Annotated in this window: 55 protein-coding genes (1 of these 55 running past the window's edge); 48 read left to right on the plus strand and 7 right to left on the minus strand. The window is 74.6% G+C overall.

What is annotated here, in order from left to right:
• The coding region (locus tag ACFCZN_RS03520) for an alpha/beta fold hydrolase (protein ID WP_430555825.1) at positions 1-744 on the minus strand (744 nt) is incomplete at its 3' end.
• 105 nt (positions 745-849) lie between these two features.
• Here ACFCZN_RS03520 and ACFCZN_RS03525 point away from each other — a divergent pair.
• From ACFCZN_RS03525 to ACFCZN_RS03560, 8 genes are all read left to right on the plus strand, one after another.
• Positions 850-1,326: a nitroreductase/quinone reductase family protein gene (locus ACFCZN_RS03525; protein ID WP_430555826.1), complete on the plus strand. Its 477-nt coding sequence runs from the start codon at positions 850-852 to the stop codon at positions 1,324-1,326.
• Positions 1,327-1,377: 51 nt separating this feature from the next.
• A complete protein-coding gene (locus ACFCZN_RS03530; RefSeq protein WP_429762313.1) occupies positions 1,378-2,814 on the plus strand; it encodes a bifunctional folylpolyglutamate synthase/dihydrofolate synthase in 1,437 nt (478 codons plus the stop codon).
• Between the two features lie 142 nt (positions 2,815-2,956).
• Entirely contained in the window at positions 2,957-3,952 is a 996-nt protein-coding gene (gene dhaK, locus ACFCZN_RS03535; protein WP_430555827.1) for a dihydroxyacetone kinase subunit DhaK, read from the plus strand.
• Between the two features lie 41 nt (positions 3,953-3,993).
• Positions 3,994-4,701, plus strand: coding sequence for a dihydroxyacetone kinase subunit DhaL (gene dhaL / locus ACFCZN_RS03540; protein WP_430555828.1), 708 nt, complete (start codon positions 3,994-3,996; stop codon positions 4,699-4,701).
• A complete protein-coding gene (gene dhaM, locus ACFCZN_RS03545) occupies positions 4,698-5,396 on the plus strand; it encodes a dihydroxyacetone kinase phosphoryl donor subunit DhaM (RefSeq protein ID WP_430555829.1) in 699 nt (232 codons plus the stop codon). Before dhaL ends, dhaM begins: the two co-directional genes overlap by 4 nt.
• A gap of 57 nt (positions 5,397-5,453) precedes the next feature.
• On the plus strand, positions 5,454-6,062 hold the full coding sequence (locus ACFCZN_RS03550) for a TetR/AcrR family transcriptional regulator (RefSeq protein ID WP_430555830.1): 609 nt from the start codon (positions 5,454-5,456) through the stop codon (positions 6,060-6,062).
• A 93-nt stretch (positions 6,063-6,155) separates the two neighbouring features.
• Positions 6,156-7,835, plus strand: coding sequence for an MDR family MFS transporter (locus ACFCZN_RS03555; protein WP_430555831.1), 1,680 nt, complete (start codon positions 6,156-6,158; stop codon positions 7,833-7,835).
• Positions 7,832-8,275 (plus strand): DUF4233 domain-containing protein, encoded by a 444-nt coding sequence (locus ACFCZN_RS03560; protein ID WP_429762306.1) that lies wholly within the window; start codon positions 7,832-7,834, stop codon positions 8,273-8,275. Before ACFCZN_RS03555 ends, ACFCZN_RS03560 begins: the two co-directional genes overlap by 4 nt.
• Positions 8,276-8,308: 33 nt before the next feature.
• Here ACFCZN_RS03560 and ACFCZN_RS03565 read toward each other — a convergent pair whose 3' ends face one another.
• Positions 8,309-9,340, minus strand: coding sequence for a type IV toxin-antitoxin system AbiEi family antitoxin domain-containing protein (locus ACFCZN_RS03565; RefSeq protein WP_430555832.1), 1,032 nt, complete (start codon positions 9,338-9,340; stop codon positions 8,309-8,311).
• A 176-nt stretch (positions 9,341-9,516) separates the two neighbouring features.
• Between ACFCZN_RS03565 and ndk the strand changes: the two genes are divergently transcribed.
• From ndk to ACFCZN_RS03670, 21 genes are all read left to right on the plus strand, one after another.
• The gene (ndk, locus tag ACFCZN_RS03570) at positions 9,517-9,975 is read left to right on the plus strand and encodes a nucleoside-diphosphate kinase (RefSeq protein ID WP_429762304.1); all 459 of its coding nucleotides are present in this window, start codon (positions 9,517-9,519) and stop codon (positions 9,973-9,975) included.
• Between the two features lie 142 nt (positions 9,976-10,117).
• Positions 10,118-13,699, plus strand: a complete 3,582-nt coding sequence (gene smc / locus ACFCZN_RS03575; RefSeq protein ID WP_430555833.1) for a chromosome segregation protein SMC — start codon at positions 10,118-10,120, stop codon at positions 13,697-13,699.
• Between the two features lie 4 nt (positions 13,700-13,703).
• Entirely contained in the window at positions 13,704-14,030 is a 327-nt protein-coding gene (locus tag ACFCZN_RS03580; protein WP_429762302.1) for a hypothetical protein, read from the plus strand.
• A 72-nt stretch (positions 14,031-14,102) separates the two neighbouring features.
• Positions 14,103-15,269 carry a signal recognition particle-docking protein FtsY gene (ftsY, locus tag ACFCZN_RS03585; protein WP_430555834.1) on the plus strand — a complete coding sequence of 389 codons (1,167 nt, stop codon included), beginning with the start codon at positions 14,103-14,105 and terminating at the stop codon, positions 15,267-15,269.
• Between the two features lie 176 nt (positions 15,270-15,445).
• Positions 15,446-16,732 carry an ammonium transporter gene (locus tag ACFCZN_RS03590; protein ID WP_429762300.1) on the plus strand — a complete coding sequence of 429 codons (1,287 nt, stop codon included), beginning with the start codon at positions 15,446-15,448 and terminating at the stop codon, positions 16,730-16,732.
• The gene (locus ACFCZN_RS03595; protein WP_429728391.1) at positions 16,729-17,067 is read left to right on the plus strand and encodes a P-II family nitrogen regulator; all 339 of its coding nucleotides are present in this window, start codon (positions 16,729-16,731) and stop codon (positions 17,065-17,067) included. Before ACFCZN_RS03590 ends, ACFCZN_RS03595 begins: the two co-directional genes overlap by 4 nt.
• Before the next feature lie 12 nt (positions 17,068-17,079).
• Positions 17,080-18,924 (plus strand): HD domain-containing protein, encoded by a 1,845-nt coding sequence (locus ACFCZN_RS03600; RefSeq protein WP_430555835.1) that lies wholly within the window; start codon positions 17,080-17,082, stop codon positions 18,922-18,924.
• A gap of 46 nt (positions 18,925-18,970) precedes the next feature.
• Positions 18,971-20,587 carry a signal recognition particle protein gene (gene ffh / locus ACFCZN_RS03605; RefSeq protein WP_430555836.1) on the plus strand — a complete coding sequence of 539 codons (1,617 nt, stop codon included), beginning with the start codon at positions 18,971-18,973 and terminating at the stop codon, positions 20,585-20,587.
• Between the two features lie 53 nt (positions 20,588-20,640).
• Positions 20,641-21,744 (plus strand): amidohydrolase family protein, encoded by a 1,104-nt coding sequence (locus ACFCZN_RS03610; protein WP_430555837.1) that lies wholly within the window; start codon positions 20,641-20,643, stop codon positions 21,742-21,744.
• Positions 21,745-21,939: 195 nt separating this feature from the next.
• Positions 21,940-22,359, plus strand: coding sequence for a 30S ribosomal protein S16 (gene rpsP, locus ACFCZN_RS03615; protein ID WP_429762296.1), 420 nt, complete (start codon positions 21,940-21,942; stop codon positions 22,357-22,359).
• The gene (locus ACFCZN_RS03620; protein WP_429728397.1) at positions 22,359-22,598 is read left to right on the plus strand and encodes an RNA-binding protein; all 240 of its coding nucleotides are present in this window, start codon (positions 22,359-22,361) and stop codon (positions 22,596-22,598) included. Before rpsP ends, ACFCZN_RS03620 begins: the two co-directional genes overlap by 1 nt.
• A gap of 137 nt (positions 22,599-22,735) precedes the next feature.
• A complete protein-coding gene (rimM, locus tag ACFCZN_RS03625) occupies positions 22,736-23,287 on the plus strand; it encodes a ribosome maturation factor RimM (protein ID WP_430555838.1) in 552 nt (183 codons plus the stop codon).
• A gap of 1 nt (position 23,288) precedes the next feature.
• Complete coding sequence (gene trmD / locus ACFCZN_RS03630; RefSeq protein WP_429762294.1) at positions 23,289-24,110, plus strand: tRNA (guanosine(37)-N1)-methyltransferase TrmD; 822 nt, start codon at positions 23,289-23,291, stop codon at positions 24,108-24,110.
• Positions 24,111-24,282: 172 nt separating this feature from the next.
• Positions 24,283-24,645 carry a 50S ribosomal protein L19 gene (gene rplS, locus ACFCZN_RS03635; protein WP_429762293.1) on the plus strand — a complete coding sequence of 121 codons (363 nt, stop codon included), beginning with the start codon at positions 24,283-24,285 and terminating at the stop codon, positions 24,643-24,645.
• A gap of 202 nt (positions 24,646-24,847) precedes the next feature.
• The gene (gene lepB, locus ACFCZN_RS03640) at positions 24,848-25,651 is read left to right on the plus strand and encodes a signal peptidase I (protein WP_429762292.1); all 804 of its coding nucleotides are present in this window, start codon (positions 24,848-24,850) and stop codon (positions 25,649-25,651) included.
• Positions 25,652-25,734: 83 nt separating this feature from the next.
• Entirely contained in the window at positions 25,735-26,547 is an 813-nt protein-coding gene (locus ACFCZN_RS03645; protein WP_429762678.1) for a ribonuclease HII, read from the plus strand.
• Positions 26,544-26,843, plus strand: coding sequence for a DUF2469 domain-containing protein (locus ACFCZN_RS03650; RefSeq protein WP_013838354.1), 300 nt, complete (start codon positions 26,544-26,546; stop codon positions 26,841-26,843). Before ACFCZN_RS03645 ends, ACFCZN_RS03650 begins: the two co-directional genes overlap by 4 nt.
• 145 nt (positions 26,844-26,988) lie before the next feature.
• Positions 26,989-27,348, plus strand: a complete 360-nt coding sequence (locus tag ACFCZN_RS03655) for a YraN family protein (protein ID WP_430555839.1) — start codon at positions 26,989-26,991, stop codon at positions 27,346-27,348.
• Positions 27,348-28,883 carry a YifB family Mg chelatase-like AAA ATPase gene (locus ACFCZN_RS03660; RefSeq protein ID WP_430555840.1) on the plus strand — a complete coding sequence of 512 codons (1,536 nt, stop codon included), beginning with the start codon at positions 27,348-27,350 and terminating at the stop codon, positions 28,881-28,883. Before ACFCZN_RS03655 ends, ACFCZN_RS03660 begins: the two co-directional genes overlap by 1 nt.
• Entirely contained in the window at positions 28,876-30,234 is a 1,359-nt protein-coding gene (gene dprA / locus ACFCZN_RS03665) for a DNA-processing protein DprA (RefSeq protein ID WP_430555841.1), read from the plus strand. The genes ACFCZN_RS03660 and dprA overlap by 8 nt, the downstream gene beginning before the upstream one ends.
• Positions 30,235-30,359: 125 nt before the next feature.
• The gene (locus tag ACFCZN_RS03670; RefSeq protein ID WP_430555842.1) at positions 30,360-31,307 is read left to right on the plus strand and encodes a tyrosine recombinase XerC; all 948 of its coding nucleotides are present in this window, start codon (positions 30,360-30,362) and stop codon (positions 31,305-31,307) included.
• Between the two features lie 81 nt (positions 31,308-31,388).
• Here ACFCZN_RS03670 and ACFCZN_RS03675 read toward each other — a convergent pair whose 3' ends face one another.
• Entirely contained in the window at positions 31,389-32,027 is a 639-nt protein-coding gene (locus ACFCZN_RS03675) for a murein hydrolase activator EnvC family protein (RefSeq protein WP_430555843.1), read from the minus strand.
• 560 nt (positions 32,028-32,587) lie between these two features.
• Here ACFCZN_RS03675 and rpsB point away from each other — a divergent pair.
• From rpsB to ACFCZN_RS03710, 7 genes are all read left to right on the plus strand, one after another.
• A complete protein-coding gene (gene rpsB / locus ACFCZN_RS03680) occupies positions 32,588-33,520 on the plus strand; it encodes a 30S ribosomal protein S2 (protein WP_430555844.1) in 933 nt (310 codons plus the stop codon).
• Positions 33,521-33,634: 114 nt separating this feature from the next.
• Complete coding sequence (gene tsf / locus ACFCZN_RS03685; protein ID WP_429762280.1) at positions 33,635-34,474, plus strand: translation elongation factor Ts; 840 nt, start codon at positions 33,635-33,637, stop codon at positions 34,472-34,474.
• Positions 34,475-34,802: 328 nt separating this feature from the next.
• Positions 34,803-35,498, plus strand: coding sequence for a UMP kinase (gene pyrH / locus ACFCZN_RS03690; protein WP_430555887.1), 696 nt, complete (start codon positions 34,803-34,805; stop codon positions 35,496-35,498).
• Between the two features lie 64 nt (positions 35,499-35,562).
• Positions 35,563-36,120, plus strand: coding sequence for a ribosome recycling factor (gene frr, locus ACFCZN_RS03695; protein ID WP_429762278.1), 558 nt, complete (start codon positions 35,563-35,565; stop codon positions 36,118-36,120).
• Positions 36,120-37,016, plus strand: a complete 897-nt coding sequence (locus ACFCZN_RS03700) for a phosphatidate cytidylyltransferase (RefSeq protein WP_430555845.1) — start codon at positions 36,120-36,122, stop codon at positions 37,014-37,016. Before frr ends, ACFCZN_RS03700 begins: the two co-directional genes overlap by 1 nt.
• Before the next feature lie 105 nt (positions 37,017-37,121).
• Entirely contained in the window at positions 37,122-38,213 is a 1,092-nt protein-coding gene (gene rlmN / locus ACFCZN_RS03705) for a 23S rRNA (adenine(2503)-C(2))-methyltransferase RlmN (protein WP_429762676.1), read from the plus strand.
• A complete protein-coding gene (locus tag ACFCZN_RS03710; protein ID WP_429762277.1) occupies positions 38,210-38,761 on the plus strand; it encodes a DivIVA domain-containing protein in 552 nt (183 codons plus the stop codon). Before rlmN ends, ACFCZN_RS03710 begins: the two co-directional genes overlap by 4 nt.
• A gap of 70 nt (positions 38,762-38,831) precedes the next feature.
• Here ACFCZN_RS03710 and ACFCZN_RS03715 read toward each other — a convergent pair whose 3' ends face one another.
• Complete coding sequence (locus tag ACFCZN_RS03715) at positions 38,832-39,230, minus strand: MerR family transcriptional regulator (RefSeq protein WP_430555846.1); 399 nt, start codon at positions 39,228-39,230, stop codon at positions 38,832-38,834.
• Between the two features lie 70 nt (positions 39,231-39,300).
• On the opposite strand from ACFCZN_RS03715, the gene ACFCZN_RS03720 reads away from it, so the two are divergent.
• Positions 39,301-40,572, plus strand: a complete 1,272-nt coding sequence (locus ACFCZN_RS03720) for an MFS transporter (protein ID WP_430555847.1) — start codon at positions 39,301-39,303, stop codon at positions 40,570-40,572.
• Between the two features lie 10 nt (positions 40,573-40,582).
• On the opposite strand, the gene ACFCZN_RS03725 is transcribed toward ACFCZN_RS03720, so the two are convergent.
• Positions 40,583-41,389 (minus strand): hypothetical protein, encoded by an 807-nt coding sequence (locus ACFCZN_RS03725; RefSeq protein ID WP_430555848.1) that lies wholly within the window; start codon positions 41,387-41,389, stop codon positions 40,583-40,585.
• 213 nt (positions 41,390-41,602) lie between these two features.
• Between ACFCZN_RS03725 and dxr the strand changes: the two genes are divergently transcribed.
• The 6 genes from dxr to ACFCZN_RS03755 all read left to right on the plus strand — a co-directional run bounded on the left by dxr (position 41,603) and on the right by ACFCZN_RS03755 (position 48,898).
• The gene (dxr, locus tag ACFCZN_RS03730; protein WP_430555888.1) at positions 41,603-42,790 is read left to right on the plus strand and encodes a 1-deoxy-D-xylulose-5-phosphate reductoisomerase; all 1,188 of its coding nucleotides are present in this window, start codon (positions 41,603-41,605) and stop codon (positions 42,788-42,790) included.
• Between the two features lie 67 nt (positions 42,791-42,857).
• The gene (locus ACFCZN_RS03735; RefSeq protein WP_430555849.1) at positions 42,858-44,177 is read left to right on the plus strand and encodes an RIP metalloprotease; all 1,320 of its coding nucleotides are present in this window, start codon (positions 42,858-42,860) and stop codon (positions 44,175-44,177) included.
• A 139-nt stretch (positions 44,178-44,316) separates the two neighbouring features.
• Positions 44,317-45,459, plus strand: coding sequence for a flavodoxin-dependent (E)-4-hydroxy-3-methylbut-2-enyl-diphosphate synthase (gene ispG, locus ACFCZN_RS03740; protein WP_430555850.1), 1,143 nt, complete (start codon positions 44,317-44,319; stop codon positions 45,457-45,459).
• A gap of 79 nt (positions 45,460-45,538) precedes the next feature.
• Positions 45,539-46,501 carry a GNAT family N-acetyltransferase gene (locus ACFCZN_RS03745; protein WP_430555851.1) on the plus strand — a complete coding sequence of 321 codons (963 nt, stop codon included), beginning with the start codon at positions 45,539-45,541 and terminating at the stop codon, positions 46,499-46,501.
• Positions 46,502-46,604: 103 nt separating this feature from the next.
• Positions 46,605-47,705, plus strand: coding sequence for an L-threonine 3-dehydrogenase (gene tdh, locus ACFCZN_RS03750; RefSeq protein WP_430555852.1), 1,101 nt, complete (start codon positions 46,605-46,607; stop codon positions 47,703-47,705).
• 2 nt (positions 47,706-47,707) lie between these two features.
• Positions 47,708-48,898, plus strand: coding sequence for a glycine C-acetyltransferase (locus ACFCZN_RS03755; protein WP_430555853.1), 1,191 nt, complete (start codon positions 47,708-47,710; stop codon positions 48,896-48,898).
• A 4-nt stretch (positions 48,899-48,902) separates the two neighbouring features.
• On the opposite strand, the gene ACFCZN_RS03760 is transcribed toward ACFCZN_RS03755, so the two are convergent.
• On the minus strand, positions 48,903-49,793 hold the full coding sequence (locus ACFCZN_RS03760) for a DNA-formamidopyrimidine glycosylase family protein (protein ID WP_430555854.1): 891 nt from the start codon (positions 49,791-49,793) through the stop codon (positions 48,903-48,905).
• 108 nt (positions 49,794-49,901) lie between these two features.
• On the opposite strand from ACFCZN_RS03760, the gene ACFCZN_RS03765 reads away from it, so the two are divergent.
• Positions 49,902-51,707: a proline--tRNA ligase gene (locus ACFCZN_RS03765; RefSeq protein WP_430555855.1), complete on the plus strand. Its 1,806-nt coding sequence runs from the start codon at positions 49,902-49,904 to the stop codon at positions 51,705-51,707.
• Between the two features lie 25 nt (positions 51,708-51,732).
• Here ACFCZN_RS03765 and ACFCZN_RS03770 read toward each other — a convergent pair whose 3' ends face one another.
• On the minus strand, positions 51,733-52,935 hold the full coding sequence (locus ACFCZN_RS03770) for a DUF4439 domain-containing protein (RefSeq protein ID WP_430555856.1): 1,203 nt from the start codon (positions 52,933-52,935) through the stop codon (positions 51,733-51,735).
• Between the two features lie 188 nt (positions 52,936-53,123).
• Here ACFCZN_RS03770 and rimP point away from each other — a divergent pair, with 188 nt between their 5' ends.
• The 4 genes from rimP to infB all read left to right on the plus strand — a co-directional run.
• A complete protein-coding gene (gene rimP, locus ACFCZN_RS03775; RefSeq protein ID WP_429762264.1) occupies positions 53,124-53,714 on the plus strand; it encodes a ribosome maturation factor RimP in 591 nt (196 codons plus the stop codon).
• A gap of 2 nt (positions 53,715-53,716) precedes the next feature.
• A complete protein-coding gene (nusA, locus tag ACFCZN_RS03780) occupies positions 53,717-54,784 on the plus strand; it encodes a transcription termination factor NusA (protein ID WP_429762263.1) in 1,068 nt (355 codons plus the stop codon).
• A 102-nt stretch (positions 54,785-54,886) separates the two neighbouring features.
• A complete protein-coding gene (locus ACFCZN_RS03785) occupies positions 54,887-55,144 on the plus strand; it encodes a YlxR family protein (protein ID WP_430555857.1) in 258 nt (85 codons plus the stop codon).
• Positions 55,145-55,330: 186 nt separating this feature from the next.
• On the plus strand, positions 55,331-55,790 hold the 5' portion of the coding sequence (infB, locus tag ACFCZN_RS03790) for a translation initiation factor IF-2 (protein ID WP_430555858.1). 2,411 nt of this gene lie beyond the right edge of the window; the window shows 460 of its 2,871 coding nt (coding positions 1-460); the start codon lies at positions 55,331-55,333; its stop codon lies off the right edge, out of view.

Below are 55,790 nucleotides of genomic sequence, written 5' to 3' on the forward strand. Positions count from 1 at the left end.
CGGGCCTTCGTGCGGACCCACCCGCCACCCCCCCCAAACGGTCCTTCCGGGAGAGAGGTAAAAAACCCCCCCCCCCCCCCCCAGGAAGGCGTCGGGGTGGGTCGGGTGCACCAGGTGGCCGCCCGGCAGCGTGACGAACCGCGCGTCGGGCAGGCGCGCGGCCATCCGCGCCATCGCGTCCTGCGGCAGGAAGCTCTCGGGGCCGCCGCCGACGACGAGGGCTGGTGCGCGCACCCCGGCCAGGCCGTCCACCCACGCGCGCTCGGGCGCGTTGAGCGCGGCGAGCACGGCCGGGCGGATGCGGCGCTCGTAGAACGACGCGTCGTCCGAGGCGTCCGGCACCGGCAGGCCGAGCGGCTCCAGGGGCGGGCACTCCTCGAGCACGAGGGCCGCGACCCGGCCCGGGTCGTGCACGGCCACGAGCAGCCCGAGGAGCGCCCCGAGCGAGTGCCCGACCAGCACGACCCGGTTGAGGGCGAGGTCGTCGAGCAGGCGGAGCACGTCGTCGCGCAGCGCGGTCACCGACGCCGCGCCGACGGCCGGGCTGCGGCCCGCGCCGCGCAGATCCGGCACGACGACGTCGGCGCGGCGTGCCAGGGGCCCGACCAGCGGGTCCCACGTGGAGCCGTCGCCGCCCCCGCCGTGCAGGAGGACGACGGGCGCCGCGCGCGTCCCGGGCGGGCCCGGGACGGTGCGGCGGGCGAGGCGGACGGGAGCGTCGGGGGAGTCCGGGTGTGCGGCCACGGCCCGACGGTAGCCCCGGCCGACGACAGCGGCGCGCGGCCGCCGGCCGGGGCTAGCCTGGTGCTCCCCGGCGCGACGGCGCCGGCTCCCCGCGAGGAGTCCCGCATGGCCGCGATACCCGCCCCCGAGAAGCGCCCTTTCGTGCCGCCACGCTGGTTCGTGCGGTCGGCGTGGGCGGTCCAGCGCGCCGGCTACCGGATCAGCGGCGGGCGGTGGCCGCTGCGCCGGCCGACCCCCGGCGGCAAGTTCGGCATGCTGCGCCTGCGCGTCGTGGGACGCCGCAGCGGCCAGGAGCGCGCCGTGATCCTCGGGTACGTCGAGGACGAGGGCCGATACGTCACCCTCGCGATGAACGGCTGGGGCGACCCGCCGCCGGCGTGGTGGCTCAACCTGCGGGCGCACCCCGACGCGGAGGTGGACACGGTCGACGGGCCGCGCCCCGTGCGCGCGACGGCGGCGCAGGGCGAGGAGCGCGGCCGGCTGTGGGCGCTCGTCGGCCGCCACCAGGGCTGGGGCGAGATCGACCGGTTCGCCGCGCACCGCGCCGGGGAGACCCCGGTCGTGGTGCTCGCGCCGCGCTGAACGACCGTCGCGGGCCCCGACGGTCGGGCGCGCAGCGCCTATCCTTCGGGGGTGACCCCCGACGCTGAGAACAAGCCCTCGTCCGCCGCGCGCAAGGCCCGCACGGCCGAGCGCCAGGCCGCCCGCGCGGCGGCGGAGGACGCCGTGGCGCAGGAGTCGCTGCGCGAGGTCTACGCGGAGATCATGTCGCGGGCGCCGGAGCACGACATCGACCCGACGCTCGACCGCGTCCGGCGGGTGCTCGAGCTCCTCGGCGACCCGCAGCACGCGTTCCGCGCCATCCACCTCACGGGCACGAACGGCAAGTCGTCGACGGCGCGCATGACCGAGCGCCTGGTGCGCGAGCACGGGCTGCGCACCGGCCTGTTCACCTCGCCCCACCTCACGAGCGTCACCGAGCGCATCCAGGTGGACGGCGAGCCGCTCAGCGCCGCGCGGTTCGTCGAGGTGTGGGAGGACGTCGCGCCGTACATCGGCGTCGTCGACCGCGAGTCGCAGGAGGCGGACGGCCCGCGCCTCAGCTTCTTCGAGGTGCTCACCGTCATGGCGGTCGCCGCCTTCGCGGACGCCCCGGTCGACGTCGCGGTGGTCGAGGTCGGGATGGGCGGCCGGTGGGACTCCACCAACGTCGTGGACGGCGAGGTCGCGGTGCTCACCCCGGTCGGCATCGACCACGAGCGCTGGCTCGGCTCCACGCTGGCCGAGATCGCCACCGAGAAGTCCGGCATCGTCAAGGAGGGCGCCACGGTCGTCAGCGCCGAGCAGGACGTCGTCGTCGACGAGATCCTGCGCGAGCGGGCGGCGGAGGTCTCGGCGCACCTGCTGCGCGAGGGCGTGGAGCTCGAGGTCGCCGGCCGCCGGGCGGCCGTCGGCGGACAGCTCGTCGACCTGCGCACCCCCGCCGGCCTCTACACCGAGGTGCTGGTGCCCCTGCACGGCGCGTACCAGGCCCACAACGCGCTCCTCGCGCTCGCCGCGGTGGAGGCGTTGCTCGGCGGCCGTGCCCTGGACGGCGGGGTGGTCGAGACGGCGTTCGCCGACGTCGTCGTGCCGGGGCGCCTCGAGGTGGTGCGCTCCAGCCCGACCGTGCTGGTGGACGCGGCGCACAACCCGCACGGGGCGCAGGCCCTCGTCGACGCGCTCGACGAGGAGTTCGACCTCCCGCGCCTGGTCGGCGTCGTCGCCGTGATGGCGGACAAGGACGTCGAAGGGCTGCTCGCGACCCTGGAGCCGGCGCTCACCGAGCTCGTCCTCACGAAGAACTCGTCGGCCCGCTCGGCCGACCCCGAGGACCTGCTCGAGGTGGCCCAGGAGATCTTCGGCGAGGACCGGGTCCGCACGGCCGCGCGCCTCGACGAGGCGCTGCAGGTGGCGGCCGACCTCGCCGAGAGCGGCGACCAGGTGGGCGTCGGCACCGGGCGCGGCGTGCTCGTCACCGGCTCGGTCATCACGGTCGCGGACGCCCGGATCCTGCTCGGCCGCGGCTGACGCACCCGTCCGGGACGTCGGGAGGGCGCACGCACGATCACCCGCCCGACATCCCGCGGGGGTGCTGCGTGGTGTGGCGCCCGGGTGTTGGATGGGGGCAGGCCGCCGCGCTGCAGGGCGGTGCCAGGCGAGGAGGCGCGACATGAAGAAGCTGCTCGACGACCCCGCGGACGCGGTGACCGACTCGCTCGCGGGATTCGGGCTCGCCCACGCCGACCTGGTCGAGGTGCACGACGAGCCCGTGTACGTGTCGCGGGCCGGCGGCCCCGTGCCGGGCAAGGTGGGGCTGGTCAGCGGCGGCGGCTCCGGGCACGAGCCGCTGCACGCCGGGTTCGTCGGCGACGGGATGCTCGACGCGGCGGTGCCGGGCGCGGTGTTCACGTCGCCCACGCCGGACCAGATCGTGCCGGCGGTCCTCGGCGCGGACTCGGGCGCCGGCGTCGTGGCGATCGTCAAGAACTACACAGGCGACGTGCTCAACTTCGAGACCGCCGTCGAGCTCGTCGAGGCCGAGGGCTCGCAGGTCACGACGATCCTCGTCAACGACGACGTCGCCGTCGAGGACTCCCTGTACACGGCCGGCCGCCGCGGCGTCGCCGGCACGGTCTGCGTGGAGAAGATCGCGGGCGCCGCCGCCGCTCGCGGCGACGACCTCGGCGCGGTCACCGAGGTCGCCGGACGGGTCGTGGCGAACGTGCGCACCATGGGCGTCGCGCTCACGGCGTGCACGGTGCCGCACGTCGGCAAGCCGTCGTTCGACCTGCCCGACGACGAGGTCGAGATCGGCATCGGCATCCACGGCGAGCCCGGCCGGCACCGCATCCCCTTCACGGGCGCCACCGGGATCACGCGCAGCCTGCTCGACCCGGTCGCCGACGACCTGCGCCTGACCGACGGCGACGACGTGCTCCTGTTCGTCAACGGGATGGGCGGCACGCCGCTGTCCGAGCTGTACGTCGTCTATGGTCGAGCGCGCGGGCTGCTCGAGGAGCGCGGTGTCACCGTCTCCCGGTCGCTCGTGGGCAACTACGTGACGTCGCTGGAGATGCAGGGCGCGTCGATCACGGTGCTGCGGCTGGACGACGAGCTGCGGGAGCTGTGGGACGCGCCGGTGCGCACGGTGGCGTTGCACTGGTGACGGGCGTCGCGGGGCGCCCCGAGGCGAGGAGGCGTGCGGTCATGGGGCTCGACGTGGCATGGGCGGAGCGTTGGGTGCGGCGCACCGCCGACGTCGTGGCGGGGTCGAAGGACGAGCTCACGGAGCTCGACCGGCAGATCGGGGACGGCGACCACGGGGAGAACCTGCACCGCGGGTTCCAGGCCGTGGTCGCGAAGCTGGACGACCCGGGGGCCCCGGAGCGCGCGGAGGTCGGCGACGTGCTCATGCTCGTGGCCACCACCCTCATGTCGAAGGTCGGCGGCGCCTCCGGCCCGCTGTACGGGACGGCGTTCCTGCGGGCGGCGAAGCGGTCGGCCCGCCCCAGCGTGGACGGGTCCGGCGTCGTCGTCCTGCTCGACGCCGCGCTCGAGGGCGTGACGTCGCGCGGCAAGGCGCAGGTGGGGGAGAAGACGATGGTCGACGCCCTCGCCCCCGCGGTCGAGGCGGCCACCGCCGCCGCGGACGCCGGCCAGGAGCCGGTCGAGGTGCTGCGGGCGGCCGCCGACGCGGCCGACGCCGGCGCGACGGGCACGATCCCGCTCGTGGCGACCAAGGGCCGGGCGTCCTACCTGGGGGAGCGGAGCGCCGGCCACGAGGACCCGGGCGCGCGCTCGACGGCGCTGGTGCTGCGCGCGGCGCTCGACGCGGCGCTCGGCGCCACGCCCGGCGCCACGCCCGACGCCACGCCGGGTGCCGTGGCGGGCGAGGCGGAGGCGGTCGGGGAGTGAGCGTCGGGCTGCTGCTCGTCTCCCACTCGGCGCGCCTCGCCGACGGGACGGTCGAGCTGGCCCGCGAGATGGCGCCGGACGTCGTCCTGGAGAGCGGGGCGGGCGACGGCGCCGGCGGCCTGGGCACGTCGTTGGAGGTCGTGCAGGACGCCCTCGGGCGCGCGCTGCCGCGCGTCGACGGCGTCGTCGTGCTGGCCGACCTGGGCTCCGCCGTGCTGACCGTCGAGACGGCGCTCGATCTCGACGAGGACCTGGTCAGCCGGGTGCGCCTCGCCGACGCGCCGTTCGTCGAGGGCGCGGTCGCCGCGGCGGTGGCGGCGCAGCAGGGCGCCGGGCTGGACGCGGTGCTGGCCGCCGCCGAGGGCGCGGGGGCGCCCGCTGCACCTGCACCTGCCCCGGCTCCCGCCGATCCGTCGCTCGAGCCGGTCGAGACCACCGCGACGGCCAGCGCCCGCGTCGTGATCCGCAACCCGCTGGGCCTGCATGCCCGCCCGGCGGCGGTGGTGGCGCGGGCCGCGGCGGCGTTCGGCGGGCCGGTCACCCTCCAGGGCGTCGACGCGACGAGCGTGCTGCAGCTCATGGCGCTCGGCACCGCCGCGGGCACCGAGGTCGAGGTGTCCGCGCACGGGGCGGACGCGCGCGACGCCGTGGCCACCGTCGTCGGGCTGATCGAGGGCGGCTTCGGCGAGGTGTGATCACGCTCACAGGAAATTGCACTTGGTGCAATATTGCAGTGGGTGCATGATTGTCCGGTGACTCCTCCCGCCGGCGACCTCGGACTGCGTGAGCGCAAGAAGCGCGCGCGCACGGACGCGATCGTCGACGCCGCCCAGCGCCTCGTGCTCGAGCGAGGCCTGGACGCCGTGACGGTGGAGGAGATCGCCGAGGCGGCCCAGATCTCGCCCCGCACGTTCTTCAACTACTTCGAGTCGAAGGACGACGCGGTGCTCGGTCAGGGGTCGTTCGAGCTGAGCGCCGAGACCCGCGAGGCATTCGCGGCCGGGGGCCCCACCGGGCGTCTGGCGGCGGACCTCGAGGTGCTCGTCCGGTCGTTGCTCTCCGCGTTCGCCGGCCCCGGCAAGCACCAGGGCGAGCAGGTGATGGAGATCCTGCAGCTCGAGCCGCGCCTGCTCGGCCGCCACTTCGCGTGGTTCGAGCGGCACAAGACCCAGGTCGTCGCGCTGTTCGAGCGGCGGCACGAGGCGGCACCCCTGCCGGCCGACCCCGAGATGTGCGCCATGGTCGTCTTCGTCGTCACGCGGGCGGCGATGGACGACTGGGCGCGCACCGGCCACGAGGGCGACGTCGGCGACCACGTGCCGCACGTCGTCGGCCAGCTCGCCGCCGTCCTCACCTCCTGAGCGTCGGGCACCTCCGCCCGCACGCCCTCCTCGAGCACCCCAGCCCCCGTCACTACCCCGGCGCCCCCGCGCGCCACCGATCCGAGGTGTCCCATGAGCAGTGCCCCTGCTGCCGCGCCGGACAAGCCCGTCGTCGTCCTGACGCAGCGCACCGTCTGGCTGATCTTCGGCGCCCTGATGGCGTCGATGTTCCTGTCCTCCCTCGACCAGACGATCGTCGGCACCGCGATGCCCACGATCGTCGGCGAGCTCAACGGCGTCGAGCACCAGGGGTGGGTCGTCACCGCCTACATCCTGGCCGTCGCCATCGGCATGCCCCTGTACGGCAAGTTCGGCGACCTCATGGGCCGGCGCTGGCCGTTCCTCGTCGCGATCGGGCTGTTCACGCTCGCGTCCGTGGGCGCCGCGCTGTCGCAGAACATGATCGAGCTCGTCCTGTGGCGCGCCCTCCAGGGCCTCGGCGGCGGCGGCCTGATGATCCTGTCGCAGTCGATCATCGCCGACATCGTGCCGGCCTCCGAGCGCGGCAAGTACATGGGTCCGCTCGGCGCCCTGTTCGGCATCTCGGCCGTCCTCGGCCCGCTCCTGGGCGGCTGGCTCACCGAGGGCCCCGGCTGGCGGTGGACCTTCTGGATCAACCTGCCCGTCGGCGTCGCCGCGTTCGTCGTCGCCTGGTTCGCGCTCAAGCTGCCCTCGCACCGCTCGACCCGCCCCGTCGACTGGGGCGGCATCGTCACGATGGCCGTGGCCACGACGGGCATCGTGCTCATCACCAGCTGGGAGTCCCTGTCGTCGTCCGGCTACGACTGGACCGACTGGCGCCTGTCCGGGCTCCTCGTGCTGACGCTCGCCGCCGTGGCCGCGTTCATCCTCGTCGAGACGCGCGTCGCCGAGCCGCTGATCCCGCTGCGGCTGTTCAGGAACCGTACGTTCACCATCACGACGCTGATCGGGCTCGTGCTGGGCATGGGCATGTTCTCCGCGATGGCCATGATCCCGACGTTCCTGCAGATGTCCACGGGCGCCGGTGTCACCGAGTCGGGCTGGCTGATGCTCCCGATGATGGCCGGCATGATGCTCACCTCCATCGTCTCGGGTATCGCGATCTCCAAGACGGGGAAGTACAAGGCCTACCCGGTGGCCGGCCTGATCGTGGTCGCCCTGGCGATGGTCTGGCTGACCGGCCTCACCGGCGACATGTCGATGTGGACCTTCGGCGCGATGATCTTCACGCTCGGCGCCGGCATGGGCCTCGTGATGCAGACCGTCGTGCTGGCGGTGCAGAACGCCGTCGACCCGCACGAGCTGGGCACGGCCACGAGCTCCAACAACTTCTTCCGCGAGATCGGCGCGGCCGTGGGCTCCGCCCTGTTCACGACGATCTTCACCACCCGCCTCACGGACAACCTCACCGAGGTCTTCGCCGGGGCGCCCGCCGGGGCCGGCGGCGCGGGGGAGTCGAGCCTCACGCCGGGCGTCGTGCAGTCGCTGCCCGAGCCGCTCAAGTCGGGCATCATCGACGCCTACGCCGACGCCCTCGCGCCGTCGTTCTGGTACCTCGTGCCGCTCGTCCTCGTCGGCCTCGTGCTGGCGTTCTTCCTGCCCGTGATCAAGCTGTCCGACGTCGCCGGCATGGTGGCGCGCGGCGAGGCGGTCGCGGACCCGGCCAAGGCCGGGGCGCTCGACGAGCTGCCGGTCGCGGACGGCGTGTCGGAGGTCTCCGACGACGACGGTCCCGGCACCCGCGAGCGCGCGGATATCGTGGGGTCGTGAGCAAGAAGGACGACCGTCCCCGCCCGGGGGACCGCATCAAGCCCCGCAAGCCCGCCAAGGTGCAGTTCACGTCGATGATGCTGCAGCTGGAGGCGTTCGTGGTGCTGTTCGCCGGCGTCGCCCTCTACGGGCTGCGGAACACCGGCTACGAGCGCGGCCCCCTGGTGATCGAGTCGCCGCTCGCCCTGTGGCTCGTGATCGGCGTGCTGTTCGTGGTGCTCCTGGTGATGTCCCGCATGGTCGGGACGCCGATGGGGTACTACGCGGGCACGGTCGTGCAGGTGCCCGTGCTGGCGATGGGCCTGCTGCTGCCGATGATGTTCGTCGTCGGCGTGGTGTTCGTCGCGATGTGGGTCGTCTCGCTGCGCCTGGGCGGCCGCATCGACCGCGAGCGTGCGGAGTACGACGCCGAGCACCCGGAGACGGCGCCGAACCTCTGACCCGAGCACCCTTCGAGCACGGGATCCGTATCGCTATACACCGGTTGAGCGATACGGATCCCGTGCTCGAAGGGTGCTCGGCTGCTGAGGGAGGGGTTGTCCGGGAACCCAGCCGAGGTTGCGCAGCCGCGCGGCGATCTGGTGTCCGAGCCCGACGGGACCGTAGAGGTCACGGCCGGTGACCCGCTGCATCACCACTCCGCCGTCGGCGACGAGGGCGTTCTGCCGCCGCCGGTCCTCGTAGAGGGCCGCAGGTGCGGTATGCACCTCGGAGCCGTCCGCCTCGAGCCAGAACCATCGGCCGTCGGGCAGGCGCCACACCATGTCGCCGCGTCCGAGGAACGTCCCCCGGTCGTCGACGAGCACGCGCTGCAGGTCGTCCGGAGGAACGTCGGCGTCGATGCACTCGAGGCGGACCGCCGTCTCGAGCGGGGACTCGGCGCGCCCGTCGACCAGCTGCCACCAGGCGTGGGTGCGCTCGACCCCGCGGCGTCCGCGAGCGAGGTCGTGGGCCTGCTCCACCTGGGCGCGCGTGATGAGGCCCTGGTGGACGGCGTCGTCCAGGACCGCGACCGCGTGCCGCCGGTCGAGCGTCGGGACGGCTTGCGCCAGGGCATGGAGCACGGTGGGGACCCTGCGCCCGGCGACCAGCTTCGTCGGTGTCGCCGGGTCGTACTGGCGGACGACGGCGACGTCTGGCTGGAGTCGGGCCGCGCCGGGGAGGCTCGCCTCGGGTGTGATCCGGACGGGGAGCCCCCGGATCCCGTGGAAGACGAGTGCGCTCTGGCCGACGGGCATCGCGTTCGGACCGAGGGCGAGGACGGCGCGCCACGCCGACCAACGCCGTCGATGGTCGAAGAGGTCGGGGCGCTCACGGTGCTCGACCGGTACCGGGTCCGTGTCGTAGACGCTTGGCGCCACCCGCACCCATCTGCCCTGTCGCGCCATCCGTGCGAGGCGGGTCCGGGTCATCCCGGCCGCCTCGCACTGGGCGGTCGTGATCAGACCGGCCTGCGCACGTGCGACGTCGAGGACTCGGTCCGGTGGAGGGGAGAGCGGGCGCATCTCCGCACTCGACCACCGCGCGGCGGCCCCCTCGTGCGCAGCCGGGCGCCCTGTGGACAGTCGATGCCTGGGGGCAGCGTCGAACCCTTCGAGCACGGGATCTGTGTCGTCATTCACGTGATGGCGGTACGGATCGCGTGGTCGAAGGCACCCTCGGCGCCGATAGGCTTTCCGCCATGACCGACGCCGCAGACACGAAACTGCCCGCCGAGCCCGCCATCGAGCGCACCCTGGTGCTCGTCAAGCCCGACGGCGTCCGCCGCGGCCTGTCCGGCGAGGTGCTGCGGCGCATCGAGGCGAAGGGCTACACGCTCGTCGCCGTCGAGCTGAAGCAGGCCACGACCGAGCTCCTCGCCGCGCACTACGCGGAGCACGAGGGCAAGCCGTTCTACCAGCCGCTCGTCGACTTCATGCTCTCGGGCCCGACGCTCGCCGTCGTCGCCGAGGGCCAGGGCGTCATCCCCGGGTTCCGTTCGCTGGCGGGCGCGACCAACCCCACCGAGGCGGCCCCCGGCACCATCCGCGGCGACCTCGGCCGCGACTGGGGACTCAAGGTGCAGCAGAACCTGGTGCACGGCTCCGACTCGCCCGAGTCCGCGGCCCGCGAGATCGGCCTCTGGTTCCCGAACCTCTGAGCCCTCGCACGTCACGCCACACGCACGCACCACGTCGCACGGCCGGGCCCGCACGGGCCCGGCCGTCGGCGTGTCCGGACGTCTCCGGGCGGGACCGGCGTAGTTCCGCGGATCGTCGGGATCCGGCGGTTAGGCTCGCCGGGTGCACCTCAAGACGCTCACGCTCCGCGGCTTCAAGTCGTTCGCCTCGGCGACGACGCTGAGCCTCGAGCCGGGCATCACGTGCGTCGTCGGGCCGAACGGCTCGGGCAAGTCGAACGTGGTCGACGCGCTGTCGTGGGTGATGGGGGAGCAGGGCGCCAAGTCGCTGCGCGGCGGCAAGATGGAGGACGTCATCTTCGCCGGCACCGCCGGCCGTCCGCCGCTCGGCCGGGCCGAGGTGTCCCTCACGATCGACAACACCGACGGCGCGCTGCCGATCGACTACACCGAGGTGACGATCACCCGCACGCTGTTCCGCAGCGGCGGGTCGGAGTACGCGATCAACGGCACCTCGTGCCGGCTCCTCGACATCCAGGAGCTGCTGAGCGACTCCGGCATCGGCCGCGAGATGCACGTCGTGGTGGGGCAGGGGCAGCTCGACGCCGTGCTGCGCGCCACCCCCGACGACCGCCGCGGCTTCGTCGAGGAGGCGGCCGGCGTCCTCAAGCACCGCAAGCGCAAGGAGAAGGCGCTGCGCAAGCTCGAGGCGATGCAGGGCAATCTCGCGCGCCTCACGGACCTCACCGCGGAGCTGCGCCGCCAGCTCGGCCCGCTCGGGAGGCAGGCGGAGGCGGCGCGCAGGGCACGGACCGTCCAGGCCGACCTGCGGGACGCGAAGGCCCGGCTCCTCGCCGACGACCTGGCCCAGCTCACCGCCCAGATGGCCCAGGAGCGGGCCGACGAGGCGGCGCTGCGCGAGCGTCAGCAGGAGACGGAGCGGGGACTGGAGCGGGCGCGGGAGCACCTGGCGCGGCTCGAGGTCGCGGCGTCCGCCGCGGTCGCGGACGCCGGCCGCGCGGCCGACGCCTTCCACGCGCTGAGCGCGCTGCGCGAGCGGCTGCGAGGGCTGGCCACGCTCGCCGACGAGCGGGTGCGGCTGCTGGGCGCCACCGAGCCGGAGCACCGCGGCCAGGACCCGGCCGACCTGGAGGCACAGGCCGAGCGGGCGCGGGCCACGGAGGCGGAGCTGACCCGCGAGGTCGAGCTCGCGCGCGCCGCGCTCGAGTCCGCGGTCGCCGCGCGCACCGACGCCGAGAAGGCCGCGGACGCCGCGGAGCGCGAGCTCGCGACCCTGCACCGCGGCGCCGCCGACCGGCGCGAGGGCCTCGCCCGGCTGTCCGGGCAGGTGGCCGCGCGCCGCAGCCGTGTCGAGGCGGGGGACGCGGAGCTGGAGCGCGTGCGCGAGGTCGTCGCCGAGGCGGAGCGCCGGGCCGAGGAGGCGGCGCGCGAGTTCGGCGCGCTCGAGGTGCAGGTCGTGGGCGCCGAGGAGGGCGAGGAGGACCTCGACGCCCGGCACGAGGAGGCGACGACGGCGCTCGCCGAGGCGCAGGCGGCCGTGCAGGACCTCGAGGCCCGCGCGGCGGAGGCCGAGCGCGACCGCGCCACCTGGAGCGCGCGGGTCGAGGCCCTCGAGCTCAGCCTGGACCGCAAGGACGGCGCGGGCGCCCTGCTCGCGGACGCCGCGCCCGGCGTGCTCGGCTCGGTCGCCGCGCTGCTCGGCGTACAGGCGGGCTACGAGGACGCGGTGACGGCCGCCCTCGGCCCGGTCGCGGACGCCGTGGCTGTGCGCGACCTCGACGCGGCGGTCGACGCGCTGCGCCGCCTGCGCGACGACGACGCCGGCCGTGCCGGGCTCGTCGTGGGCGGCACCGACGACGGCGCGCCGGGCACGTCCCCGGTCGCCGCCGACCTCCCCGACGGCGCGCGCCGGGCGCCCGACGTCGTCACCGTGGCAGGGCCCGCGGCCGCCCCGCTGCGCGCGCTGCTGCGCGACGTGGTCGTGGTGGACGACCTGGCCCAGGCGCGCGCCCTGGTCCAGAAGGCACCCGGCGTCGTCGCCGTGACGCGGGCCGGCGACCTGCTGGGCGCGGCGCGGGCCTGGGGCGGCTCCGCGGCCGCGCCGAGCGTGCTGCATCTGACGTCGGCGCTCGACGAGGCCAAGGAGGGGCTCGACGACGCGGCCGCCCGCGGCGAGCGCTGCCGCTTCGAGCTGGTCGGGGCGCGCGAGCGTCTCGAGGCCGCGCAGGCCGTCCACGACGACACCCTCGCCCGGCTGCACGAGTCGGACGCCGCCCTCGCCGCCGTCGCGGAGCAGCTCGGCACGCTGGGCTCGGCGCACCGGTCCGCGCTCGCGGAGGCCGAGCGGCACCGCGCGACGCTCGCCCAGGCCGCTGAGCGCCGGGAGGCCGACGAGGCGGAGCTCGCCGAGCTGGCCCGGCGCCTCGAGGTCGCCGAGGCCGAGCCCGCGCAGTCGCAGGAGCAGGTGGCCGAGGCGCAGGCGGCCCGCGAGGCGGCGCAGGAGGCAGCCACCGCGGCACGCGCGGCGGAGACCGAGGCGCGGCTCGAGCTGCGCACGAGCGAGGAGCGGGCGCGCGCCGTCGCCGGCCGTGCGCAAGGCCTCGCTCGGGCCGCGGCGCAGGAGCGTGCCGCGCGGGAGAAGGCGGAGCGGCGGGCGGTGCAGCGCGCGGCCGAGGCGCGGACGGCGTCCGCGGTGCGCGACGACGCGGGCACGGCCCTCGCCGTCCTCGCCCGCTCGATCGAGCGGGCCCAGGCCGAGCGCGCCGCCGCCGACGAGGAGCGCGGCGCGCGGCAGCGGGAGCTCGAGGCGGTCCGCACCGACGCCGACCGGCTCGCGGGCGAGCTGCGCGACCTCACCGACGTCGCGCACCGCGACGAGGTGGCGCGCGCCCAGCAGGTGGCGCGGCTCGAGCAGCTGCAGGCCCGGGCGGTGGACGAGCTGGGCAGCGACCCCGACGTCCTGGTCGAGGAGTTCGGCCCGCACCGCGACGTGCCGGTGGCGCGCCCCGCCGACGCCGCCGAGGAGGAGCCGGACCCGGAGCCCGTGCCGTACGTGCGCGCGGAGCAGGAGAAGCGGCTCGCGACGGCGGAGCGTGCGCTCGCGCGCATCGGCGCGGTCAATCCGCTCGCGCTGGAGGAGTTCGCGGCCCTGGAGGAGCGGCACCAGTTCCTCACGGAGCAGCTGGCGGACCTCAAGAAGTCGCGCCAGGACCTGCTGCACATCGTCGAGGAGATCGACGAGCGGGTGCAGCAGGTCTTCGCGGAGGCGTTCCGCGACACCGCGGAGCAGTTCGAGCGGGTCTTCGGCCGGCTCTTCCCGGGCGGCGAGGGGCGCCTGGTGCTCACCGAGCCGGGTGATCTTCTCACCACGGGCATCGAGGTCGAGGCGCGCCCGGCGGGCAAGAAGGTCAAGCGGCTGTCGCTGCTGTCCGGCGGGGAGCGGTCGCTCACGGCGGTCGCGTTCCTCGTGTCGATCTTCAAGGCGCGCCCCAGCCCGTTCTACGTGATGGACGAGGTGGAGGCGGCGCTCGACGACGTGAACCTGGGCCGGCTGCTGGAGATCTTCCGCGAGCTGCAGGAGGACTCCCAGCTCATCGTCATCACCCACCAGAAGCGCACGATGGAGGTCGCGGACGCGCTGTACGGCGTGACCATGCGCGGCGACGGTGTGACGACCGTCATCTCCCAGCGGATGCGCGAGACCGTCGATGCGCGGGGAGAATAACGCCATGCTCACGTTCGTCCTCTGGGTCCTCGGGTCCCTCGTTCTCGCCGCGGTGGTGTTCCTCGTGGCCAACGTCATGGAGCGTCGTGAGGGTCAGGACGACGAGGCACCCGGCCTCGGTCGCTTCCTCCGCGACTTCCGGTCCGGGCTGCGCCGCAGGCGCGTCGCGCCCCCTGCCCCGGTCGAGACCGGGATGGACGAGTTCTTCGCCGCGACGGTCGAGGACGCCCCGGGCTACGTCGACCCGGAGGAGCTCACCGACGCCCTGCACCGCGCGCGCCTGCAGGCGCGCAGCTCGTGGCACGTGGGGAGCGTCCGCAAGCCGGAGTGACCCCCTCGTCCGGGGCTCCGCCGGCGGTCCTCGCCGGGCGGTGCGGTCGCGCGCTTCTGGGAGACTGTCCGCGTGACTGATCAGCTCTGGTTCTGGATCCTTCTCTGCGTCGTCGTCGTGGTCGGCGGCGGTGCCGCACTGCTCGTCCCGAGGTCGCGCCGCCGGCGCCCCGACCAGCAGATCGACCAGCCGGTCGACCGGCGGGACGACGGCGTCACGACGGTGGCCCCCGCGCCGGAGGGAGCGTCGGTCGACGCGGGCCCCGCGGCGGAACCGGCGGCGCCCGCGCTCGAGACGCCGGAGCCGGTGGCCGGGCGCCTGGTGCGTCTGCGCGACCGGCTCGCCCGGTCGGGGTCGCCGCTCGGCGCGCGGCTGCTCAGCGTGCTGTCCCGCGACCACCTCACCGAGGACGACTGGGACGAGCTCGAGGAGACGCTCCTGCTCGCCGACATCGGCGCCGGACCGGCCGAGGAGCTCCTCGAGGCCCTGCGCACGCGCGTGCGCGTGCTCGGCGTCCGTGACCCGAAGACCGTGCGGGACCTGCTGCGCGAGGAGCTGCTCAAGGTCGTCGACCCGGCGCTGGACCGCGACGTCGCCACGACCGGCCCGGTCGGTGACGACGGCACGCGGCTGCCCGCCGTCGTGCTCGTGGTGGGCGTCAACGGCACGGGCAAGACGACGACGGTCGGCAAGCTGGCGCGGGTGCTGGTCGCGGAGGACCGGTCCGTGGTGCTCGGGGCGGCCGACACGTTCCGCGCGGCGGCCGCCGACCAGCTGCAGACCTGGGGCGCCCGCGTGGGCGTGGAGACGGTGCGCTCGGACCGCGACGGCGCCGACCCGGCCGCCGTCGCGTTCGACGCGGTGAAGCGCGGCAAGGCCGAGGGCACGGACGTCGTCCTCGTCGACACCGCGGGCCGCCTGCAGAACAAGGCGGGCCTCATGGACGAGCTGGGCAAGATCACCCGCGTCATCACCCGGGAGGCGCCGCTCGCCGAGGTGCTGCTCGTGCTCGACGCCACGACGGGGCAGAACGGCCTCAACCAGGCCCGCGTCTTCAGCGAGGTCGCCGGCGTCACCGGCATCGTGCTCACCAAGCTCGACGGGACCGCCCGCGGCGGCATCGTCGTCGCCGTGCAGCGTGAGCTCGGCGTGCCGGTCAAGCTCGTCGGGCTGGGGGAGGGCCCCGACGACCTGGCGCCGTTCGACCCCGAGCAGTTCGTGGACGGCCTGCTGGGCTGACCACCGCCGCACCCGCGGCACCCCGCGGCACCCCGTGACAAGGCCCCGTTAACGCAAAGTTGACGCGTGACGGGGCCTTGTCACACCCGCGAAACACCAGAACACTCCAGGCGAAACCCCGCCCGACCACGGTAGTGCCCGACCCGGCCGCCCGGCTGGTGAGGGAGGAACAACTCATGGAGCTGGACACCGGAGCAACCGCGTGGATGCTGATGTCGGCATCTCTCGTGCTCCTGATGACCCCTGGACTCGCGCTCTTCTACGGCGGGATGGTGCGCGGCAAGTCCGTGCTGAACATGATGATGATGTCGTTCGGCGCGATCGCCGTCGTCGGCGTCGTCTACGTGCTGTGGGGCTGGTCGATGTCCTACGGCGCCGACCTCGGCGGGATCGTCGGCAACCCGTTCGACCAGTTCGGGCTGTCCGGCGCGATCTACGACGCCGCGGGCGAGTTCGCGATCGACGACTTCGGCGTCCCCGGCATCGTGGGCGTGGGCTTCCAGGCGACGTTCGCCATCATCACCGTCGCCCTGATCTCCGGCGCGATCGCCGACCGCGCCAAGTTCGGCACCTGGATGGTCTTCGTGGCCGTGTGGGTGACCCTCTGCTACTTCCCGATGGCGCACATGGTCTGGGGCGGCGGTCTGCTGTCCGGCGACGGGCCGTTCGCGTCCATCGCGACGCCGATCGACTTCGCCGGCGGCACCGTGGTGCACATCAACGCCGGTGTGGCCGCGCTGGTCCTCGCCCTGGTGGTCGGCAAGCGCAAGGGCTTCGGCTCCGAGCCGATGCGCCCGCACAACCTGCCGCTCGTCATGCTGGGCGCGGCGCTCCTGTGGTTCGGCTGGTTCGGCTTCAACGGCGGCTCCGCCTTCACCGCCGACGGCTTCGCCGGCCTCGCGTGGGTCAACACGACGGTCGCCACCGCGGCCGCGGTGCTCGGCTGGCTCCTGGTGGAGAAGCTGCGTGACGGCTCCGCGACGTCGCTCGGTGCGGCGTCGGGTGTCGTGGCCGGGCTCGTCGCGATCACCCCGGCCGCCGGGTCCGTCAGCCCCGTGGGCTCGATCGCGGTCGGCGCGATCGCCGGCGTGCTCTCCGCCTTCGCGGTGGGGCTGAAGTACAAGCTGGGCTACGACGACTCGCTCGACGTCGTGGGCGTGCACCTCGTCTCCGGCCTCTGGGGCACGGTCTCCATCGGCTTCCTGGCCACCGAGACGGGCCTGTTCTACGGCGGCGGCCTGAACCAGCTCGCGGTCCAGGCGATCATCGCCGTCGTCGCGATCGTCTTCTCCGGCATCATCACCTACCTCATCGCGATCGCGCTCAAGGCGGTCATGGGCTGGCGGGTCTCCGAGGAGGCCGAGGTCGGTGGCATCGACCTGGCGGTGCACAGCGAGTCCGCGTACGAGACCGTCCCGCAGGGTTCCGCCAGCGGCCAGATCAAGAGGGAGATCCGCGCATGAAGCTCGTCACCGGGGTCGTCCAGCCCCACCGCCTGGACGACGTGAAGTCCGCCCTCGAGGCCGCCGGCATCCGCGGGATGACCGTCAGCGAGGCCAGCGGCTACGGACGCCAGAAGGGCCACACCGAGGTGTACCGGGGCGCCGAGTACACGGTCGACCTGGTGCCCAAGGTCCGCGTGGAGGTCCTCGTCGCGGACGAGGACGCGTCCACCGTCGTGGACGTCGTCGTCAAGGCCGCCCAGACCGGCAGGATCGGGGACGGCAAGGTGTGGACCACGACGCTCGACGACGTGGTGCGCGTGCGCACCGGCGAGCACGGCGACGCGGCCCTCTAGGAGACGCGGACAGTGCTCCCGGACGACCAGCCGGGCGCGACCGAGCCCCGCACCCCGGACGCCGGGGTGCGGGGTTCGCGCGTCGACGACGGCGCCACCACGACCCCTGCGGTGGGCCCCCTGCGCGCGGACCTGCTCGCCGCCGCCGACGGCCTGACCGGCCCCGGCCGGTCGGGGGTCGCGCGCCGCACGGCCCTGCAGCAGCTCGTCACCGACCGGCTCACCCCCCTGTACGAGACCGCCACGGCCGACGTCGACCCGACGGGCCTCGCGCTGGCCGCCGTCGGCAGCCTCGGCCGCGGCGAGCTCGGCCCGCTGTCGGACCTCGACCTCGTGCTCGTGCACGACGGCCGCACCCACAAGCCCGACGAGCTCGCCCGCGTCGCCGACGCGCTGTGGTACCCGCTGTGGGACTCCGGCGTCGACGTCGACCACGCCGTGCGCTCGCTGAGCCAGACGCGTCGGCTCGCGTCCACCGACCTGCCCGCCGCCGTCGGCTGGCTGGACGTGCGGCCCGTGGCGGGGGACGCGGTCGTCGTCCACCGCGCGGCCTCCGCGATCCTCACCGACTGGCGCTCGGCGTCCCGCCGCCGGCTGCCCGAGCTGCTGCACAGCGCCCGCGACCGGGCCGAGCGCGCGGGGGAGCTGGCGTACCTCATCGAGCCGGACCTCAAGGAGTCGCGCGGCGGCATCCGCGACGCCGTCCTGCTGTCGGCGCTCGCGGCCACGTGGCTCACCGACCGCCCGCACGGCCGCGTGGACCGGGCGTACGCGCACCTGCTGGACGTGCGGGACGCGGTGCACGTCGTGACGCGGCGCCGCTCCACCAAGCTGCTGCTCGCCGACCTCGACGAGGTGGCCGCCCGCTGCGGGTACGACGACCCCGACGAGCTGCTGGCCAGCCTCGCCGAGGCCGGTCGGGAGATCTCCTACGCGCTGGACTCCACCGTGCGCCGCGCCCGGCAGGCGCTGCAGCGTCCCGCGGTCCGCCGGCCCGTCATGGTCCGGGGGCGCCGGTCCGCGCCGCGGCTGCGGTCGGTGGGCGACGGCCTCGTGGAGCACGACGGCGAGCTGGTGCTGGCCGTGGGGGCGCAGCCGGCCGAGGACCCGCTGCTGCCGCTGCGGGCGGCGGCCACCGCGGCGCGCACCGGTCTCGTGCTCTCGCCCGTGACCGTGCAGTCGCTCGCGGAGTCCCCGCCGCCGCCCGCGCCGTGGCCGCCCGCCGCGCGCTCCGCGCTGCTCACGCTGCTCGGCGCGGGGCCGGCCCAGGTGCCGGTCTGGGAGGCGCTCGACCTGGCCGGCGTCGTCACGACCTGGATCCCCGAGTGGGCGGCCGTGCGCAACCGCCCCCAGCGGGCCGCGGTCCACCGGCACACCGTGGACCGGCACCTGGTGGAGACGGCGGCGCGCGCCGTCCGGGTGCGCCGCCAGGTCGCGGCGGACGGGGGCGTCGCGGCGGCGCCGACGGACCAGCTCCTGCTCGGCGCCCTGCTGCACGACATCGGCAAGCGCCGCGGCGCCGTCGAGCCCGACCACTCCGTGGAGGGTGCCCGCGTCGCCCCCGGCATCGTGCTCCGGACGGGGTTCGGCGAGGACACGGCGCGCGACGTCGGCCTCGTCGTGCGCCACCACCTCACCCTCGCGCGCCTCGCGACCACGGCCGACCTCGAGGACCCGGCCACGGTGGCGGAGCTCCTCGACGCGCTCGAGCACCGCGGCGACCTGCTCGAGGTGGTGCGCGTGGTCACGGAGGCGGACTCGTCGTCGCTGGGCCCGGCGGGATGGACGGCGTGGCGCGCGAGCCTCGTGGACGACCTCACGGGGCGGGCCCGTCGGGCGCTCGCCGTCGGACGGTAGGCTAGGTGGCCGCACCCCACGACGACCTCTCCTAAGGACCTGCCTGGTGTTCAACTCCCTGTCGGACCGGCTCACCGCGACGTTCAAGAACCTGCGCGGGCGGGGTCGGCTCTCCGAGGCGGACATCGACGCGACCGTGCGCGAGATCCGTCGGGCGCTCCTCGACGCCGACGTCGCCGTGCCCGTCGTGCGCGAGTTCACCTCCGCGGTGCGCGAGCGTGCGCTGTCCGCCGAGGTGTCCGGCGCGCTGAACCCGGCGCAGCAGGTCGTGAAGATCGTCAACGACGAGCTCGTGTCGATCCTCGGCGGCCAGACCCGGCCGCTGCAGCTCTCGAAGACGCCGCCGACGGTCATCATGCTCGCCGGCCTCCAGGGCGCCGGCAAGACGACCCTCGCCGGCAAGCTGGCGCTGGCGCTCAAGGAGCAGGGCCACACGCCGCTGCTGGTCGCCGCCGACCTGCAACGCCCCAACGCGGTGACCCAGCTCTCCGTCGTGGCTGAGCGGGCCGGCGTCCCGGTCTACGCGCCGCACCCGGGCAACCAGGGCGCGGAGACGGACGTCGTCATCGGCGACCCCGTGGGCGTGGCCCGTGACGGTGTCGCCGAGGCGAAGGTCAAGCAGCACGACGTCGTCATCGTCGACACCGCGGGCCGCCTGGGCGTCGACCAGGTGCTCATGCAGCAGGCCTCGGACATCCGCGACGCCGTGCAGCCCGACGAGGTCCTGTTCGTCATCGACGCGATGATCGGCCAGGACGCCGTCGCCACGGCGAAGGCCTTCGAGGAGGGCGTCGACTTCACCGGCGTCGTCCTGTCCAAGCTCGACGGAGACGCGCGCGGCGGTGCCGCCCTCTCCGTGGCGACGGTGACGGGCCGCCCCATCATGTTCGCCTCGACCGGTGAGAAGCTCACCGACTTCGAGGTCTTCCACCCCGACCGCATGGCGTCGCGCATCCTCGACATGGGTGACGTGCTCACCCTCATCGAGCAGGCAGAGAAGGCCTTCGACGCCGAGGAGGCCGCCAAGATGGCGGCCAAGGTGGAGAAGGGCGAGGACTTCACGCTGTCCGACTTCCTGGTGCAGATGCAGCAGATGAAGAAGCTCGGCTCCATGAAGAAGATGCTCGGGATGATGCCCGGCATGGGGCAGATGCGCGAGCAGCTCGAGAACTTCGACGAGCGGGAGGTCGACCGGGTCCAGGCCCTCATCCAGTCGATGACGCCCGCCGAGCGCGACAACCCCAAGATCATCAACGGCTCGCGCCGCGCGCGCATCGCGCGGGGCTCCGGCCAGACGACGACGGCCGTCAACCAGCTCCTCGAGCGGTTCACGCAGGCGCAGAAGATGATGCGCCAGATGAGCAAGGGCGGCGGCATGCCGGGCATGCCTGGCGGCGTCCCGGGGATGCCGGGGATGCCGGGCGGGGGCAAGAAGTCGCGCGGCAAGCAGGCGCCCTCGAAGAAGGTCAAGGGCAAGTCCGGCAACCCCGCGAAGCGGGCGCAGCAGGAGCGCGAGGCCCTGCAGCGTGCGCTCGGCGGCCCCGCCGCGAAGCCGTCCCCGCAGGGCTCCGCGTTCGGGATGGGCGGCGAGGAGCCGGCCGAGCAGGACCTCTCGAAGCTCCAGCTGCCGGACGGGCTCGACAAGCTGCTCGGCGGACGCTGAGGCGCACGGACCGGCCTCCACGGCCCGGCCCCCCGACTCGGTAACCTTCGACCATGTCTGCCCCGCACGTCCCGCTGCACGTCACCGGCCACGTCCTGCTCGGTCACGATCGCGACGTCGGCGAGATGTGGGTGCGCGACGGCCGGGTCAGCCTGACCCGCCCGTCGCCGCAGGGCAGCGCCACCCGCGAGCTCGAGGGCTGGGTGCTGCCGGGTCTGGTGGACGTGCACTGCCACGTGGGCCTCGGCCCCGACGGCGCGGTCGACCAGGCGACGGCGGAGGCCCAGGCCGTCGCCGACCGCGACTCCGGCGTCCTGCTCGTGCGCGACGCGGGCTCGCCCGTGGACACGTCCTGGGTCCAGGAGCGCCCCGACCTGCCGCGCCTCGTGCGCGCCGGCCGGCACCTGGCACGCCCCAAGCGCTACCTGCGGGGCTTCGGCCTCGAGCTCGACGACGTGGGAGCGCTCCCCGACGCGGTGCGCGCCCAGGCGCGCCGCGCGGACGGCTGGGTCAAGCTGGTCGGGGACTGGATCGACCGCGAGGCGGGCGACCTCGGCCCGCTGTGGCCGCGCGACGTGCTCACGGAGGCGGTCGCCGCCGCGCACGCGGAGGCCGCGCGCGTCACGGTGCACGCCTTCTCCGAGGAGGTCGTGCCCGACCTGCTCGCCGCGGGCGTGGACGGCATCGAGCACGGGACGGGCGTCATGGGGGCGCTCGTGGACGAGGTCGCGGCGCGGCGCATCCCCGTGACCCCCACGCTGCTCCAGGTGGCCCGCTTCGAGGAGATCGCCCGGCGGGCGGAGGGGAAGTACCCGGAGTACGCGGCGCGGATGCGGCGCATGCACGCCCGCCGGTACGAGCACGTGCGCGCGCTCCACGAGGCGGGCGTGCCCCTGCTCGTCGGGACCGACGCCGGCGGCACGCTCGGGCACGGGCGGGTCGTGGACGAGTGCGCCGAGCTGGTCGCGGCCGGCATCCCCGCCGCCGACGTCGTCGCGATGGCGACCTGGCGGGCGCGCGAGCTGCTGGGCTTCGGCGCCCTCGTCGAGGGGTCCAGCGCGGACCTGGTGGTCTACCCCGCCGACCCGCGCGAGGACATCGAGGTGCTGCGGCACCCGACCGCCGTCGTGCTGCGCGGGCAGGTCGTCCGCGGCTGACCTCCCCGCGCCGGGGCGAGAGGTGCGTCACCCGTGGTTGGAGCGGGCACGCCCGGTCTGGCACAATGGCGGGGTACTCGGCGTGCCCAGGCCCCTCTCTCCTGCGCAGGTCGCGTTCCTGACCTCCGGACACCGCCAGGACCCCACCCGGCGGCGCGTGAGGTCGCCCCACCAGAACCAGGAGACACCACCACAGTGGCCGTCAAGATTCGTCTGAAGCGCCTCGGCAAGATCCGGGCCCCGTACTACCGCGTCGTCGTGGCCGACTCGCGCTCCAAGCGCGACGGGCGCGTCATCGAGGAGATCGGGAAGTACCACCCGACCGAGGAGCCGTCGTTCATCGAGATCAAGTCCGAGCGGGCGCAGTACTGGCTCGGCGTCGGTGCGCAGCCGACCGAGCAGGTCGCCGCGCTGCTCAAGATCACCGGTGACTGGCAGAAGTTCAAGGGTCTTCCGGGCGCCGAGGGCACCCTCAAGACCAAGACCGCGAAGGCCGACAGCGCCGCCGCGGTCGAGGCCGTCGCCGCCGAGGCCGAGAAGGCCAAGGCGAAGGCTGCCGAGAAGAAGGCCGAGGAGCCGGCGGCCGAGGCCACCGAGGCTGAGGCCGAGGCCTGATGCTCGCCGAGGCCCTCGAGCACCTGGTGCGCGGCATCGTGGACAACCCGGACGACGTCCGGGTGGCTTCGCGGACGCAGCGCCGGGGCGACCTGCTCGAGGTGCGGGTGCACCCCGACGACCTCGGCCGCGTGATCGGCCGGGGCGGACGGACGGCGAAGGCGCTGCGCACGGTGGTCGGCGCCCTCGCGACGGACGGCCCCGTGCGGGTCGACGTCGTGGACGTCGACCGGCGCTGACGCGTGCCGCACCCGCTGCCGTAGCACTGACGAGGCCCGACCCCACCGAGAGTGGGGCCGGGCCTCGTCGTCTGCCGCGAGGCATGCTGGGACCGGTGGTCACCGGCCCACGAGAACAGTTCGAGACAGGAGTGGTCATGCAGCTGGTGGTGGCGCGCGTCGGGCGGGCGCACGGGCTCCGGGGCGAGGTCGGCCTCGACCTGCGCACCGACAACCCCGAGGAACGGCTCGCGGTGGGGCTCACCCTCGCGACCGAGCCGGCCGAGGCCGGGCCCCTCACGGTGACCGCCGCGCGGGTGCACCAGGGCCGCTGGCTCGTGTCCTTCGCGGAGGTGGCCGACCGCACCGCGGCCGAGGCGCTGCGGGGCGTCGAGCTCGTCGTCGAGGCCGACGTCTCCGACGAGGAGGACGCCTGGTACCCGCACGAGCTCCAGGGCCTGCGGGCCGAGCTCGAGGACGGGACCGTGGTCGGCGAGGTGACCGGCCTCGAGCACCTTCCGGCGCACGACGCGCTCGTCGTGCGGGAGACCGGCGGCGAGCGCACGCTCGTACCGTTCGTCCGCGCCATCGTGCCGGAGGTCGACGTCGCGGGCGGGCGCGTCGTCCTGACGCCCCCCGGCGGGCTGCTCGCCAGGGACGCGGCGTCCGCCGTCGTCGACCGGGCGGACGACGCCCAGGGCGAGGGCTGACGTGCGCGTCGACGTCGTCTCGATCTTCCCCGACTACCTCGCCGCGCTGGACCTGTCGCTGGTCGGCAAGGCGCGCAAGGCCGGGCTGCTCGACCTGCGGGTGCACGACCTGCGGGACTGGACCACCGACCGGCACCGCACGGTCGACGACACCCCGTTCGGCGGGGGAGCGGGCATGGTCATGCGCCCGGACGTCTGGGGGCGGGCGCTCGACGACGTCCTGCCGGCGGGCGGGGGCGGGCACCTGGTCGTGCCGACGCCGTCGGGCGACGTCTTCACGCAGCGGCACGCGGAGGCGCTGGCGGCCGAGGAGCACGTGGTCATCGCGTGCGGGCGGTACGAGGGCATCGACGCACGCGTCGCCGAGCGCACCCGCGCCGCCGGCCACCGCGTCAGCGAGCTGTCCATCGGCGACTACGTGCTCAACGGCGGGGAGGTGGCCGCGCTCGTGATGATCGAGGCGTTCGGGCGGCTGCTGCCGGGCGTCGTCGGCAACCCGCACTCGCTGGTCGAGGAGTCGCACGGCGCAGCCGGCCTGCTGGAGTACCCGGTGTACACGAAGCCGCCGGAGTGGGCGGGGCTCGAGGTGCCCGAGGTGCTCCTGTCCGGCCACCACGCCCGGATCGAGCGCTGGCGTCGCGACCGGGCGCTGGAGCGGACCGCCGCACGGCGCCCCGACATGGTGGCCGCGCTCGACCCCGCGTCGCTGGACAAGGCGGACCGCGCCGTCCTCGCCGGCCTCGGCTGGGAGGTGCGTGACGGACGCCTCCGTCCCGCGGCGGAGCCCGAGCCGGGGTCCGCGCCGGGACGTGTGGCAGAATAGGGCGCTGGTGCGTTCGCCGACCCGGCCTCTGCCACAGGGGAGGTCACGACGGGCTGCTGGTCAGCCCGCCTGGTCGAGGAGCCGACGCACCCACCGACACGTCAGATTCCGCGTGCCCCTGCGGGCGCGCCACGATCTTGCTCCTGACCTGTGGCAGGGCGGGGAGACCACCATGCACACGCTCGACTCCGTCGACGCAGCCTCGCTGCGCTCCGACGTCCCGGACTTCCGCGCCGGCGACACCGTCAAGGTCAACGTCAAGGTCGTCGAGGGCAACCGCTCGCGCGTCCAGGCGTTCCAGGGCATCGTCATCGCGCGCCAGGGCGGCGGCGTCCGCGAGACGTTCACCGTCCGCAAGATCAGCTTCGGCGTCGGCGTGGAGCGGACGTTCCCCCTGCACGCCCCGACCATCGACTCGATCGAGGTCGTCTCCCGCGGCGTCGTCCGCCGGGCGAAGCTGTACTACCTGCGCAACCTGCGCGGCAAGAAGGCGAAGATCCGCGAGAAGCGCGAGACCGCGCCGACCTCGAAGTGAGGCCGTGCGGCGTGATGCGCCGCGTCGCGACGCGCTGACGCGCACCCCCGGACGGGCGGTTCCTGCCGATGGCAGGGCCGCCCGTCCGTCGTCGTCCCCGGGGTCGGCCGGGGCCGCCGCCGGAGCGCGAGCGGGGGCCTGTCGCGGTTTCGCCGTGGACGGTGGCGAGTGAAAGAGTGAGGGCGTGGCAGACTCCGATCCCGTGACAGACCGGCCCAGCGCGCGCGATCCCCGTCCCCACGACCCCGCGGGCAGCGGCTCCGGCGACGGGGTCGAGGGCTTCGACGCCGTGGTCGGAGCGGGCCGCCCCGCCCCCGCCGAGGGCCCGACCCCGAGTCGCGGGCTCGGCGTCCTGCGCGAGACCGCGATCATCGTGGTCAGCGCGCTGGTCCTGTCGTGGCTCATCAAGACGTTCCTGGTGCAGGCGTTCTACATCCCCAGCGGGTCGATGGAGGACACGCTGGAGATCGGCGACCGGGTGATGGTCTCGCGCATGGTGCCGGACGTGTTCGACGTCCACCGTGGCGACATCGTGGTGTTCAAGGACCCCGGCGGCTGGCTGCCGCCGTACGAGCCGCCCGAGCGGACCCCCGTGGGGCAGGCGGTGACGAACGTCCTGACGTTCGTGGGGCTGCTGCCGCAGGAGACGGGCGACCACCTGATCAAGCGGGTCGTCGGGACGCCCGGCGACCACGTGACGTGCTGCGACGACCAGGGCCGCGTGAGCATCAACGGCGAGCCGATCGACGAGGAGTCGTACATCAAGCCGGGCTCGGTGCCGAGCCAGGACCCGTTCGACACGGTCGTGCCCGACGGCTTCCTGTTCGTCATGGGCGACAACCGGCAGAACTCGCAGGACTCCCGCTACAACACGGGCAAGCCCGGCGGCGGGTTCGTGCCGATGGACAACGTCGTCGGGTCGGCGTTCGCCACCGTGTGGCCGCTGGGCGACGCGAAGCTCCTGCGCAACCCGGGCGACGTCTTCGCGAAGGTCCCGGAGCCGTGACGTCGCTGGTCGAGCGCGGCCCCGAGCAGGACGCAGGGCAGGCCGGCGCCGAGCCCGTCCGGGCGACGTCCGGGCCGGAGACGGTGCGCCGGCCCACGCCGCCCCGCCGCCGCACGGCCGGCGCCGGCGCCAAGCAGCGCCGGAGCCCGACGCTGCGCCAGGAGCGTGCGCTGCTCACAGGAGGCGCACGGCTGGTCGCGGGCATGGACGAGGTGGGGCGCGGCTCCCTCGCCGGGCCCGTGAGCGTGGGGGTCGTCGTCGTGGACGCGGCGACGCGGACGGCGCCCCAGGGGCTGACCGACTCGAAGCTCCTCACCCCGGCGGCGCGGGTCGCGATGGTGCCGCAGCTGCAGCGCTGGGGGGTCGCGTGGGCCGTCGGGCACGCGGGGCCGGCGGAGATCGACGCGCACGGGATCGTGGCCGCGCTGCGGCTCGCCGGGCGGCGGGCACTGGCCCAGGTCCGGCGGACGTGCGGCGACGTGGACGTGGTGCTCCTCGACGGCTCGCACGACTGGCTGAGCCGGGGCGACGTCGACCTGTTCGAGGCGGCGGCCCTCGACCCCCTCGGGCCCGAGGCGCCGGAGCCGGGGGTGCGCACCCTCGTCAAGGCGGACCTGCAGTGCTCGTCGGTCGCGGCCGCGAGCGTGCTCGCCAAGGTGGAGCGCGACGGGCTGCTCGTGCGTCTGGCGCGCCAGTACCCGGCGTACGCGTGGGACCAGAACAAGGGGTACTCGGCGCCCGCCCACCTGGACGCGCTGCGCCGGCTCGGCCCGACGCCGCAGCACCGCCGGTCGTGGAACCTGCGCGCCCTCGCGGACGACGGCGCGGTCCCGGCGTCCGGCACGCCCGCCGCAGGCCTCGCCCTCGACCCGCCCGATGGGATGATGGCCCTGTGAGCGCCGAAGACCTCGAGAACTACGAGACCGAGATGGAGCTCGCGCTGTACCGCGAGTACCGCGACGTGGTGGGCCTGTTCTCGTACGTCGTGGAGACGGAGCGGCGGTTCTACCTCGCCAACCAGGTGGACCTGCAGGTGCGGTCCGCCGCCGGCGAGGTCTACTTCGAGCTCCGGCTGGCCGACGCGTGGGTATGGGACGTCTACCGCTCCGCGCGGTTCGTGAAGTCGGTGCGCGTGGTGACGTTCAAGGACGTCAACGTGGAGGAGCTCGCGAAGGCCGAGCTCGCCCTGTAGCTCGCTCCCTGTCGACGCCACGAGGCGCCGGTAGGCACGGAGGCTGCCCCCAGGCGGCCCCCCTGCGCCCCTCGTCCACAGGACACCGTCCGCGTGCGCGTCGGCCCTGCACCGGGCCGCGAGGCTTCCCCGCGGAGGTGGTTCGATGCGGGCGAAGGACGCCGTCGGGCGGTACGGGGAGCGGGTGGCCGCGCGCCACGTCGAGGCGCAGGGCATGGAGGTGCTCGAGCGCAACTGGCACGGCACGGGAGGCGAGCTCGACCTCGTCGCGCGTGACGGCGACGTGCTGGTCGCGATCGAGGTGAAGACGCGACGGGGCACCGCGTTCGGCCACCCCGCGGAGGCGGTGACGGCCGCCAAGCTGTCCCGGATCCGCCGGCTCACGGGGCAGTGGCTGGTGGAGCACCGGGACGTGCGCTGCCGCGAGATCCGGGTCGACGTGGTGGCCGTGGTGCTGCCGCGGGCGGGCGCCGCGCAGGTCGAGCACCTCGTGGGGGTGCTCTGATGGGCCTCGGGACGACGGCGGCGGTCGCCCTCACCGGGCTGACCGGGCACGTCGTGGAGGTGCAGGCGCAGCTCGCGGCGTCCGTCCCCGGGTTCACGCTGGTGGGGCTGCCGGACACGGCGCTCAACGAGTCGCGCGAGCGGGTGCGGGCCGCGGTGCTCTCCACCGGCATCAAGTGGCCGCACCGCAAGATCACCGTCAACCTGTCGCCCGCGTCGCTGCGCAAGTCCGGTTCGTCGTTCGACGTCGCCATCGCGGTCGCCGTGCTCGCGGGGGACGGCGTGGTACCCCGGGCCGGGCTGGACCGGGTGGTGCACCTGGCGGAGCTCGGCCTCGACGGGCGCCTCCAGCCCGTGCGCGGGGTGCTCCCTGCGGTCGCCGCGGCCGTCGAGGCGGGGTGCCCCGACGTCGTGGTCGCGACCGGGGACGCGGACGAGGCCCGGCTGGTCCCCGGTGCGCGCGTCCACGCGGCGTCGAGCCTGGCCGAGGTGGTGCTGCTCCACGGCGGCGAGCTCGCCGAGCCGCCGGTGCTGGACCCGGTCCGGGCGGCGCGGCAGTCCGCGCCACGCCGGTCGCCGGGGGACCTCGCGGAGGTGGTCGGGCAGGTGCACGCGAGGATGGCGCTCGAGGTCGCGGCCGCCGGTGGGCACCATCTGCTCCTGGTCGGGCCACCGGGTGCGGGCAAGACCATGCTCGCCGCCAGGCTGCCGGGCATCCTGCCGGACCTCACGCCCTCCGAGGCCGTGGAGGTGACGTCCGTGCACTCGGTGGCCGGGACGTTCGACCCCGGGAACGGCCTCCTGACGCGCCCGCCCTTCGAGGACCCGCACCACACGGCCACCCCGGCGGCGATCGTCGGCGGGGGCAGCGGCCTGGCCCGGCCCGGCGCGGTGTCCCGCGCGCACCGGGGGGTGCTGCTCCTGGACGAGGCCCCCGAGTTCCCGTCCCGCGTGCTGGAGACGCTGCGCCAGCCGCTCGAGCAGGGGGAGCTGGTGCTGCACCGCTCCGGGGGAGCCGCCCGCTACCCGGCACGCTTCCAGCTGGTGCTGGCGGCGAACCCCTGCCCGTGCGGGATGGCGTCGGTGAACAAAGGGCTGGACTGCTCCTGCACGCCCATGGCGAAGCGCCGGTACTTCGGTCGTCTGTCGGGGCCGCTGCTCGACCGCGTCGACCTTCAGGTGGAGGTCCTGCCCGTGACGCGGGCGGAACGGACGGCACGGTCGGAGGGGGAGTCGTCGGCGGTGGTCGCGGCCCGGGTCGCCCAGGCGCGGGCCGCAGCCCGCGAGCGGCTGGCCGGGACACCCTGGACCACGAACGCGGAGGTGCCCGGGCGGTGGTTGCGGGAGCGGTCACGAGCACCGGGGGTGCTGCAGCCGATCGAGCAGATGGTCGACCGGGGGGTGCTCAGCCTGCGCGGGGCCGACCGAGTGCTGCGGATCGCGTGGACGCACGCCGACCTCGCGGGGCGCGCCGCACCGACGGTCGACGACGTCTCCACGGCCGTGACGATGCGCACGAGGGGGAGCCATGCGTGAGCCGGCAGTGGAGCCAGTCGTGGGGGCGGTCGTGGGGCCGGCCGCGGAACCGAGACCGACCGCGACGCGGTCGCTCGGCGCCGGAGGGCTGCCCTTCGCGGCGGACGACCCGGTGCTCGCCCGCGCCGCGTGGAGCCGGTTGGCCGAGCCGGCCGACGCGGTGGCGGGCGCCCTCGTCACGCACCTCGGGGCCCCGGCGGCGCTGGAGTGGGTCGTCGACGCGGTCCGCGACCCGGCACGCGCCCTGCGGGGGTCCGCGGTCGAGCCGCTGGGCAGCGAGGTCGCGGCCGACCGGCTCATGGAGGGGGTCGCCCGGTGGGCGCCGCGGCTCGAGCGGCTCGACCCGCGGCGGGAGCTGCGGGTCCTCGAACGGCTCGGCGGCACGCTGCTGGTGCCCGGGGACGCACGCTGGCCGGCCCGGCTCGCCGCGCTGGGCCCGGAAGAGCCCTTCGCCCTGTGGGTGCGCGGCGACGCCGATCTCGCCGCGCTGACGGAGCGGTCGGTCGCACTCGTCGGGGCGCGGGCGTCGAGCGCCTACGGGGACCACGTGGCGGCGGACCTGGCGGCCGGTGTCGCCGACCGCGGCTTTGCCGTCGTGTCGGGCGGGGCGTACGGGATCGACGCCGCGGCCCATCGCGGTGCGGTCGCCGGCGGGGCTGCCACCCTGGCGGTGCTCGCCGGCGGCGTGGACCGCTTCTACCCGCCGGGCAACCAGGATCTCCTGCGACGCCTGGCGGACGGCGCGGGTGCGGTGGTGAGCGAGGTCCCGCCCGGGTCGGCACCGTTCAAGCAGCGCTTCCTCGCCCGCAACCGGATCATCGCCGCCGTGTCGTGCGCGACCGTCGTGGTGGAGGCCGCCTGGCGGTCGGGGGCGCTGTCGACGGCACGGCACGCGACGCGACTGCTGCGCCCCCTCGGTGCCGTGCCCGGCCCGGTGACGTCGGGGACCTCGACCGGGTGCCACGCGCTCCTGCGGGACGGGGCGGCGGTCTGCGTGACGGACGCCGCCGAGGTGGCCGAGCTCGCCGGTCCGTACGACGGCGAGGCGGCGCCGGCCCCGCACGACGGGGCTCCCGTACCGGGGCGCGCCGCCCGTGCGCTGTCGCGCCGACGGATGCCGGCGGAGGTCGAGGCCCTCGGCGAGCGCGCGCGCGAGGTGTGGGACGCGCTGCCGGCACGGGGCGCGACCGCCCTGGACGCGCTGGCACGGGTGGCCGGCCTCGCCCCGGGCGAGCTGCTCGCCGGTCTCGGTGCACTCGAGCTGCACGGGCTCGCCGCCCAGGAGGCCGGCCGGTGGCGCCGGGTCCGCCGCGCCGACGGCGGGGCGGGCAGGACGACGTCGAACGGCTGAGGCGGCGGGCCGGTGCGAGAGGTCGTCCGCCAGGGGGGCGCACGAGGGGTGTCGCACCGGTGGACGACCTCGACACGCGCGGCGCCTCACCCGTCCCGAGACGGCTCAGGGGCACACTGACCTGGATGGACACCGATCCGGACCTGCCGCCGCTGCCGGCGCCGCTCGCGGGGGCGCTGGCGCGTTTCGACGAGTATCTCGAGGTCCAGCGCGGGCACTCGGCGCACACGCGTCGTGCGTACCGTGCCGACGTCGGGTCGCTCCTGCGGTACGCGGTGCGGCACGGGGTCGACGGCCTGCCGGGGGTCGACGTGGTCGTGCTGCGCGGCTGGCTCGCCGCGCAGGCCGAGCGCGGCCTGGCCCGGGCGACGATCGCCCGTCGCGGCGCCGCGGCGCGGACCTTCCTGCGGTGGGCGTACCGCGTGGGGCTGGTGCAGACGGACCCGACGGTGCGGTTGGCGAGCCCGAAGGTGTCGCGGACCCTGCCGACGGTGCTGAGCGCGGACGCGGCCGCGACGCTGCTCGACACCGCCCGCGAGGTCGCGCACGCCGCGGAGCCGGAGGATCGCCCCGCGGCCCTGCGCGCGTGGGCCGCGTCCGAGCTCCTGTACGGCAGCGGCATCCGCGTCGGCGAGCTGGTGCAGGTGGACGTGCCTGCCGTCGACCTCACGGACCGTCTCGTGCGGGTGCTCGGCAAGGGCGGCAAGGAGCGGGTGGTGCCGTTCGGCGTCCCGGCGGCGCGCGCGGTGTCCGAGTGGCTGGCGCACGGCCGGCCGGCCCTGCTGCAGCCGACGTCCGGGGCCGCGCTCCTCCTGGGGGCGCGCGGTGGCCGCTGGGGGCAGCGACAGGTCCGCGACGCGGTGCATCAGCTCGCGGCCCAGGCGGGCGTGGAGGACGTGGCCCCGCACGCGCTGCGGCACTCCGCGGCGACGCACCTGCTGCAGGGCGGCTCGGACCTGCGGTCCGTCCAGGAGGTGCTGGGGCACTCCGACCTCGGCACCACGCAGCGGTACACCCACGTGGACGACGAGCGGCTGCGCCAGGTGTTCGTGCAGGCGTTCCCGCGCGCCTGAGCTGTGCGGGCCTCCGTTCGCCCGTCCCGTCCGTCGGTACAGGCTCGTGAGCGTCGGCCCGACCGGCGCGCCCGCCTCCGCTCACGGACCGCCGGGCAGCAGCACGATCGGTGGCGCCTGGCCGAGCAGCGCGAGCGGGTCGAGGTACACCTCGCCGCGCAGGACGCCCCAGTGCAGGCACCCGGCGGGCGCGCAGTGCCCCGGCCCGGCGGTGAGCGCGCCCACGACGTCGCCCGCGGCCACCGGGTCGCCGAGACCCACTGAGGCGGTGACGGGCTCGAACGTGGACCGCAGGCCACCGGGGTGCGCGACCACCACGACGGGCTTGCCGGCGACCTGCCCGGCGAACGACACCGTTCCCGTGGCCGGTGACCGCACCCGCTCGCCCGTCGCGGCGGCGAGGTCCACCCCGCGGTGGCCCGCGGCCCACTCCTCGGCGGGAGGGTCGAACGGGTGCACGACGTCGCCGGGCACGGGACGCGTCCATCCGCCGCCGTCGCCGTCAGCGTGCAGGGCCGGGACCGGAGGCGCCGCGCCGGCGAGCGGCGCGGCGGCCAGGAGGCCCACGACGCCGACCGTGGCGAGCCCGATGACGAGTCTCATGAGGGGTCTGGCGACCGTCGTGGCGGGGACGGACGACCCGACGGGGCACGCGGTGGCACGACCGACCTGCCGGCCACGGCGGGCCGGTGCCCGGACGGTCGTGGTGGGAAGCTTCATGGGAGCAGGCTGGCGGAGCAGGCGGACCGCTTCGAGCGTCGGCCGAAGCGCTGTGGATCGCCCGCGGCGGCCGACTCCTGGGGGCAGGCTCGAGGCGTTCGCGCCCCGCGCCGCGTCATCCGCCGGGTGGCGCCGGCCGCGTCGGGCGGTGCGGCAGGTGGGCGATCGCCGGTGGGCAGAGAGGCCCGGAACCGTCGGGTAGACTGGCTGCCGCGATCGGCTTGCGCCTCGCCCCCCGATTCATCCCGGTGGATCCCGTGGACCGTCCTCGACGTCCTGCGGGCTCGCCGGCCGGGGGAGCGGACGCGAACCGGTCGACATCGCGCGTCACGCACGCGCCCCGCGACCCGGCCCGCCGGGTGCAGGGTGCGGCCGCGTCGGCAGCGGTCCGTCCCCGGGTCCCCTGGGAACGGTGCCGACCCGGCGTGACGCCAGGGGTGCCGGGCCCGATGCCCGTCACCGACGAACCGAGTACCGCGACCGGAGCCTGCAGCAGCAGCCCGGTCGCCCGACGCGCGTGCAGCCCGGAGGATCCGGCGCACGCGGCGAAAGGACGTGTCATGGCCGTCGTGACCATGCGCCAGCTCCTCGAGAGCGGTGTCCACTTCGGACACCAGACCCGCCGTTGGAACCCGAAGATGAAGCGGTTCATCTTCACGGAGCGCAACGGCATCTACATCGTCGACCTGCAGCAGTCGCTGTCGTACATCGACCGCGCCTACGAGTTCGTCAAGGAGACCGTCGCCCACGGCGGCAGCATCCTGTTCGTCGGCACCAAGAAGCAGGCGCAGGAGCCCGTGGCCGAGCAGGCCGCCCGCGTCGGCATGCCGTACGTGAACCACCGCTGGCTCGGTGGCATGCTCACCAACTTCACCACCGTGCACAAGCGCCTCCAGCGCCTCAAGGAGCTCGAGGAGATCGACTTCGACGACGTCGCCGGTTCGGCGCTGACGAAGAAGGAGCTCCTCGTCCTGCGTCGCGAGAAGGACAAGCTCGCGCGCACGCTGGGCGGCATCCGTGACATGGCCAAGACCCCCTCGGCGGTCTGGATCGTGGACACGAACAAGGAGCACCTGGCCGTCAACGAGGCGAAGAAGCTGGGCATCCCCGTCGTCGCGATCCTCGACACCAACTGCGACCCCGACGACGTCGACTACGCCATCCCGGGCAACGACGACGCGATCCGCTCCGTCACGCTGCTCACCCGCGTGATCGCCGACGCCGCGGCCGAGGGCCTGCTGCAGCGCCACTCCGGCAAGAAGGGCGAGGCCGCGGAGACCGCCGAGGCCGAGCCGCTGGCCGAGTGGGAGCGTGAGCTCCTGGCCGGTGCCGAGGCCGCACAGGCCGAGGCCCCCGCCGCCGAGGAGGCGCCGGCCGCCGAGGCGACCGAGGCCGCCGAGGCGACCGAGGCCGCCCCGGCCGCCGAGGAGGCCCCCGCCGCCGAGGAGACGCCTGCCGCCGAGGGCGAGCAGGCCGCCGAGAAGTCCGAGTGAGTCCTCGCGGGCCGGTCACCCCCGGGTGACCGGCCCGCGGACCGCCGCACGACCCACTCCGCCCGGCACCCCGACCGGGTCCGGGCGGACCTCGAACCAGCACGGAGGACATCCATGGCGAACTACACCGCCGCTGACATCAAGGCGCTGCGCGAGCGCACCGGTGCCGGCATGCTCGACGTCAAGAAGGCGCTCGACGAGGCTGACGGCAACACCGACCAGGCGATCGAGATCATCCGCAAGAAGGGTCTGGCCCGCGCCGCCAAGCGCGAGGGCAACGCGACCACCGAGGGCCTCGTGGCCGTCAAGGTCGCCGACTCCGCGGCCGGCCAGGTCGCCACGATGATCGAGCTCGACGCCGAGACGGACTTCGTCGTCAAGAACGAGAAGTTCATCGCGCTCGCCGACGCGGTCCTCGAGGCCGTCGCCGCCGCGGGTGCCACGGACGCCGAGTCCGGCCTCGCCGCCCCGGCCGCCGAGGGCACCGTGGCCGACACGATCGCCGCCCAGGGCGCCACGATGGGGGAGAAGGTCGTGCTGCGTCGCGTGGCCCGCCTCGAGGCCCCCAAGGTGACGACCTACCTGCACAAGACGGCCAAGGACCTGCCGCCGTCGATCGGCGTGCTCGTCGCCACCGACGACGCCGCCGAGCCGGTCGCCAAGGACGTCGCGCAGCACATCGCCGCGCTGGCGCCCCGGTTCCTGTCCCGCGAGGACGTCCCCGCGGACGTCGTCGAGAAGGAGCGCGAGATCGCGCGCGAGGTCTCGATCGCCGAGGGCAAGCCCGAGGCCGCGCTCCCGAAGATCGTCGAGGGTCGCCTCAACGGCTTCTTCAAGGACGCCGTCCTCGTGGACCAGCCGCTGGCCAAGGACACGAAGACGACCGTCGCCAAGCACGTCGCCACCACCGGCGGCGCCCTGCTCGGCTTCGTCCGCTTCCGCGTCGGCAGCTGACGCCTCCCAGCGCTCAGGCCCGACCGCACCGTGCGCGGTGCGGTCGGGCCTTCGCGTACCCGCCCGCGCCCGCCCGCTGACGGGGCGGGAGCCGCCGTCCGGTGCCAGGATGCGCGGAGGGCGACACAGGACCACCGGGCGCGCACCCGCCCGACCTGCCGGTCCGTCGATCGCGACGGCCGGCGGACGCGGAACATGCCGCAGGGCATGCGGAACAGATCAGAGAGCGACGGTGACGCACGTGACCGAGACCAACCAGACCGAGCCGACGACCACGAAGGGTGAGGCGACGGGCGAGGCGACGGGCGAGACCGCACCCGCGCGCCGCGTGCTCCTCAAGCTCTCCGGCGAGACGTTCGGGGGTGGCAGCGTGGGCCTCGCGACCGACGTCGTGCGGCGGATCGCCCAGGAGATCGGCGACGCGGTCCGGCAGGGCGTGCAGGTCGCGATCGTCTCCGGCGGCGGCAACTTCTTCCGCGGCGCCGAGCTCTCCCGCGCGGGCCTGGACCGGGCGCGCGCCGACTACATGGGCATGCTCGGCACGGTGATGAACTGTCTCGCGCTGCAGGACTTCCTCGAGCAGGACGGCGTCAAGACGCGGGTGCAGACCGCGATCACCATGGGACAGGTCGCCGAGCCGTACATCCCGCTGCGCGCGATCCGGCACCTGGAGAAGGGTCGCGTCGTCATCTTCGGCGCGGGCGCCGGCATGCCGTACTTCTCCACCGACACCGTGTCGGTCCAGCGTGCCCTGGAGACGCACTGCGACGAGGTCCTCATGGGCAAGAACGGCGTGGACGCCGTCTACTCGGCCGACCCGCGCACGGACCCGGACGCCGAGCGTCTCGAGCACCTCACCTACACCGACGCCCTGGTGCGCGGCCTGAACGTGATGGACGCCACCGCGCTGTCCCTGTGCCGCGACAACGACGTGCGGATGCGTGTCTTCGGCCTCGAGGAGCCGGGTAACGTGACCCGCGCGCTGCTGGGCGAGAAGATTGGCACGCTGGTCACCACCCACTGACGCCGCACCAGCCGTACGACACTTCAGCAGCACGACGACGCACGACGACGAGAATGGAGCACCGGTGATCGACGACACCCTCCTCGAGGCCGAGGAGAAGATGGACAGGGCGATCGACGTCGCCAAGGAGGAGTTCGCAGGGATCCGCACGGGTCGCGCCAACTCGGGCATGTTCTCGAAGATCACCGTGGACTACTACGGCGCCCCGACGCCCCTGCAGCAGCTCGCGTCGTTCAACATCCCGGACGCGCGCACGGTGCTCATCACCCCGTTCGACAAGAGCTCGATGACGACCATCGAGAAGGCGCTCCGCGAGTCCGACCTGGGCGTCAACCCGTCGAACGACGGCAACGCGATCCGCATCGTCATGCCCGCCCTCACGGAGGAGCGTCGCCGCGACTACGTGAAGATGGCCAAGACGAAGGCGGAGGACGCCCGCATCTCCGTGCGGAACGTCCGCCGCAAGGCCAAGGAGGAGCTGGACCGCATCGTCAAGGACGGCGAGGCCGGCGAGGACGAGGTCACCCGGGCGGAGAAGGAGCTCGAGTCGCTGACGAAGAAGCACGTCGACGCGATCGACGTGCTGCTCGCCGGCAAGGAGAGCGAGCTGCTCGAGGTCTGATGGTGACCCATCCCCTCGAACCGGGCGAGGACGCGTCCCCGCTCGACCCGGCCACCGGCGGGGCGGCCGACCCGACGTCGTCGCGCGCCGGCCGCAACCTCCCCGTGGCCATCACGGTCGGCGTCCTGCTGCTCGTCGGCGTCGCGGCGTCCCTGTGGTTCCGGCCGGAGCCGTTCGTCGCCGTCGCCGCGGTCGCGGTCGGTGCCGCGCTGTGGGAGCTGCGGCAGGCGTTCGCCCGCCGGGACATCCACCTGCCGATCCTGCCGCTGCTCGTGGGCGGCGCGGGCATGGTGGTCTCGGCCTACACGGCGGGGCCCGAGGCGCTGCTCGTCGCGTACGTGCTGACCGTCGGCGCCGTCGTCGTCTGGCGGGTGCTGGACGGCCCCGGGCCGCAGGCGCTGCGCGACTGCGCGGCCGCGGTCTTCGCGGCCACCTACGTGCCGTTCCTGGCGGGCTTCGTCATGCTGCTGCTCGCGCAGCCGGACGGCGAGCTCCGGGTGGCCCTGTTCATCCTCCTGGCCGTGGCGAACGACACCGGTGGGTACATCGCCGGCGTGACGATGGGCCGCCACCCGCTGGCACCCACCGTGAGCCCGAAGAAGACCTGGGAGGGCCTGGCAGGATCGCTGGTCCTGGCCACGGCCGTGGGCGTCGCGGGCGCGGTGCTCGCCCTCGACGCGAGCCCGGTGCTCGGCATCGTGCTCGGTGTGCTCACCGCGATCACGGCCACCGTGGGCGACCTCGCCGAGTCGCTCATCAAGCGGGACCTAGAATTGAAGGACATGGGTTCGCTGCTCCCGGGTCACGGGGGCGTGCTGGACCGCCTCGACTCGCTGGTCGTCACCGCCCCGTTCGTGTACCTCGTGCTCACCATGGCGCCGCCCGGCGCCCTGTAAGGAACCGTCATGCCCCCCACCACCGCCCGTCCCGCGACGTCCGGCGCCGACCTCGGGATCCCCGCGGTCCGGCCCGGCGACGAGACCGCGCCGATGCCCCTGCAGATGGCGCCGCGCCGCCGGGGCAAGCCGCCGAAGCACTTCGCCGACCTCACGCCGGCCGAGCGCGTCGCGTCGATGGAGGAGATGGGGGAGAAGCCGTTCCGGGCCAAGCAGCTCGCGACGCACTACTTCCAGCACTACACGTCCGACCCGGAGCAGATGACCGATCTGCCCGCGAAGACGCGCGAGGCCATCGCGACCACGATGTTCCCGCAGCTCATCCGCCCCACCCGGCGCCTCGAGGCCGACGGCGGCACGACCGTCAAGACGCTGTGGCACCTCTTCGACGACGCCAAGGTCGAGTCGGTGCTCATGCGCTACCCGCACCGCACCACGTTGTGCGTGTCGTCGCAGGCGGGCTGCGGCATGGCGTGCCCGTTCTGCGCCACGGGCCAGCTCGGGCTCACGCGGAACCTGTCGACGGCGGAGATCCTCGAGCAGGTGCGCGCGGCGAACCGGTCGCTCGCGGAGGGCGAGATCCCCGGCGGGCCCACGCGGCTCAACAACCTCGTCTTCATGGGCATGGGCGAGCCGCTGGCCAACCCGAAGGCCGTCTTCGAGACGGTGCGCGCGCTGGTCGCGCCGCAGCCCGAGGGCTTCGGCATGTCGGCGCGGAACATCACCGTCTCGACCGTGGGGCTGGTGCCCGCGATCGAGAAGCTCACGAAGCTCGAGATCCCGGTGACGCTCGCCCTCAGCCTGCACGCCCCGGACGACGACCTGCGCAGCGAGCTCGTGCCGATCAACACCCGGTGGAGCGTGGACGAGGCGCTCGACGCCGCCCGGCGCTACTTCGAGGTGACGGGGCGGCGCGTGTCGATCGAGTACGCGCTGATCAAGGACATGAACGACCACGGCTGGCGCGCCGACCTGCTCGGGGAGAAGCTCAACGCCCGCGGGCGCGGCTGGGTGCACGTCAACCCCATCCCGCTGAACCCCACGCCCGGCTCGATCTGGACCGCGAGCGAGCGTGCCGTCGAGGACGAGTTTGTGGCACGCTTGCGCGGGCACGGCATCCCCACCACGATCCGTGACACCCGCGGGAGCGACATCGACGGCGCCTGCGGGCAGCTGGCGGCCGAGGAGGACGAGTGAGCGCACTGTTCAGCACGGTGTCCGCGATGCGCACCGGGTACGAGCGGGACGAGGTCGAGGACTTCTTCGACCACGCTCGGCAGGCGTACGAGGGACGCACCGCGGAGCCCCTGTCGCACGCCGACATCCAGGTGTCGACGTTCGACCTGGTGCGCGGTGGCTACGACACGCACGAGGTCGACGCGGCGCTGGACCGGCTCGAGGCGGCGTTCATCGCCCGTCAGCGCGCCGAGTACGTGGCAGCGCACGGTCAGGAGGCCTGGATGGCCGCGCTGGCGGACCGCGCCCGCACGATGTACGGGCGCCTGGGCCGGCCCGACGGCGAGAAGTTCGCCCCGGCCGAGCGCGGCGAGCAGGGCTACGACCCCGACGACGTCGACGCGCTGTGCGACCGGCTCGTCGCGTACTTCGACCGGCAGGAGCCGCTGTCCTCCGGGGAGATCCGTTCCGCGACGTTTGGGCGGGCCAAGGGTTCGGACGGCTACGCGGAGGGTCCCGTGGACCGCTTCTTCGCCCGCGCGATCGAGGTGCTGCTCGGGGTCGAGTGATCCCGCCGCCGCACCAGGACCGACGCCACGAGGGCCGCCGACGACGAGTCGGCGGCCCTCGTCGCGTCCGTCACCGGCCGGCGGGCGAGGTGGCCGCGGCCTCCGACAGGAGGGCGGCCTGCTCGGTGCGGGTGAGGACGTCACGGATCGTGTCGCGGCTGCGGGTGAGGCAGGCGATCTTGTCCTCGATGCCCACGAGCTCGCCGGCCAGCATCTCCGCGACGGTGCGGGGGCAGGTCGGCGCCTCGGCGGTGCTCGTCTCCTCCATGTCGAGCAGCACCTTGATCAGGCGCGTGGGGATGCCGGCGCGCACCATCCCGGCCACCCTGGACACGCGCTCGACGTCGTCGTCGGAGTAGGTGCGGTACCCGTTCGGCGCGCGGTCGGCCACGAGCAGGCCCTGCTGCTCGTAGTAGCGCACGAGGCGCGGTGCCACTCCCGAGCGACGCGCGAGCTCGCCGATCTTCATCGTGCTCCTCCCGAGGTGACCGAGGTCACGCTTGACATTGACATCAATGTCAAACTCTAGCGTCGGTCGCATGACGACACCACGCACGACCCCCACCCTGTCCGACCGGCTCCCGTGGCTCTCGCTCCTCGTCCTCGGCGCGGCCACGTTCACCATGGTCACGGCCGAGATGCTGCCGACCGCCGTGCTGCCGCAGATGAGCGCCGGGCTCGGGGTGGACGAGGCGAGCACCGGTCTGCTCGTGTCCGTGTGGGCGGCCACCGTCGTGGTGGCGAGCTTCCCGCTCGTGCGGCTCGTCGCCGGCACGGACCGGCGTGCCGTGATCACGGTCGCGCTCGGCGTCCTGGCCGCGTCCTCCCTCGCCACGGCGCTGGCGCCGACCTACGGCGTCGCCGTGGGGGCGCGGCTGGTGGGCGCGGCCGCCGTCGGCCTCCTGTGGGCGTCCGCGAACGCGCACGTCGCCGACCTGGTGCCCGACCGGTTGCTCGCCCGCTCGATCGCCGTGGTGCTGGGCGGCGCCACCCTGGGCATGGTGCTCGGAACGCCGCTCGCCAGCCTCGTGACCCGTGCGGTGGGCTGGCGGGCGGCGTTCGCCGGTCTCGCGCTGCTGACGCTGGTGGTCGCCGTCCTGGTGCGGCTCGTCGTCGCGCGTGCGGCCGCGCCCGCCACGGCCCGGCCCGGTGAGGGGGTGACTCCGGGCGCCCCGGGGCCCGCGCCGGCCGGAGGGCCCGGTCCGATGATCACGGTCACGGCGATCGTCGGGGTGCTGCTGGTAGGGCACTACGGCGCGTACACGTACGTGACGCGCATCGTCGAGGTGCCGGCCGACGCGCTGCCGGGCGGCGTGAGCGGGCTGCTCCTGGTGTTCGGCCTCGCGTCCGCCCTGGGCGTGGTCCTCGCCGGCCGGTTCGGGGCCCGGACCGCGCCGGTGCTCGCGCTCGCCGCCGGCGGGACCGCGCTCGCCCTGCTCGGGCTGGCGGTGGTGGACGTGCATCCCGCCCTCGGTGTGGCCGTCGTCGTGCTGTGGGGCGTGTCGTCGGGCGCGCTGCCGCCCCTGGCGCAGACGCTGATCCTGCGCCTCGGCGGGCCCGAGCGGCGGGCGACGTCGTCGGCGCTGATCCCGGTGGTGTTCAACGGCGGCATCGCCGTCGGTGCCGCGCTGGCGTCGTGGGTCGTGGCCGGCGGCGGCGTCGGGGCGCTGCCGGTCCCGGCCGCCGTCGTGGTCGCCGTGACCGCCGTCGCGCTCGGCGCCGGGGCGCGGGTCTGGTCGACGCCGGCAGCCGTGGAGGGCGACGGCGGCCGCGCCGGTGGCACGGTGGCCGAGAGGCCCGCCGGGGTCTGAGCCTCGCCCGTCAGCAGGCGGGGGCGAGGGCGTCGCCGCTGCCCGTGTCGAGGTAGGCGTCGGACACCCAGTTGCTCGGGCCGATGCGGTACCAGAGGTTCGTCGTGCCGCGGGTGCCCGTGACCGTCTGCCCGCGCGCGCTGCACAGCAGCGGCACGCGCGCGGCGTCGGCGGCGGCGCCGGTCCACCGGTAGCCGGTGCCCGGCCCGGTGCGGACGTTGAGGGTGCCGCCGTCGGCCGAGACGATCCCCGTGCGTGCGGACCCCTGCCAGAGGTAGGTCACGTCGATCCAGGCGTTGGAACGCAGGCCCAGGCCGTCCCGGTAGGTGCCGTCCGCCAGGTCGATGCCCGCCGGGTTGGTCACGGTGCGCCCGAAGAGGTCCTTGCCGTCGTGGTGGCCGAGCCGGTAGGCCGCGGAGGCCTGAGGGGTGCCCCGCGGCAGGTCGCGGGCGGCATGACGGGTGGAGCTCCAGTAGTCGTCGGTGGTGTTCCACGGGCCGACGTCCCACACCGGCGCGTACTCGCACCGCGTGCTGTCCGCCCGGCACGCCCGGACGCTGAACGCGCCGTCGCCGTCCGCGGACAGGGCCCGGCGCGAAGGCAGGGCGACGAAGTGGTCCCGCTTCTCGATCTTGTGGCCGTTCGCGGTGTGCTTGCCCACCAGGCCCTCGCGGGTCGCGAAGATGCGGTGGGTCTCGCCGTCGCCGTCCGCGGCGGCGGGTGCCGCCAGCCCGACGACCGCCCCGGTGACGAGGGTGGCGATCCCGGCGAAGGTGGCCATGGCGCGCTTGCCGACTATCACGCGATAAGTACGCATGGATGCGAACGTAACCGGCGTCACATCCCGTCGCGACCGGGCGCGGGGAAGGTCACGTCCGGAAGTCAAGCACCGGAGCGGGTGAATTCCGCGGTGTTCCGCGGTGTGTCGGCCACTCGGGCGACGGGCGGAAGAGGCGCGAGAACGCCTGGGATGATGGGCGCCATGCCCGACCACACGCCCGACCACACGCCCGACCACAGGACCGAGCAGGTGTCCGACCAGCACACCCGTACCGTCACGCTCCTCGGCTCCACCGGCTCGATCGGTACCCAGGCGATCGACGTCGTGCGTGCTCACCCCGGCCGGTTCCGGGTCGAGGCGCTGAGCGCGGGCGGGTCCGACGTCGCGCTGCTCGCGCAGCAGGTCGCGACCGTGGGGGCGCGCGCGGTGGCCGTCGCGGACGACGCCCGTGCGGACGACCTGCGGGCCGCCCTGGTCGAGCGGCTCGGCGCCGCGGCGGGCGACGTCGAGGTGCTCGCCGGGCCCGACGCGGCGACCGAGCTCGCGGGTCGCGGCAGCGACGTCCTCCTCAACGGCATCACCGGGTCGGTGGGCCTGCGGCCCACGCTCGCGGCGCTCGCGGGCGGCTCGACGCTGGCGCTGGCGAACAAGGAGTCGCTCGTGGTGGGCGGCTCGCTGGTCAAGGCCGCGGCCGCGCCCGGGCAGATCGTGCCGGTGGACTCCGAGCACTCGGCGATCGCCCAGGCGCTGCGCGGGGGCGCGCGCGACGAAGTGCGACGGCTGGTCCTCACGGCCTCCGGCGGGCCGTTCCGCGGCCGCAGCCGCGACGACATCAAGAAGGTCACGGTCGACGAGGCGCTCGCCCACCCCACCTGGGCCATGGGGCCCGTGGTGACGGTGAACTCCGCCTCGCTGATGAACAAGGGCCTCGAGCTCATCGAGGCGCACCTGCTGTTCGACGTGCCGGCGGAGGACATCACCGTGGTGGTGCACCCGCAGTCGGTCGTGCACTCGATGGTCGAGTTCCACGACGGCTCCACGCTCGCGCAGGCCTCCCCGCCCGACATGAGGCTGCCCATCGCGCTCGGGCTGTCCTGGCCGGATCGCCTCGACGTCGTCTCGCCGCCGTGCGACTGGAGCCGAGCGGCGTCGTGGACGTTCGAGCCCCTCGACGAGACGACGTTCCCCGCTGTCGGGCTGGCCCGCGCGACCGTCGCGGCGTCCGCCACGCACCCCGCGGTCTACAACGCCGCGAACGAGCAGGGCGTCGCGGCCTTCCTCGGCGGGCGCATCGGCTTCCTCGACATCGTCGAGACCGTGGAGCGGGTGCTGGCCGAGCACGACGGGACGGCCGCCGCCGACGTCACCCTCGATGTCGTCGAGGGCGTCGAGCGCTGGGCGCGGGCGCGCGCCGACGAGATCCTCGCGCGGTCCTGACGAACCCTCCACGCGCGCGCGGCAGGGGCGTGCGGCGGGTGGCCGCGGGTGTCCTAGGCTCGAGGCCGTGGACGTTCTCTCCTGGGTGGTCGGCATCGCGGTGATGGTGGTGGGCCTCGCCCTCTCCATCGGCCTGCACGAGGTGGGCCACATGGTCCCCGCGAAGAAGTTCGGCGTGCGGGTGAGCCAGTACATGGTGGGCTTCGGCCCCACGCTGTGGTCGCGCACCAAGGGGGAGACGGAGTACGGGGTCAAGGCCATCCCGCTCGGCGGCTACGTGCGGATGGTCGGCATGATGCCGCCCGCGCCCGAGGGCACCCGCCGCCGCGGGGGGTTCTTCGGGCAGGCGATCGCCGACGCGCGCGACGCGTCCGTGAGCGAGATCCTCCCCGGCGAGGAGCACCGCGCCTTCTACCACCTGTCCACGCCCAAGAAGCTGGTCGTCATGCTGGGTGGCCCGGTGATGAACCTCCTCATCGCGGTGGTGCTCACGTTCGTCGTGCTCGTGGGCATCGGTGCGCCGACCGTGACCACGACCGTCGGTGCGGTGAGCGAGTGCACGCCCACGTCGACCACGGCGGACGGGGCGCCGGTGTGCGGGGACGGCGCCGCGCCCTCGCCGGCCGCCGCGGCGGGCCTGCAGCCGGGCGACGAGATCGTCGAGTGGGACGGCACGGCGGTGACGTCGTGGGACGAGCTCTCCGGAGCCATCGCGGACGCCCCCGACCAGCAGGTCCCGGTGGTGGTGCTGCGCGACGGCGCCGAGGTCCCGCTGACCGTGACGACGTCGGACCGGCAGGTTCCCGTGGTCGAGGCCGACGGCACCGCGAAGGTCGGCGCCGACGGGCAGCCGGTCACCGAGACGGCGGGGTTCCTGGGCGTCACACCGACCCAGGAGTACGAGCCGCTGCCGGTCTCGACCGTCCCGGAGGCGGTCTGGCAGCAGGTCTCGGGCACGGCGGGCATGATCGTCACGCTCCCGGTGCGCATCGGCGACGCGGCGGTGCAGGCGTTCACCGACGAGCCGCGGTCGCAGGACTCCGTCGTGTCGGTCGTCGGGGTCGGCCGGATGGCCGTGGACGCCGTGGCCGCGGACGCGCCCGTGATCAGCACGCTGCAGTTCCTGCTGAGCCTGCTGGCCGCGCTCAACGTGGCGCTCTTCGTCTTCAACCTCATCCCGCTGCTGCCGCTGGACGGCGGGCACGTCGTCAACGCCCTGTACGAGGGCGCCAAGCGCACGGTCGCGCGGCTGCGCGGGCTCCCGCGACCAGGCCCGGCCGACGTCGCGCGGATGATGCCGGTGGCGTACGTGATGTTCGTCGTGCTCGTGGGCACCGGAGCGATCCTCATCGTCGCGGACCTGGTGGACCCGGTCCGCCTGGGCTGACGCCCGGACCCGAGCGGGCCCGCGCCGGGTGAAGGTCCTGCGGACGAACGCGCGGTGATTCCGTGCCCGTCAGGTGCCCGCGTGCGTAGCACCCGCCCGCAGGCGCGATACTGGCACCGTGACTGCGATCAATCTCGGCATGCCTACCCCGCCCGCGCCCACGTTGGCCCCGCGCCGCAAGTCCCGCAAGATCCAGGTGGGCAAGGTGGCCGTCGGCGGCGACGCACCGATCAGCATCCAGTCCATGACGACCACCCCGACCACGGACATCAACGCGACGCTGCAGCAGATCGCCGAGCTGACCGCCGCGGGCTGCGACATCGTGCGCGTCGCGGTGCCGACCATCGACGACGCCGACGCGCTGCCCGCCATCGCGAAGAAGTCGCAGATCCCCGTGATCGCGGACATCCACTTCCAGCCCAAGTACGTGTTCGCCGCGATCGACGCCGGCTGCGCCGCCGTGCGTGTGAACCCGGGCAACATCCGCAAGTTCGACGACCAGGTCAAGGAGATCGCCAAGGCCGCCTCCGACGCCGGGGTCTCGCTGCGGATCGGCGTCAACGCCGGGTCCCTCGACAAGCGCCTGCTGGAGAAGTACGGCAAGCCGACCGCGGAGGCGCTGGTCGAGTCCGCGGTGTGGGAGGCGAGCCTGTTCGAGGAGCACGGCTTCCACGACTTCAAGATCTCCGTGAAGCACAACGACCCGGTGGTCATGGTGCGCGCGTACGAGCTGCTCGCCCAGCGCGGCGACTGGCCCCTGCACCTCGGCGTCACCGAGGCGGGCCCCGCGTTCCAGGGCACGATCAAGTCCGCCACCGCGTTCGGCGCGCTGCTGAGCCAGGGCATCGGCGACACGATCCGGGTGTCGCTGTCCGCGCCGCCGGTCGAGGAGGTCAAGGTCGGCACGCAGATCCTGCAGGCGCTGAACCTGCGGCCCCGCAAGCTCGAGATCGTCTCCTGCCCGTCGTGCGGCCGGGCCCAGGTCGACGTCTACACGCTGGCAGAGAAGGTCACGGCGGGTCTCGAGGGCATGACGGTCCCGCTGCGCGTCGCGGTCATGGGCTGCGTCGTCAACGGCCCGGGCGAGGCGCGCGAGGCCGACCTCGGTGTCGCGTCGGGCAACGGCAAGGGCCAGATCTTCGTCAAGGGCGAGGTCATCAAGACCGTCCCGGAGGCGATGATCGTCGAGACCCTCATCGAGGAGGCGATGCGCATCGCCGAGACGATGCCCGCCCCCGAGAACGAGGCCCAGGCCGGGGCCCCGGAGGTCACGGTCGGCTGACGGTTCGGCCCGAGGGGCCGCACCGAGGGGCCGCATCGGGGACGATGGCGGGAGGGCCCACGACGGCGAAGGGGGCGTGATGGGCGGCTGGCGACCGGCGGTGCGGGCGCGCGGCGACGCGCGCGGCCTCGACGCGCGGCGACCCCGGGCCCGCGTCCTCGGCCAGGAGGACCTCGCCGAGGCGCGCGCCCTGTGCGCCCGCGACCCGGTGACGTCGGTGCTCGCCGCGGCGCGGCTCGAGGTGGCGGCAGTGGCGGGCTTCGCCGCGGCAGGCGGGCAGGCGTGGGGCTTCCCCGCCACGGGCCCGCTCGTCGCGGTCTGCTGGTCCGGGGCGAACCTCGTCCCCGTGCTGTCCCCGGACCTCGTGGGTCGCGACGCGGACGACGCCGTCGCCGCGTTCGCCGCGACGGCCCGCGCGCAGGGCCGGCGCTCGTCGTCGATCGTGGGGGACCGGACGGCGGCCCTCGCGCTGTGGGACCTGCTCGCGCCCCGCTGGCCCCCTGCGCGCGAGGTGCGCGCCGACCAGCCGTCGCTGGCGATCGCCCGCGACCCGGACGTCGAGCCCGACGCGCTGGTGCGCCGTTCCACCCTCGGCGAGGTGGATGCCGTGCTGCCCGCCTGCGTGCGCATGTTCGCGGAGGAGGTCGGGTACGCGCCGGCCGCGTCGCCCGGCAGCGCGTACGCCCTGCGGGTGCGCTCCCTCGTGGCCGAGGGGCGGTCGTTCGTGCGCATGGAGGCGCCCGATTCCGCCCCGGGCACGGGCACGGGGCCGGGGCCGGGGCCGGGGCCGTTCGTCGCCTTCAAGGCAGAGCTGGGCGCGGTCGCGGGCGGGGTCGCGCAGGTGCAGGGCGTGTGGGTCGACCCGCTGCGCCGCGGCCGCGGCCTGGCCGCGCCCGGCATGGCCGCCGTCGTCGTCGCGACGCGGCGCGAGGTGGCTCCCGTGGTCTCCCTGTACGTCAACGCGTTCAACGCGCCGGCGCTCGCCACCTACCGACGCGTGGGCTTCGAGCAGGTCGGCACGTTCACGACGGTGCTGTTCTGACGTGCCGGCGTTACCGGATCCGTCCGGATCGTGAGATGGTACGCGGCGTGACGACGCATGCGACGTGGGGTGCACGGGTGTCCGAGGCGCTGGTGGGTGCCGAGTGAGGGCGCTGTACAAGCCGGGGCCGGGCCCCGGGCTGGAGCTGGTGGAGCGTCCCGAGCCGGAGGCCGGCATCGGCGACGTGAAGATCCGCGTGCTGCGCACCGGCATCTGTGGCACCGACCTGCACATCGACCGCTGGGACGACTGGGCCGCCTCGACCATCGCGGCGCCGCTGGTGCCGGGCCACGAGTTCGTCGGCGAGGTCGTCGCGGTCGGTGAGATGGTGCACGACGTCGCCGTGGGCGACCTCGTGTCGGGCGAGGGGCACATCGTGTGCGGCACCTGCCGCAACTGCCGCGCCGGGCGCCGCCAGATGTGCATCCGCACCCAGGGCCTCGGCCTGCACCGCGACGGCGCGTTCGCCGAGTACGTCGTGCTGCCGGCCACGAACGTGTGGGTGCACCACGCCGACGTCGACCTGGACGTCGCGGCGATCTTCGACCCGCTGGGCAACGCGGTGCACACGGCGCTCGCGTTCCCGGTGATCGGGGAGGACGTCCTCGTCTCGGGCTGCGGCCCCATCGGGCTCATGGCGATCGCCGTCGCGCGGCACGCGGGCGCGCACCTCGTGGTCGGCACCGACGTCAGCCCGGCGAGGCTCGAGATGGCGAAGGCCATGGGCGCCGATGCCGCCCTCGACGTCCGCACGGCGCGGGTGGCCGACGCGCAGCGCGAGCTGGGGCTGCGCGAGGGGTTCGACGTCGGCTTCGAGATGAGCGGCGCGCCGAGCGCGCTGCCGGAGATGATCGCCAACATGAACCACGGCGGGCGGATCGCGATGCTCGGCCTGCCGTCGGGGCCGATCGCCGTCGACTGGGGCACGGTCGTGACCCACATGCTCACGCTCAAGGGCATCTACGGGCGCGAGATGTTCGAGACCTGGCAGGCGATGGACGCGATGCTGCGCACCAGCGCGACGCTGCGCACGGCGATCGCGTCCGTCGTCACGGACCGGCTCCCCGCGAGCCGCTGGCGCGATGGCTTCGAGGCCGCGGCGTCCGCGCACGGCGGCAAGGTCGTGCTCGACTGGACGGACGGGGACGACGGTGCGCGGGACGGCGCGCAGCACGAGGCGCAGGACGACGAGGGGAAGGCGTAGCGATGTACGGGACGTTCCGGGAGCACCTGGCGGGGCAGCTCGCCGAGATCGAGAGCGCGGGCCTTACGAAACACGAGCGCGGCATCGCCGGCCCGCAGGGCGCGCGCATCCGCGCCGACGGCGCCGAGCTGCTGAACTTCTGCGCCAACAACTACCTCGGGCTGGCCGACGACCCGCGCATCGTCGCGGCGGCCCGGCACGCCCTCGACACGTGGGGCTACGGGCTGGCCAGCGTCCGGTTCATCTGCGGCACGCAGGACCAGCACCGCGCCCTGGAGGAGCGCCTGGCGGGGTTCCTCGGGACGGACGACTCGATCCTGTTCTCGTCGTGCTTCGATGCCAACGGCGGGGTCTTCGAGACGCTGTTCGGCGCGGACGACGCGATCGTGTCCGACGCCCTCAACCACGCCTCGCTCATCGACGGCATCCGCCTGTCCAAGGCCGCCCGCTTCCGCTACCGCAACCGGGACATGGCCGACCTCGAGGACCAGCTGCGCGCCGCCCGCGACGGCGGGGCCAGGCACGTCGTGGTCGTCACCGACGGCGTCTTCTCGATGGACGGCTACCTGGCGCCGCTGCGGGAGATCTGCGACCTGGCCGACCGGTACTCCGCCCTCGTCCTGGTCGACGACTCGCACGCGGTGGGCTTCATGGGCGAGCACGGGCGGGGGACGCCGGAGCTGCTCGGAGTCGCCGACCGCGTGGACATCCTCACGGGCACGTTCGGCAAGGCCCTCGGCGGCGCGTCCGGCGGCTACGTCGCGGCGCACCAGGAGATCGTCGACCTGCTGCGCCAGCGCGCCCGCCCGTACCTGTTCTCGAACACCCTCGCGCCGACGATCGTGGCGGGCACCCTCACGGCGCTCGACCTCGTGGAGGGGTCGGGGGACCTGCGCGCCCGCCTGACCGAGAACGCCGCCCTGTTCCGCCGGCTCATGACGGAGGCGGGCTTCGACCTGCTGCCCGGCGAGCACCCGATCGTGCCCGTGATGTTCGGCGACGCCGTGCTCGCGGCGAGGGTGGCGGCGGCGATGGGAGAGCGCGGCGTGTACGTCACGGCCTTCTCGTTCCCGGTCGTGCCGCGCGGCGAGGCCCGCATCCGCGTGCAGCTGTCCGCCGCGCACACGCCCGAGCAGGTCCGCGCGTGCGCCGACGCCTTCGTCGCCTCGCGCGACGCCGTCGCGGCGGGCTGACCGGCTACTTCAGCAGCTTCGACATCCTCCGGTCGGCGAGCACCTGCCCGCCGGTCTGGCAGGTGGCGCAGTACTGCAGCGAACGGTCGGCGAAGCTCACCTCGCGCACGACGTCGCCGCAGACGGGGCACGCCTCGCCCGTCCGGCCGTGCACGCGCATCCCGGCGCGCTTGGCGTCCTTGAGCTCCTTGGCCGGCTTGCCCGACGACGCCGCGACGGCGTCGCGCAGGGTGGTCGCGACGGCGTCGTGCAGCGCCGCGACCTCCTGCGGCGTGAACGACCGGGTGAGCTTGAACGGCGAGACCTTCGCGACGTGCAGGATCTCGTCGGAGTAGGCGTTGCCGATGCCGGCGATCGCGCGCTGGTCGCGCAGCAGGCCCTTGACCTGCTGGTTCCTCTCCTGCATCAGCGCGGCGAGCGCCTCCGGGGTGAAGTCGTCCGAGAGCGGGTCCACGCCGAGCGTGGCGACCTGCTCCACCTCCCGCGGGTCGCGCACCACGTGCACCGCCAGGCGCTTGCGGGTGCCCGCCTCGGTGAGGTCGAACCCGGCGCCGTCGTCCAGCCGCACGCGCAGGGCCAGCGCGGACCCGCGCGACGATCCGCCCATCCGCGGGCGGACCGGTGTCGTGGGGGCCTGGTCCGACCAGCGCACCCACCCGCCGCGGGAGAGGTGGAACAGCAGGTGCACCTGGTCGCCCTCCGGGCCGGCCGTGAGATCGAGCCACTTGCCGTTGCGCGCGACGCCGCGGACCTCCTGCCCGACGAGCGCCGTCACCGGCGGGTCGAAGGTCTTGAGCGCGGCGATGGCCGCGACGTCGGCGGCGACGACGCGGTGGCCGGACGTACGAGCGTCGAGGAACTCCGCCAGCGCCTGCACCTCGGGAAGCTCGGGCATGCGGCCATGCTGCCAGCCGGGCCCGACGCCGACCAGGGGAAGGATCCTGCGGGCGACCGGGGATCCGGGCGACCGGGGGAACCCCGGGGCGCCGCTAGGCTTGCCCCCATGTCGATCGTGTCCGCCCGTCAGCCCCAGGGCGACCTGCTCCGCCTGTCCCAGCTCTTCGTCCGCACCCTGCGGGAGGACCCGGCCGACGCCGAGGTCGCGAGCCACCGCCTGCTGGTGCGCGCCGGCTACATCCGCCGCGCCGCCCCCGGCGTCTACTCCTGGCTGCCGCTGGGCCTGCGGGTCCTCGCCAAGGTCGAGGCCGTCGTCCGCGAGGAGATGGACGCGATCGGCGCGCAGGAGGTGCACTTCCCGGCGCTGCTGCCGCGGGAGCCGTACGAGGCCACCGGCCGCTGGACCGAGTACGGGCCCAACATCTTCCGGCTGAAGGACCGCAAGGAGGCCGACTACCTCCTCGCGCCCACGCACGAGGAGATGTTCACCCTGCTGGTGAAGGACCTGTACTCCTCGTACAAGGACCTGCCCCTGTCGCTGTACCAGATCCAGACCAAGTACCGCGACGAGGCGCGGCCCCGGGCGGGCCTCATCCGCGGCCGTGAGTTCATCATGAAGGACTCGTACTCCTTCGACGTCGACGACGCCGGCCTCGACGTGAGCTATGCCAAGCACCGCGCCGCCTACCAGAGGATCTTCGACCGCTTCGGCTTCGAGTACGTCATCGTGTCGGCGCACGCCGGCGCGATGGGTGGCTCGAAGTCGGAGGAGTTCCTCGCCAAGTCGGCGATCGGCGAGGACACCTATGTCGAGTGCAAGGCGTGCGGCTACGCCGCGAACGTCGAGGCCGCGCGGGCGCCCGTGCCCGACCCGGTCCCGTTCGAGGGCACCGCCGAGGCCCACGCCGAGGACACCCCGGGCACGCCGACGATCGACTCGCTGGTGGACCACCTCAACGAGCGCTTCCCGCGCGAGGACCGCCCCTGGGCGGCGGGGGACACGCTCAAGAACGTCCTGTTCCGGCTGGACCTCCCCGACGGCAGCACCGAAGCCGTCGCGATCGGCGTCCCCGGCGACCGCGAGGTGGACGTCAAGCGCATGGAGGCCGCGTTCTACCCGGCCGAGTTCACGCCGTTCGGCGACGAGGACTTCGCCGCCCGGCCGGACCTCGCCAAGGGGTACATCGGGCCGGGGGCCCTGGGCGAGGACAAGCCGTCGAAGGTCCGCTACCTGCTCGACCCCCGCGTGGTCGAGGGCACCCGCTGGGTGACCGGTGCCGACGTCGCCGGGCGCCACGTGCTCGACCTCGTCGCGGGCCGCGACTTCACCGCGGACGGCACCATCGAGGTCGCCGAGGTGTGGCCCGGCGACCCGTGCCCCAACGGCGACGGCATCCTCGAGACGGCCCGCGGCATCGAGATGGGCCACGTGTTCCAGCTCGGCCGCAAGTTCGCGGAGGCGCTCGACCTCAAGGTGCTGGACGAGAACGGCAAGGCCGTCACCGTCACGATGGGCTCCTACGGCGTGGGGGTCACCCGCGCGGTCGCCGCGATCGCCGAGGACAACCACGACGACAAGGGCCTCGCCTGGCCCGCGCAGGTGGCGCCCGCGCACGTGCACGTCGTCGCGACGGGCAAGGGCACCGAGGTCTTCGACGCCGCCGAGAAGCTCGCCACCGAGCTGGTCGACGCGGGCGTCGAGGTGATCTACGACGACCGCCCCAAGGTGTCGCCCGGCGTGAAGTTCGCCGACGCGGAGCTGTTCGGGGTGCCGTTGATCGTCGTCGTCGGCCGCGGCCTGGCGGACGGCCTGGTGGAGGTGCGACCCCGCGCGGGGGCGTCGGAGCAGGTCCCGGTGGCCGACGCCGCGCGGGTCGTGACCGAGCGGGTGGCCGCCCTGCTGGCGGACTGACCCACCGGACGGTCCCCGCGGAAGCCTAGGCGGCCGCGTCGTCCCCGGCCTGCTCCGGCAGGCCGGGGAACGGCTCGGGCTCGGCGCCCCAGTCGTCGAGGGCCACGGCGGAGTCGACCAGCAGGTCGACGAGCACCGCGCGGGTGCCGGCCGCCGTCGTGCCCACGAGGGTCGCGTAGTCGGTGGCGAGGTCGGTCTCCAGGTCGATCACCAGGGCCTTGTCCCCCTGGTCCGCGACCCGCGGCACGGCGTAGGCGGCGCGCCGCGGGTCGTCCGCCGTCGCCTGCGTGCCCGCCACGGCGGCCCACCCGTCCGCCCGCTGCGCGTGCACGGCGACCCGCTCGAGCAGCCGGTCGCGCGTCGTGCCGGAGCCGATCGCCGCGCGCAGCTGCAGCGCGTAGCGGGTCGCGTCCTCGGACACGACGAGAGTGCTCAGGTCGTGGGGTGTGAGCCCCTCGGGCACGGTGTCGTCGTCCTGCGCGCTGCTGCCCCCGGCGTCCTGCCCGGTCGCCGTGGCGTCGTCCGTCGGGGAGCCGGGGGAGGCCGCCTCCTGCGGGGCGTCCTCCTCGGCGTCGTCCTCGTCGCCCTCGTCGCCCTCGTCGCCCTCGTCGCCCGCGTCGGCGTCCGCAGGCTCCGGCACGCGGGGTTCGACGATGTCGGGACCGGCGACGTCGACCAGCGCCGCGAGGCGCTCGCCCGAGACGGTCTGCGCCGCGCCGACCGACGCCAGCAGCCGGGCCAGCGGCCCGTCGCCGGTGCTCCCGGCGGCCGTCCGCGACCGGGCGGCCGCGTCGTCGAGCGCCTCGACGACGTCGGCCGGGGTCGCCTTGTCCCAGGCCGAGGACGGTGCGTCCGTGGGGGCGCCGGTGGCGAGCCCGGAGTCGTACTCGCCGCCCAGCGCCTCGGCCTGCTCGCGCGAGTCCGCGGCGATGCGCGTGAGCTCGGCGACGACCCGCTTGCGCGACGTGGGCAGCTCCTCGAGCGCGGCCTCGGCGCCGTCGGCCACGAGGAGGGCGTCCGCGACGGCGGTGCGGCGCACCACCTCGAGGCTGTCGGGCACCGGCTCGCCCGCGGGCGGGGCCTCCAGCCGCACGCCGCACCCCGCCAGGAGCCCGACGGCGAGCAGCGCCCCCGCGGCGACGGCCACGGGGCGGTGCCGGGCGCTGGGCACGGCCGCGCCGGTCACGTCGTCGGCGGCGGACCGGTCGGGGGCGGGCTGAGGTTCCATCGAGGCCGATGATGCCACGCGCGCGACCCCGTCCGTGTGACGTTCCTCCGCCCGTCACGGGCGCCGGACGGCGCGGGACGGGCCCGTCGTTCGTTACGCTGGTCGCTGCACACAACGACACACCGGCCGCGGGACGTCCCGGCGCGGGAGCACACGGCAGTCCACGACGTGACCCACGGGAGGCAGGGATGGCAGCGCAGCACGGCCGCACCACGGCGGGCGGAGCGAAGGCCGAGGCGGTGCGGCGGGTCGTCACCCCGGCGGTCGACGGCGCGGGCCTGTACCTCGAGGACGTCGTCGTCACGCAGGCCGGCGCGAAGTCGGTCGTGCGCGTCACCGTGGACCTCCCCGAGGACGTGCTGGGCAGCCTCGACTCCGACACGCTCGGCGACGTCTCGCGCGCGGTCTCCGCGGCGCTGGACGCCGACGACGTCGTCCCCGGTGCGTACACGCTCGAGATCTCGACGCCCGGCACCTCCCGGCCGCTGACCGAGCTGCGCCACTTCCGGCGCGCGCGCGGCCGCCTGGTCGTGCTGCGGCTGCGCGCCGGCGGCACCACGTCGGGCCGGCTGACGGAGGTCGAGCCCGGCACGGGCGACGCGGGCGAGGACGCGGTGCTGGTGCTCGAGGACGGCACCCGGGTGCCCCTCGCCGACGTGCGCCAGGGCAAGATCGAGGTCGAGCTGAAGCGCCTGGACGAGGCGCCCCACGAGACAGACACGGACACGGGCGCCGCCCGGGACCACACCACGGGCTCCGCCCGTCACGAGGAGGGCTGACGATGGACATCGACATGAGCACGCTTCGGCTGCTGGAGCGGGAGCGGGACATCAGCCTCGACGTCCTCGTGGAAGCGATCGAGCAGGCGCTGCTGTCGGCCTACCACCGCACGCCCGACGCCTACCCGCGCGCCCGCGTCGAGGTGGACCGCAAGTCCGGGCACGTCGCCGTGTGGGCGCGCGAGGAGATCCGTACGCCGGACCCCGAGGACCCGGAGGCGCGGCCCACGATCGAGCTCGGGCCCGAGTTCGACCACACGCCCGCCGACTTCGGCCGCATCGCGACCGCGACGGCCCGGCAGGTCATCGTGCAGCGCCTGCGCGACGCCGAGGACGACCAGGTGCTCGGCATGTTCCGCGGCAAGGAGGGCGAGGTCCTCGCGGGCGTCATCCAGCAGGGCCGCGACCCGCGCGTCGTCCTCGTGGACGTCGGCGGCACGGAGGCCGTCCTGCCCCCGCACGAGCAGGTGCCCACCGAGGAGTACGTGCACGGCGAGCGGCTGCGCGCCTACGTGGTCGAGGTGTCCCGCGGCATGAAGGGCGCCCAGGTGGTGCTGAGCCGCACGCACCCGGGCCTCGTGCGCAAGCTGTTCGAGCTCGAGGTCCCGGAGATCGCGGACGGCGCCGTCGAGATCACGGCGATCGCCCGCGAGGCGGGCCACCGCTCCAAGGTCGCCGTCCGGTCCAAGGTGGCCGGGCTGAACGCCAAGGGCGCCTGCATCGGCCCGATGGGCGCGCGCGTGCGTGCCGTCATGGCGGAGCTGCACGGGGAGAAGATCGACATCGTCGACCACAGCGACGACCCGGCCCGCTTCGTGGCCAACGCGCTCTCGCCCGCCCGTGTGACCTCCGTCACCGTGGTCGACGCCGACGCCAAGGCCGCGCGGGCCGTGGTGCCGGACTACCAGCTGTCGCTCGCGATCGGCAAGGAGGGGCAGAACGCCCGTCTCGCCGCGAAGCTGACGGGCTGGCGGATCGACATCCGGTCGGACGAGGCGGCGCCCGCCGGGGGCGCTGCCGAGGGCGACGACGCAGGTGGGGCCGCGGCGAGCCGCGGGGCCGAGGGCTGAGGCCGGTCACGGCACGTGGGTCGTCGCGCTAGACTGTCGGGGACCGGGCCACGCGCCCAGCCCTCGACCTCCCCTCGCACCCCTCCGGAAACCTCCGGCCCGGTGCGGACGTGCGTCGGGTGCCGGGAGCGTGACCAGCGGTCCGCTCTTCTGCGGCTGGTGCTCGAGCCGTCGGGACGCGAGGAAGTCCTCGTGGTCGACGTGCGAGGGTGCCTGCCGGGGCGTGGCGCCTGGATCCATCCGACGCCCGCCTGCCTGGCGCTCGCCGAGCGTCGTCGGGCCGTGCCGCGCGCTCTGCGCGTCACCGGTCCCCTCGACCTCTCCGGCGTCCGGGAACACCTGGAGCGGCGAGACCGTTGAGTCCCTCCGGTCCGCACCGCCACCCGGCGGCCGGACCATCGCGACCGAGCACGCTCGGCCGCACCCACTGAAGTCGACAAGGAAGCGGGTCAGAAGCCGATGGGCACCCGATGAGTTCCGTGCGATGAGTACTCGGTACTAACGACGGTCCTCCCTGTCTCGCAGGAGGGCCGAGACAGGAGAGTTGTGGCGAAGATCCGCGTTCACGAGCTGGCCAAGCAGCTCGGGGTGGAGAGCAAGACCCTGCTCGCCGACCTGAAGTCGGCGGGCGAGTTCGTCCGTTCGGCGTCCTCGACGCTCGAGGCACCGGTCGAGCGAGCCATGCGCGACAAGTACAAGGACGCGGCACCCGCGTCCTCGGGCGCCCCGGCGAGCAAGTCCGCCGAGCCGAAGGCTGCGGCGCCCCGCGCCGAGCAGCAGGCGGTTCCGGCGAAGCCCGCCCCCAAGCCCGCCGCGCAGAAGCCGACCCCCGCGCCCGAGGCCGAGGCGCCCGCCGCCCCGGCGGCGGCCGCGACCCCCGCCGCGGCGGCGCCGGAGGCCCCGGCCAAGCCCGCCACCCGTCCCGGTGCGCCGACTCCCGGTCCGCGTCCCGCGGCGCCGAAGCCGGCGCCGGCCGCGCGCGAGCAGCGCGACGGCGGCCGTGACG

The sequence above is a fragment of the Isoptericola sp. NPDC056134 genome (genome assembly GCF_042264825.1).
Classification (GTDB): domain Bacteria; phylum Actinomycetota; class Actinomycetes; order Actinomycetales; family Cellulomonadaceae; genus Isoptericola; species Isoptericola nanjingensis.

What these genes read in the sequence shown, in the direction of transcription:
- ACFCZN_RS03525 (WP_430555826.1), top strand. Translation starts at nt 850, where the DNA reads ATGGCCGCGATACCCGCCCCCGAGAAGCGCCCTTTCGTGCCGCCACGC.
- dhaK (WP_430555827.1), top strand. Translation starts at nt 2,957, where the DNA reads ATGAAGAAGCTGCTCGACGACCCCGCGGACGCGGTGACCGACTCGCTC.
- dhaL (WP_430555828.1), top strand. Translation starts at nt 3,994, where the DNA reads ATGGGGCTCGACGTGGCATGGGCGGAGCGTTGGGTGCGGCGCACCGCC.
- ACFCZN_RS03555 (WP_430555831.1), top strand. Translation starts at nt 6,156, where the DNA reads ATGAGCAGTGCCCCTGCTGCCGCGCCGGACAAGCCCGTCGTCGTCCTG.
- ACFCZN_RS03565 (WP_430555832.1), bottom strand. Translation starts at nt 9,340, where the DNA reads ATGCGCCCGCTCTCCCCTCCACCGGACCGAGTCCTCGACGTCGCACGT.
- ndk (WP_429762304.1), top strand. Translation starts at nt 9,517, where the DNA reads ATGACCGACGCCGCAGACACGAAACTGCCCGCCGAGCCCGCCATCGAG.
- ACFCZN_RS03580 (WP_429762302.1), top strand. Translation starts at nt 13,704, where the DNA reads ATGCTCACGTTCGTCCTCTGGGTCCTCGGGTCCCTCGTTCTCGCCGCG.
- ACFCZN_RS03590 (WP_429762300.1), top strand. Translation starts at nt 15,446, where the DNA reads ATGGAGCTGGACACCGGAGCAACCGCGTGGATGCTGATGTCGGCATCT.
- ACFCZN_RS03595 (WP_429728391.1), top strand. Translation starts at nt 16,729, where the DNA reads ATGAAGCTCGTCACCGGGGTCGTCCAGCCCCACCGCCTGGACGACGTG.
- ACFCZN_RS03610 (WP_430555837.1), top strand. Translation starts at nt 20,641, where the DNA reads ATGTCTGCCCCGCACGTCCCGCTGCACGTCACCGGCCACGTCCTGCTC.
- ACFCZN_RS03620 (WP_429728397.1), top strand. Translation starts at nt 22,359, where the DNA reads ATGCTCGCCGAGGCCCTCGAGCACCTGGTGCGCGGCATCGTGGACAAC.
- rimM (WP_430555838.1), top strand. Translation starts at nt 22,736, where the DNA reads ATGCAGCTGGTGGTGGCGCGCGTCGGGCGGGCGCACGGGCTCCGGGGC.
- rplS (WP_429762293.1), top strand. Translation starts at nt 24,283, where the DNA reads ATGCACACGCTCGACTCCGTCGACGCAGCCTCGCTGCGCTCCGACGTC.
- ACFCZN_RS03655 (WP_430555839.1), top strand. Translation starts at nt 26,989, where the DNA reads ATGCGGGCGAAGGACGCCGTCGGGCGGTACGGGGAGCGGGTGGCCGCG.
- ACFCZN_RS03660 (WP_430555840.1), top strand. Translation starts at nt 27,348, where the DNA reads ATGGGCCTCGGGACGACGGCGGCGGTCGCCCTCACCGGGCTGACCGGG.
- dprA (WP_430555841.1), top strand. Translation starts at nt 28,876, where the DNA reads ATGCGTGAGCCGGCAGTGGAGCCAGTCGTGGGGGCGGTCGTGGGGCCG.
- ACFCZN_RS03670 (WP_430555842.1), top strand. Translation starts at nt 30,360, where the DNA reads ATGGACACCGATCCGGACCTGCCGCCGCTGCCGGCGCCGCTCGCGGGG.
- ACFCZN_RS03675 (WP_430555843.1), bottom strand. Translation starts at nt 32,027, where the DNA reads ATGAAGCTTCCCACCACGACCGTCCGGGCACCGGCCCGCCGTGGCCGG.
- rpsB (WP_430555844.1), top strand. Translation starts at nt 32,588, where the DNA reads ATGGCCGTCGTGACCATGCGCCAGCTCCTCGAGAGCGGTGTCCACTTC.
- tsf (WP_429762280.1), top strand. Translation starts at nt 33,635, where the DNA reads ATGGCGAACTACACCGCCGCTGACATCAAGGCGCTGCGCGAGCGCACC.
- ACFCZN_RS03700 (WP_430555845.1), top strand. Translation starts at nt 36,120, where the DNA reads ATGGTGACCCATCCCCTCGAACCGGGCGAGGACGCGTCCCCGCTCGAC.
- rlmN (WP_429762676.1), top strand. Translation starts at nt 37,122, where the DNA reads ATGGCGCCGCGCCGCCGGGGCAAGCCGCCGAAGCACTTCGCCGACCTC.
- ACFCZN_RS03715 (WP_430555846.1), bottom strand. Translation starts at nt 39,230, where the DNA reads ATGAAGATCGGCGAGCTCGCGCGTCGCTCGGGAGTGGCACCGCGCCTC.
- ACFCZN_RS03720 (WP_430555847.1), top strand. Translation starts at nt 39,301, where the DNA reads ATGACGACACCACGCACGACCCCCACCCTGTCCGACCGGCTCCCGTGG.
- ACFCZN_RS03725 (WP_430555848.1), bottom strand. Translation starts at nt 41,389, where the DNA reads ATGCGTACTTATCGCGTGATAGTCGGCAAGCGCGCCATGGCCACCTTC.
- ispG (WP_430555850.1), top strand. Translation starts at nt 44,317, where the DNA reads ATGCCTACCCCGCCCGCGCCCACGTTGGCCCCGCGCCGCAAGTCCCGC.
- ACFCZN_RS03745 (WP_430555851.1), top strand. Translation starts at nt 45,539, where the DNA reads ATGGGCGGCTGGCGACCGGCGGTGCGGGCGCGCGGCGACGCGCGCGGC.
- ACFCZN_RS03755 (WP_430555853.1), top strand. Translation starts at nt 47,708, where the DNA reads ATGTACGGGACGTTCCGGGAGCACCTGGCGGGGCAGCTCGCCGAGATC.
- ACFCZN_RS03760 (WP_430555854.1), bottom strand. Translation starts at nt 49,793, where the DNA reads ATGCCCGAGCTTCCCGAGGTGCAGGCGCTGGCGGAGTTCCTCGACGCT.
- ACFCZN_RS03765 (WP_430555855.1), top strand. Translation starts at nt 49,902, where the DNA reads ATGTCGATCGTGTCCGCCCGTCAGCCCCAGGGCGACCTGCTCCGCCTG.
- ACFCZN_RS03770 (WP_430555856.1), bottom strand. Translation starts at nt 52,935, where the DNA reads ATGGAACCTCAGCCCGCCCCCGACCGGTCCGCCGCCGACGACGTGACC.
- rimP (WP_429762264.1), top strand. Translation starts at nt 53,124, where the DNA reads ATGGCAGCGCAGCACGGCCGCACCACGGCGGGCGGAGCGAAGGCCGAG.
- nusA (WP_429762263.1), top strand. Translation starts at nt 53,717, where the DNA reads ATGGACATCGACATGAGCACGCTTCGGCTGCTGGAGCGGGAGCGGGAC.